Annotated in this window: 39 protein-coding genes (2 of these 39 cut by a window edge); 21 read left to right on the top strand and 18 right to left on the bottom strand. The window is 72.6% G+C overall.

Translation table 11 applies throughout. The features are described from left to right. Both WMF33_RS24390 and WMF33_RS24385 read right to left on the bottom strand, forming a co-directional pair. Positions 1–1770 carry the start of a hydantoinase B/oxoprolinase family protein gene (locus WMF33_RS24390; RefSeq protein ID WP_437339362.1) on the bottom strand. 1887 nt of this gene lie to the left of the window's left edge, so 1770 of the gene's 3657 nt are visible here — the first part of the coding sequence; the start codon lies at positions 1768–1770; its stop codon lies off the left edge, out of view. A gap of 139 nt (positions 1771–1909) precedes the next feature. After that, positions 1910–2548: a winged helix DNA-binding protein gene (locus WMF33_RS24385; RefSeq protein WP_437339361.1), complete on the bottom strand. Its 639-nt coding sequence runs from the start codon at positions 2546–2548 to the stop codon at positions 1910–1912. A 278-nt stretch (positions 2549–2826) separates the two neighbouring features. Between WMF33_RS24385 and WMF33_RS24380 the strand changes: the two genes are divergently transcribed. The 3 genes from WMF33_RS24380 to WMF33_RS24370 all read left to right on the top strand — a co-directional run bounded on the left by WMF33_RS24380 (position 2827) and on the right by WMF33_RS24370 (position 6534). Beyond that, on the top strand, positions 2827–3825 hold the full coding sequence (locus tag WMF33_RS24380; RefSeq protein ID WP_437339360.1) for an Rpn family recombination-promoting nuclease/putative transposase: 999 nt from the start codon (positions 2827–2829) through the stop codon (positions 3823–3825). A gap of 152 nt (positions 3826–3977) precedes the next feature. Beyond that, the gene (locus WMF33_RS24375; protein ID WP_437339359.1) at positions 3978–4793 is read left to right on the top strand and encodes a hypothetical protein; all 816 of its coding nucleotides are present in this window, start codon (positions 3978–3980) and stop codon (positions 4791–4793) included. 130 nt (positions 4794–4923) lie between these two features. Next, positions 4924–6534: a protein kinase domain-containing protein gene (locus WMF33_RS24370; protein WP_437339358.1), complete on the top strand. Its 1611-nt coding sequence runs from the start codon at positions 4924–4926 to the stop codon at positions 6532–6534. A gap of 18 nt (positions 6535–6552) precedes the next feature. Here the strand turns inward: WMF33_RS24370 and WMF33_RS24365 are convergent, their stop codons facing one another. Beyond that, on the bottom strand, positions 6553–7497 hold the full coding sequence (locus WMF33_RS24365) for a LysR family transcriptional regulator (protein WP_437339357.1): 945 nt from the start codon (positions 7495–7497) through the stop codon (positions 6553–6555). A 172-nt stretch (positions 7498–7669) separates the two neighbouring features. Here WMF33_RS24365 and WMF33_RS24360 point away from each other — a divergent pair, with 172 nt between their 5' ends. Further along, positions 7670–8524 (top strand): SDR family oxidoreductase, encoded by an 855-nt coding sequence (locus tag WMF33_RS24360; protein ID WP_437339356.1) that lies wholly within the window; start codon positions 7670–7672, stop codon positions 8522–8524. A 24-nt stretch (positions 8525–8548) separates the two neighbouring features. Here the strand turns inward: WMF33_RS24360 and WMF33_RS24355 are convergent, their stop codons facing one another. Both WMF33_RS24355 and WMF33_RS24350 read right to left on the bottom strand, forming a co-directional pair. Continuing rightward, positions 8549–9493 (bottom strand): bifunctional methylenetetrahydrofolate dehydrogenase/methenyltetrahydrofolate cyclohydrolase, encoded by a 945-nt coding sequence (locus WMF33_RS24355; protein ID WP_061625152.1) that lies wholly within the window; start codon positions 9491–9493, stop codon positions 8549–8551. Positions 9494–9753: 260 nt separating this feature from the next. Continuing rightward, on the bottom strand, positions 9754–10560 hold the full coding sequence (locus WMF33_RS24350; RefSeq protein WP_437339355.1) for a hypothetical protein: 807 nt from the start codon (positions 10558–10560) through the stop codon (positions 9754–9756). Positions 10561–11149: 589 nt separating this feature from the next. Between WMF33_RS24350 and WMF33_RS24345 the strand changes: the two genes are divergently transcribed. Beyond that, the gene (locus WMF33_RS24345) at positions 11150–16078 is read left to right on the top strand and encodes an MG2 domain-containing protein (protein WP_437339354.1); all 4929 of its coding nucleotides are present in this window, start codon (positions 11150–11152) and stop codon (positions 16076–16078) included. 52 nt (positions 16079–16130) lie between these two features. Here WMF33_RS24345 and WMF33_RS24340 read toward each other — a convergent pair whose 3' ends face one another. Next, the gene (locus tag WMF33_RS24340; protein ID WP_437339353.1) at positions 16131–17702 is read right to left on the bottom strand and encodes an endo alpha-1,4 polygalactosaminidase; all 1572 of its coding nucleotides are present in this window, start codon (positions 17700–17702) and stop codon (positions 16131–16133) included. A gap of 252 nt (positions 17703–17954) precedes the next feature. On the opposite strand from WMF33_RS24340, the gene WMF33_RS24335 reads away from it, so the two are divergent. Then, entirely contained in the window at positions 17955–19466 is a 1512-nt protein-coding gene (locus WMF33_RS24335; RefSeq protein ID WP_437339352.1) for a sigma 54-interacting transcriptional regulator, read from the top strand. An 18-nt stretch (positions 19467–19484) separates the two neighbouring features. Here the strand turns inward: WMF33_RS24335 and WMF33_RS24330 are convergent, their stop codons facing one another. The 6 genes from WMF33_RS24330 to WMF33_RS24305 form a co-directional block, all read right to left on the bottom strand. Further along, on the bottom strand, positions 19485–21089 hold the full coding sequence (locus tag WMF33_RS24330; RefSeq protein WP_437339351.1) for a M12 family metallopeptidase: 1605 nt from the start codon (positions 21087–21089) through the stop codon (positions 19485–19487). Between the two features lie 483 nt (positions 21090–21572). Next, the gene (locus WMF33_RS24325) at positions 21573–22427 is read right to left on the bottom strand and encodes a formylglycine-generating enzyme family protein (protein WP_437339350.1); all 855 of its coding nucleotides are present in this window, start codon (positions 22425–22427) and stop codon (positions 21573–21575) included. Then, the gene (locus tag WMF33_RS24320) at positions 22427–23431 is read right to left on the bottom strand and encodes a hypothetical protein (protein ID WP_437339349.1); all 1005 of its coding nucleotides are present in this window, start codon (positions 23429–23431) and stop codon (positions 22427–22429) included. Before WMF33_RS24320 ends, WMF33_RS24325 begins: the two co-directional genes overlap by 1 nt. 4 nt (positions 23432–23435) lie before the next feature. Then, complete coding sequence (locus WMF33_RS24315) at positions 23436–25319, bottom strand: protein kinase domain-containing protein (protein ID WP_437339348.1); 1884 nt, start codon at positions 25317–25319, stop codon at positions 23436–23438. Positions 25320–25638: 319 nt separating this feature from the next. After that, complete coding sequence (locus tag WMF33_RS24310; protein ID WP_061626225.1) at positions 25639–26118, bottom strand: hypothetical protein; 480 nt, start codon at positions 26116–26118, stop codon at positions 25639–25641. A gap of 335 nt (positions 26119–26453) precedes the next feature. Further along, on the bottom strand, positions 26454–26849 hold the full coding sequence (locus WMF33_RS24305; RefSeq protein WP_061626224.1) for a VOC family protein: 396 nt from the start codon (positions 26847–26849) through the stop codon (positions 26454–26456). Positions 26850–27124: 275 nt separating this feature from the next. On the opposite strand from WMF33_RS24305, the gene WMF33_RS24300 reads away from it, so the two are divergent. Further along, complete coding sequence (locus WMF33_RS24300) at positions 27125–28159, top strand: hypothetical protein (protein ID WP_437339347.1); 1035 nt, start codon at positions 27125–27127, stop codon at positions 28157–28159. A gap of 62 nt (positions 28160–28221) precedes the next feature. Here WMF33_RS24300 and WMF33_RS24295 read toward each other — a convergent pair whose 3' ends face one another. The 3 genes from WMF33_RS24295 to WMF33_RS24285 are packed head-to-tail and all read right to left on the bottom strand — an operon-like array spanning position 28222 to position 31745. Continuing rightward, positions 28222–29202: a formylglycine-generating enzyme family protein gene (locus WMF33_RS24295; RefSeq protein ID WP_437339346.1), complete on the bottom strand. Its 981-nt coding sequence runs from the start codon at positions 29200–29202 to the stop codon at positions 28222–28224. A gap of 6 nt (positions 29203–29208) precedes the next feature. After that, on the bottom strand, positions 29209–29799 hold the full coding sequence (locus WMF33_RS24290) for a hypothetical protein (RefSeq protein ID WP_437339345.1): 591 nt from the start codon (positions 29797–29799) through the stop codon (positions 29209–29211). Then, complete coding sequence (locus WMF33_RS24285; protein WP_437339344.1) at positions 29796–31745, bottom strand: hypothetical protein; 1950 nt, start codon at positions 31743–31745, stop codon at positions 29796–29798. The genes WMF33_RS24290 and WMF33_RS24285 overlap by 4 nt, the downstream gene beginning before the upstream one ends. Before the next feature lie 417 nt (positions 31746–32162). On the opposite strand from WMF33_RS24285, the gene WMF33_RS24280 reads away from it, so the two are divergent. Beyond that, the gene (locus WMF33_RS24280; protein ID WP_437339343.1) at positions 32163–33029 is read left to right on the top strand and encodes an alpha/beta fold hydrolase; all 867 of its coding nucleotides are present in this window, start codon (positions 32163–32165) and stop codon (positions 33027–33029) included. A gap of 78 nt (positions 33030–33107) precedes the next feature. Beyond that, positions 33108–34298 (top strand): cytochrome P450, encoded by a 1191-nt coding sequence (locus tag WMF33_RS24275; protein ID WP_437339342.1) that lies wholly within the window; start codon positions 33108–33110, stop codon positions 34296–34298. A gap of 15 nt (positions 34299–34313) precedes the next feature. Here the strand turns inward: WMF33_RS24275 and WMF33_RS24270 are convergent, their stop codons facing one another. Further along, on the bottom strand, positions 34314–35180 hold the full coding sequence (locus WMF33_RS24270) for a fibrinogen-like YCDxxxxGGGW domain-containing protein (RefSeq protein WP_437339341.1): 867 nt from the start codon (positions 35178–35180) through the stop codon (positions 34314–34316). A 41-nt stretch (positions 35181–35221) separates the two neighbouring features. Here WMF33_RS24270 and WMF33_RS24265 point away from each other — a divergent pair, with 41 nt between their 5' ends. The 12 genes from WMF33_RS24265 to WMF33_RS24210 all read left to right on the top strand — a co-directional run bounded on the left by WMF33_RS24265 (position 35222) and on the right by WMF33_RS24210 (position 55711). Continuing rightward, positions 35222–35737 carry a hypothetical protein gene (locus WMF33_RS24265; protein WP_437339340.1) on the top strand — a complete coding sequence of 172 codons (516 nt, stop codon included), beginning with the start codon at positions 35222–35224 and terminating at the stop codon, positions 35735–35737. 259 nt (positions 35738–35996) lie between these two features. After that, on the top strand, positions 35997–37316 hold the full coding sequence (locus WMF33_RS24260; RefSeq protein ID WP_437339339.1) for a CmpA/NrtA family ABC transporter substrate-binding protein: 1320 nt from the start codon (positions 35997–35999) through the stop codon (positions 37314–37316). A gap of 62 nt (positions 37317–37378) precedes the next feature. After that, positions 37379–38176, top strand: coding sequence for a nitrate ABC transporter permease (gene ntrB, locus WMF33_RS24255; protein WP_437339338.1), 798 nt, complete (start codon positions 37379–37381; stop codon positions 38174–38176). 5 nt (positions 38177–38181) lie between these two features. Next, complete coding sequence (locus WMF33_RS24250) at positions 38182–39012, top strand: ABC transporter ATP-binding protein (RefSeq protein WP_061624619.1); 831 nt, start codon at positions 38182–38184, stop codon at positions 39010–39012. Beyond that, positions 39009–39890, top strand: coding sequence for an ABC transporter ATP-binding protein (locus WMF33_RS24245; RefSeq protein WP_061624618.1), 882 nt, complete (start codon positions 39009–39011; stop codon positions 39888–39890). The genes WMF33_RS24250 and WMF33_RS24245 overlap by 4 nt, the downstream gene beginning before the upstream one ends. Before the next feature lie 318 nt (positions 39891–40208). After that, positions 40209–41960, top strand: coding sequence for a hypothetical protein (locus WMF33_RS24240; protein WP_437339337.1), 1752 nt, complete (start codon positions 40209–40211; stop codon positions 41958–41960). Between the two features lie 56 nt (positions 41961–42016). Further along, positions 42017–43258 (top strand): vWA domain-containing protein, encoded by a 1242-nt coding sequence (locus WMF33_RS24235; RefSeq protein WP_437339336.1) that lies wholly within the window; start codon positions 42017–42019, stop codon positions 43256–43258. A 373-nt stretch (positions 43259–43631) separates the two neighbouring features. After that, positions 43632–48692, top strand: a complete 5061-nt coding sequence (locus tag WMF33_RS24230; RefSeq protein WP_437339335.1) for an AAA family ATPase — start codon at positions 43632–43634, stop codon at positions 48690–48692. Between the two features lie 173 nt (positions 48693–48865). After that, positions 48866–49906, top strand: coding sequence for a sugar-binding protein (locus tag WMF33_RS24225; RefSeq protein WP_437339334.1), 1041 nt, complete (start codon positions 48866–48868; stop codon positions 49904–49906). Positions 49907–49983: 77 nt separating this feature from the next. Beyond that, positions 49984–51507 carry a sugar ABC transporter ATP-binding protein gene (locus tag WMF33_RS24220; RefSeq protein ID WP_437339333.1) on the top strand — a complete coding sequence of 508 codons (1524 nt, stop codon included), beginning with the start codon at positions 49984–49986 and terminating at the stop codon, positions 51505–51507. A gap of 36 nt (positions 51508–51543) precedes the next feature. Beyond that, complete coding sequence (locus tag WMF33_RS24215; RefSeq protein WP_437339332.1) at positions 51544–52692, top strand: ABC transporter permease; 1149 nt, start codon at positions 51544–51546, stop codon at positions 52690–52692. 433 nt (positions 52693–53125) lie between these two features. Continuing rightward, positions 53126–55711: a glycoside hydrolase family 15 protein gene (locus WMF33_RS24210; RefSeq protein WP_437339331.1), complete on the top strand. Its 2586-nt coding sequence runs from the start codon at positions 53126–53128 to the stop codon at positions 55709–55711. A 25-nt stretch (positions 55712–55736) separates the two neighbouring features. On the opposite strand, the gene WMF33_RS24205 is transcribed toward WMF33_RS24210, so the two are convergent. Together WMF33_RS24205 and WMF33_RS24200 are read right to left on the bottom strand one after the other, a co-directional pair. After that, the gene (locus WMF33_RS24205; RefSeq protein ID WP_437339330.1) at positions 55737–56822 is read right to left on the bottom strand and encodes an NAD(P)H-dependent flavin oxidoreductase; all 1086 of its coding nucleotides are present in this window, start codon (positions 56820–56822) and stop codon (positions 55737–55739) included. Positions 56823–56831: 9 nt separating this feature from the next. Then, on the bottom strand, positions 56832–57671 hold the 3' portion of the coding sequence (locus WMF33_RS24200) for a M1 family metallopeptidase (RefSeq protein ID WP_437339329.1). It continues 768 nt past the right edge of the window; only the last 840 of its 1608 coding nucleotides appear in the window; its start codon lies beyond the right edge, outside the window; the stop codon is at positions 56832–56834.

The following is a 57671-nucleotide window of genomic DNA, read 5'->3' as shown; positions in this document are numbered from 1 at the left end:
GCTCTCCAGGACCAGCGCCTTGTCGGGCATCAGGAACGCGAACCGCTTGCGGTAGGCCGCCTCGAAGGCGGCGCGGATCGCCTCCGCGCCGCCGTACGGCACGACGAGGGCGGTGTCGGTGCCGTCGTAGCGCACGTGCGCGCGCTCTCGCAGCTGCACGCGCTCCGGCGAGAACCCTTGCCCCACGAGCTCGGCCTCGGCGTCGCGGCCGATGCGCGCGAGGGCCTCGCCCGCCGCGGCCAGGCCGGCCTCGTCGAGGCGCCGCTCCACCGCGGCCTCGCGCATCGCGCTCTGGTCGGAGACGCCCATGCCGTAGGCGGACAGGACGCCCGCGAGCGGGTGAACGAAGACCCGGCGCATGCCGAGGGCGTCGGCCACCGCGCAGGCGTGCTGGCCGCCGGCGCCGCCGAAGCACTGGAGGGTGTACCGCGTGACGTCGTAGCCGCGCGCCACGGAGATCTTCTTCACCGCGTTCGCCATGTTCGCGACGGCGATCTGCAGGAAGCCCTCGGCCAGCTGCTCCGGCGTGATCGGGCGCGACGTCTCGCGGCGCACCTCCTCGGCCATGGCCTGGAAGCGCCGCTCGACGACCTCGCGGTCGAGCGGCTCGTCGGCGCCGGGCCCGAACACGCGCGGGAAGAAGTCGGGCTGGATCTTGCCGAGCATCACGTTGGCGTCGGTGATGGCCAGCGGGCCGCCGCGGCGGTAGCACGCCGGGCCCGGGCTCGCGCCGGCCGACTCCGGGCCCACGCGCAGCCGCGCGCCGTCGAAGGTGAGGAGCGAGCCGCCGCCGGCGGCGACGGTGTGGATGCTCATCATCGGCGCGCGCATGCGCACGCCGGCCACCTGCGTCTCGAAGGCGCGCTCGAGCTCGCCCGCGTAGTGCGACACGTCGGTCGAGGTGCCGCCCATGTCGAAGCCGATGACCTTCTCGTGCCCGCCCGCGAGCGCGGTGCGCACCATGCCGACGATGCCGCCGGCCGGGCCGCTCAGGATCGCGTCCTTGCCCTGGAACCTGCGGGCGAGCGTCAGCCCGCCGCTCGACTGCATGAAGTAGAGCGGCACGCCCGGCATCTGGCTGGCCACCTGCTCGACGTAGCGGCGCAGGATGGGCGAGAGGTACGCGTCGACGACCGTGGTGTCGCCGCGCGAGACGAGCTTCATGAGCGGGCTGACCTCGTGCGAGGCGGAGACCTGGGTGAAGCCGACCTCGCGCGCGATCTCGGCCGCCCGCCGCTCGTGCGCCGCGAAGCGGTAGCCGTGCATGAAGACGACGGCGCAGGCGCGGATGCCGGCCTCGAACGCCTCCTCCAGCGCGCGGAGCAGCGCCGCGCCGTCGAGCGGCTCGACCACCTCGCCCCGCGCGTCGACGCGCTCGCGCGCCTCGAGCACGCGCTCGTAGAGGAGGTCGTGCAGCACGATGTGGCGATCGAACAGGCGGGGGCGGTTCTGGTAGCCGATGCGCAGCGCGTCGCGGAAGCCGCGCGTGGTCACGAGCGCGGTGCGATCGCCCTTGCGCTCGAGCAGCGCGTTCGTGGCCACCGTGGTGCCCATCTTCACGCACGCGACCTCGGCGGGGGTGATGGCCCGCCCTGGCGGGAGGCCGAGCAGGCGGCGGACGCCCTCGACCGCCGCGTCGGCGTACTGCTCGGGGTTCTCCGACAGCAGCTTGGCGGTCGTGAGGGAGCCGTCGGGCCGCCTGGCCACGATGTCCGTGAACGTCCCGCCGCGGTCGATCCAGAACTGCCATTGGCTCGAGGTCGACGTCATGGTTTGCGCTCCTTGCCAGACTACGGATCACGTTGAAACGAGCGAGAAATGAACCGCCAAGACGCAACGAGCGCCAAGAAGAGAATCGAATCTTGGCGTCCTCGGCGTCTTGATCGTTCGAAGCTCTGCGCTCTGGGGCTCACAGCGCGGCGGCGGCGCGGGCCGCCTGGTCGTACACGCCGGAGAGCCTGCGCAGGAGCCGCGCGAGCTCGCCGATCTGCCGGTTTTGCGCCTCGTCGGGCTCGAGCGTGCCGATGAGGAAGGCCTCGCGGTGCTCGGCGTAGCGCCTCACGTGATCGCGGCCCTGCGCGGACGTCGCATAGGTCACGTCCTTGCCCCTGCGGCTGACCTCGACCACGCCGAGGGCCTGCAGCTTCTTCAGCGAGTAGCTGATGACGTGGGTGTCCTCGTTCATGACGAAGCAGATGTCCGACAGCCGCTTGTCGCGCTCGCGGTGGTTCACGTGGTGCAGCACGCGCACGTCGAGCGGCGTGAGGTCCGGCAGCCCGGCGGCGGTCATGCAGTGGACCATCCAGCGCGAGAACGCGCTGTTCGCGACGATCAGGCCGAACTCGAGCTCGCTCAGCTCCGGGCTGCGCGGCGAGACGAGGTGCGCCGACGACACGATGTGCGGCGCGGCGGCCTGGCCCTCCGCGGGCCCGGCGCCCGGGCGACCGCGCGCCTCGCTGTTCGGGCGACCCGCCTGTTCCGGGCGGGTCGTCGGGCCCTTCGACGCGGCGCTGCGGCGCTTCGCGGTGCGCCCTCGGGGGTTCTCCATGGCCGGATGATGGACCTGGATGCCGACATTTTGCCAACAAAATATTAACATTTTAACATGTTGTTGATCTTGTTCATGATCTAGCCTCTGCCCGTCGCCCCGTCGCGCCATGCTCCCGCGCGAACCGCGCGACGCAGGCGTGCCTGGGGGCGCGCCGGCCCCCTGCGGATGGCCAGGCGAGCCATGAATTACGGAGAGACGCCTCAATGGATGCGTAAAAACTCATCGCCAAAAAGGGTGTCAGCGGCGTGCCCATGAGGCATGGTGTCGCCCGACCGATGCAGACCAACGCGCATGATGCGCTGTTTAAAGCCGCTTTTTCGCAGGTCGAGCACGCGGCGGGCGAGCTGCGGCAAGCGCTGCCGCCCGAGCTGTCGTCGCGGATCAACTTCGCGGATCTACGGCTGTGTCCTGGCAGCTTCGTGGATGAGGCGCTGAAGGAGCGGCAGAGCGACCTCCTCTTTTCGGCTTCGATGGGCGAAGCCCGCGTGCTCCTGTATCTCCTGTTCGAGCACCAGAGCACGGTGGAGCCGCTGATGGCGTTCCGCCTGCTCCGCTACATGGGGCGGATCTGGGAGCATCACCTGGCCGAGCACCCGGGGTCGAAGCACCTGCCGGCGATCGTGCCGGTGGTGCTGCACCACAGCGAGAGGGGCTGGGCCTCGGGGACATCGTTCGAGGAGCTGCTCGACCTCGACCAAGGCGCGCGGGCCGCGGTGGGCGAGCATGTGCCGCGGTTCCGGTTCGTGCTGGACGACCTCAGCCAGGAGGCGGACGAGGCGCTGAAGGCGCGGGCGATGAGCGCGTTCTCGCGCCTGGTCCTCTGGTGCCTGCGGCACGCGCGGGAGCCGGAGGAGCTGCTGGCGCGGTTGGGGAAGTGGCTCGACCTGATGAACGACGTGCGGCGCGCGCCGAACGGGGCGGAGGCGCTGCGGATGATATGGCGGTACATTCTGGCGACGAACGAGCGCGACGAGGCGGACGAGGTCCTGGAGCGGCTCCTGGCCGCGGCAGGAGAATCCTGGAAGGAGGAGATCGTGTCGGCAGCCGATCAGCTGGTGGAGCGCGGAAGGCAGGAGGGGCTGCGGGAGGGCCTGCGGGAGGGCCTGCAACAGGGGCGCCGGCACATGTTGCTGAGGCAGCTGGGCGCGCGGTTCGGCGTCCTGCCCGATGCCGCCGTCGCCCAGATCAACGCCGCCGACATCGCGGAGCTCGATCGATGGTCCGAGCGCGTGCTCACCGCGCCCACGCTGGCCGACGTGCTGAGCGAGCCCTGAGGGCACCTTCTTCCGTGAAGGAGCCGGTTGGACCGCCCTGATCACGGCCCCGCGCCCGCGTGTGCCCATTCGGAACCGCAGTTCAGCCCTGTACAGCCGTTCGCGCGGCGTGGTAAACGCCTGAGCAGGTCTCAGCGAGAGAGCCTGCTCGAATGACCAGCCAGAAACCCCTTCCGCACGTCACCGCCGCCCGCGCCGCCGGGCTTGCCGCGCTCCTCGACGCGACGGATCCCGCCGCGGCGGACGAGCGCGCCGGGATCGCGGAGCGGCACTTCGAGCGGGCGCGGCGGGCGCGAGCCGCGCGGCGCCAGGCGCCCGCGACGCCCGACGTCGGCGCCCCTTCGCCGCCCGGCGGCGCGCCGGCCGCGGAGAGCGCGCGGGAGTACCTGCACGCCGCGCCGACCCGCTCGCCGGTGCTGAACGCCTTCCTGAACGAGCTCGGCGCCGAGCGCGAGGCGCTCGTGCCGGCGAACGTCCACGTCTTCGACGAGCACACGCTGGCGCCGAGGCTCGTCGAGATCGCCCGCGAGCGCGTGGTCTCCATGCTGCTCGCCGTGGGCAGGACCGACGTCGCCCTGACCCTCGCGCAGATGCCGCGGATCGCCAACGAGCGCGCGGCGCGGCTCTTCATGCGGCAGGCGGTCCACGTCGGCGGCGATCTCGGGGCGATCACGCGCGACTACGCGCGGCACTACCGGCGCTCGGGCGCCCCGGACCGCGACGACCAGCGCGCGGCCTGCATCATGGCCACGTTCGCCGGGCGCCTGAGCGCCATGGCGGAGAAGCTCCTCGGCCCCCACGTGCGCGCCGAGCTGCGGGCGGCGCTGGAGCAGCTCACGTCGCAGGGCGGCGCTCCCGCGCGGCGCGCGCGGGCGAGCGAGCTCCGGGCCCCGCAGGGCGCCGGGCGCGCCGCCGCCCCGACGGCGGCGCTCGGCGCAGGCGCGACGACGCGCCCGAGGGGCAGGTAGGCGGCTCGGCCTCTCCTCGGCCGGATCCTGTTGCGAGGGGCCCGTTCGTTTGCTTCGTTGGGTGCGAGGCGGCCCGGAGCGCAGGCTCCCGGGGCCTCGGGGACGTCATCCCAGCGAGAGGCCGAGGCTCATGAGTTCGCTCGCAGAAGGCAGTGTCATCGCTGGAAGATACCGCCTCGAGCGGATGCTCGCGCGGGGCGGCATGGGGGCGATCTGGGTGGCCCGGCACGTCCAGCTCGACGCCGCGGTGGCGATCAAGCTCATGGCGCCCGAGTACGCTGCCTCCTCGACCGCCCGGGCGCGCTTCGAGCGCGAGGCGCGGGCGGCGGCGCAGCTCAAGATCCCGAACGTCGTCCACGTGCACGACTACGGGATCGAGGGCGAGACGCCGTTTCTCGTGATGGAGCTCCTCGACGGAGAGGACCTCGAGACGCGGCTCGCGCGCGAGGGGCGCCTCTCGCTTTCGGCCACGCTGAGCGTCGTCGCGCAGGTGTGCAAGGCCCTGCGCCGCGCGCACGAGACGGGGATCATCCACCGCGATCTCAAGCCGGCGAACCTGTTCCTCGCGCGCCAGGACGACGAGGAGATCGTGAAGGTCCTCGACTTCGGGATCGCCAAGGCCCAGGGCACGCTGCTCGCCGGCAAGGAGACGAAGACGGGCACGCTCGTCGGATCGCCTTACTACATGAGCCCCGAGCAGGTGCGCCGGAGCAAGACCCTCGACTGGCGCAGCGATCTCTGGTCGGTCGGGGTGATCGCCTATCGCTGCGTCACCGGCAGGCTCCCGTTCCCGGGCGAGGAGATCGGCGAGGTGTTCGTGGCCATCTGCACGGAGGACGTCCCCCTCGCGTCCAGCCTCGCGCCGGAGCTCGGGCCCGAGGTGGACCGGTTCTTCTCGCGCGCGTTCATGCGCGAGCCGGAGCGCCGGTTCCAGAGCGCGAGCGAGCTCGCCGAGGCGTTCGGCGCGGCGGCCGCCTCGCCCGGGGCGGAGACCGGAGCCCCACGGCCGCCGGCGCCCGCGGGGGGCGCGAGCCCGGGCGCGATGGGGGCGAGCCCGGGCGCGATGGGGGCGAGCCCGGGCGCGATGGGGGCGAGCCCGGGCGCGATGGGGGCGAGCCCAGGCGCGATAGGGGCGAGCCCAGGCGCGATGGGGGCGAGCCCAGGCGCGATGGGCGCAGTCCCTGGAATGCTGCGCTCCGAGCCCAACGCCGACTCCGACGGCGCGTTCCGGTCCACGCTGCCGGCCGCCCCAGGCGCCCTCCCGTGGGGCGCGCCGGGCAGCGGCGCCGGTCCGGGCGGCGCGCCGGCCTTCCAGGAGACCGCCAGCACCCTGGCGCCGTCCGGAAGCATCCTCGTCGTGCCGCCGGGCAGCGGCCGCCGCGGCTGGGTCCCGCTCGCCTTCGGCGCGAGCGTGCTCGCGCTGGGGCTCGTCACCTACGCCGTCCTCCGCGCCACCGCGCCGAGCGACGCGCCGGCGTCGCGGCCCGATCCGGCGGGCTCGCCTGCTTCCGCGGCCGCGCAGCCCGCGACACCGCTCTCCGCGGCAGGGCCCTCGGCGGTGGCGACGGAGCCCTCGCCGCCGGCCGCTCCCAGCGCCTCCGCCGCGGCGAGCGCGCCGTCCACCCCCGCCGCGCCGACCAGCGCCTCCGCACCCGCGCCGCATTCACCAGCCCCACGGAGAGGCACCCCGCAGCCCGCCAGGCCGAGGACCGCTCCCGACGATCCCACCGATCACATGTGATCTCCTCGCGGGGGCTCCTCACGCGCTGCTTCGATCGGCGCCCGGCCCTCCCGCCCGCCGGCCGCGCAGCGCGGGACCCAGCCGCTCGCGCACGAGGTCGACGAACACCCTGACCTTCGGCGACAGGTGCCGCGTGCCGGGATAGACGACGTGGAGCGGCACGTCGGCCGGGCTCCACGCGTCGAGCACGCGCGAGAGGCGCCCCTCGCGCACGTCCAGCTCGCACCGCATGGCCGGCAGCGCCGCGATGCCCACGCCCGCGAGCACGATCCGGTGCAGCACCTCGAGGTTGTTCGCCGTCGCCCGCGGCGTCACGCGCACCTCCGCGCGCCGCGCGCCGCGGTGGAGCACCCACCGCGCGCCGGGCGGCTCCCCCGCGCGCGCCCCCGCGGACACGAGGACGTCGTGCCCCGCGAGGTCGGCCGGCGCGCGCGGGGCGCCGCGCCGCGCGAGGTACGCGGGCGCCGCCACGAGGTAGCGCGGAAGCGCCCCGAGGCGGCGCGCGACGAGCGAGGTGTCGCTGGGCGCGCCGAACCGCAGCGCCACGTCGAACCCCTCGGCGACGAGATCGACCACGCGATCGGTGCAGACCACCTCCACGCTCGCCTCGGGGTGATCGCGCAGGTACTCGGCGACCACGCCGCCGATCCACCCGAAGTGCAGCGGCGCCGTGATCCGCAGGAGCCCGCGCGGCCCGTCCTGCATCTGCGTCACCGTCCGGTCCGCCTCGTCGAGATCGGCCACGATGCGCGCGCAGCGCTCGTAATACGCCGCGCCGACGTCGGTGAGGCTGAGCTTGCGCGTGGTCCGCCGCAGCAGCTGCGCGCCGAGCCGCGCCTCGAGCTCGGACACCTTCCGGCTCACCGTCGACTTCGGCATCCCGAGCTCGCGCGCGGCCCGCGTGAAGCTGCCCGCCTGGACCACCCGGGTGAAGACAGCGATCTCGTTGAGGTCGGGCAGCATCGATTGTCCCATGTATGGAACGAGTTTTCCTACAGGTCCACACTAATCAAGCGCATGGAACAGTCGTAGGTTCGCCCCAGAACGGGTGGCTCGGCCCGGTCGAGAGCGCGATTCGGCGGCTCGGCCGCGATTCACGGATCGATCCGAGGAGCCCACCTGGAAGGAGACACGCATGTACTTGGTCACGGGTGCCACCGGGAACGTCGGCAAGGAGCTCGTCGAGGAGCTCCTCGCCGCGGGCGAGAAGGTCCGGGTCTTCACGCGCGACGAGCGCAAAGTGGCCCACTGGGGGGCCAGGGTCGACAAGGCCGTGGGCGACCTCGCGCGACAGGACACGATCGCGCCGGCGCTCCAGGGCGTGAGGGCGGCGTTCCTGCTGCCGGTCGCGGAGGCCGACGGCATCGATCACGTCCGAGGCTTCCTCGCGGCGGCGCAGGCGAGCGGCGCGCCCCGCGTCGTCCTCCTGTCGAGCATCAGCGCCGGCGCGGCGGAGGTCGAGCTCGCCCGCCGCCACGCCGAGCGGGAGCACCTCGTCAGGTCGTCCGGGCTCCGCTGGACCTTCGTCCGCCCCGGCACGTTCATGTCGAACACCTTCCAGTGGGCCCGGTCCATCCGGGCCGAGCGCGTTGTCTACAACCCGCACGGGGACGGCAAGACCGCGCCCATCGCGCCGCGCGACATCGCCGCGGTCGCCGCGCGCGCGATGACCACGGAAGAGCTCCTGGGACAGGCGCTGGAGGTGACGGGCCCCGAGCTCCTCAGCACGCCGGATCAGGTCGAGATCCTCGCGCGCGTCCTCGGCACGCCGCTCCGGCGCGTGGATGTCCCGGTCGAGGCCGCCCGCCGGAGGATGATCGAGGCCGGGGCCCCCGCGTCGCTCGCCATGGCCGTCGGCGAGCTCATGGAGCGCATCCGCGCGGGCAAGGGCGCCCTGCAAACCGACACCGTCGAGCGCGTGACGGGGCGGAAGCCGAGGACCTTCGAGGCTTGGGCGCGCGAGCACGCGCGGGCGTGGACCGGGGGCTGACGCGGGCGAGCGCGGGCGCCGGGCTCACCCGGTCGGGTGGGTGTTCTTGTAGAGACGCAGGCTGTTGCGGATCGCCATCGTCACGGTCATGGGGCCGACGCGCGGCACGAACACGCTCGCCTTGGTCTGGATGTCGTCGCTGAAGTTCTTGAAGGTGGAGAAATTGATGCAGAGGCTGCCCTCGCGGATCTCCGATGCCTGCACGTGGGGGAAGCTCCGCGAAGGCACGCCGGTCACCACGATGTCCGCCTGCCGCAGCGCGCCCGCCCGGTCCACCATGGTCTCGTGCACCTCGTGCGTGCCGCCGGACGAGCTCGGGACGAAGAGCAGGGCACCGTCGATGTCGAACGAGGTCACGTGCGCTCCGTCGTGCGCCATCATGCTCGCGAGCGGCCTCCCGACGACCTCGCTGCGGTTGAAGATGCACACGCTCCTGCCCTCGAGCGGCCGCTCGCCCTGGCCGAAGAAGCCGGCCGCCTCGACGAGCTTGAGGATGGCCAGCGGCGTGCAGGGCAGGATCGCCTTCTTCGTCTTCGCCTCATCCAGGAAACGCTGGTTCCCGTACAGGCAACGTGCCCAGTACGTGTGGAGCCCCTCGATGTCCTTGGACGGATCGACGCTGTCCCGCAGATAGACGTCCTGCTCCGTGCCGAAGATCGGGTAATAGACCATGATCCCGTGCACGCCCGCGTCCTCGTTCGCCGAGCGGATGGCGGACTCCGCGCTGAGCCGCGTGGCGTGGCGGATCTCGAAGCGCACCCCCACGTCCTCGCACGCCTTGCGCGTGTACTCGGCATACGTGTACGAGGGCCCGTGATCCGCCGCGAGCACACCGACCAGGAACAGCGGCTCAGGCAGGGCGGCGAGCTCCGCCCGGATCTCGCGACGGAACGTCTCGGCCACCGCGCTCGGATCGAGAACCCTGGCCGCGCCCGTGTCCCGGCTCGGCGGCTTGTCGTGTGGATCCATCGGGGGGCGGAGACGAGCACGCGCCAGCATCGATGTCAAGGCTCCGGCGGTCAGCTCTCTCGGCCGGCGCGAGCTCGACTCGGACGCTCCCTGGCATGGAGTCCCGCGCCGCCTTCTTCCTGGCCTCTTCCTGGCCTCTTCCTGGCCCTGAGCGCGCGAGCGCGGGCCTCCTCCACGAGCGCGCGAGGGCCGGGAAGAGGGCGCGCCGAGAGCGGCGCTCCGGTCGAGAGGAGCGTCGGTGAGCGGCCCGGCGCGCGCGCTCAGCGGGAGGGGCGCTGCCGCTCCGCCCCCGCGGCCGCGCCCGCGTCGACGGGCTCGGCGGCGCGGCGGCCTTCGGCCTCGCCGGGGCCGCTCGCGCCGGGGACGTTGAGGACCATTCCGCCCTTGTCGCGCAGCTCATCGACGAAATCCGCGCCGAACACCTCCTCGGGCGTGTCTCCGTCGAGGCCGCCCATGCCCGAGAGCCCCTCGAGGTCCGCGAGGTTCCCGTCGCGGCGCCTGGGCGCGGGGCGCGACCGCAGGACGTCGTCCCGGGTCACCGTCAGCGCCACCACGTCCTCGCGCATCACGTCGATCCACGACGCGGGGAAGTCGGCCTCGGCGCCCGCCGGGCCGCGCACGCGGAGCCGCGAGATGTCATTGCCGGGGTCGTTCGCGCCGATGCCCACGAGCTGCACCTCGGCCTCGTCGGCGGTCATCACCCGCGTCTCGGGGCCGAGCTCGACCGTGTCGTCGGTGACCCCCAGCGCCTCTTCCAGCGCCTGCCTCTGCTCGGGCGGCTGCGGGACGAGCGAGGTGTCGACCCGGCCCGCCGGCTGCGCCGTCGTCCGCCCCTCGTAGTACCGGGGCAGCGAGAGGAGCTCGTCTCGCCCCGGCCGCAGGCGCAGCTGGCCCCCCGCCGTGCCCTGCACGAGATCCATCGAGACCAGGAGCTCTTCGCTCGAGAGGGGCGAACGGAGCACCACATGGGTCAACACGCCCCGTTCCCGGTCGACAAGGACCCGGTCGAGCACGCCCGCGTCGAGGCCGCCTCCCGCGATCACGGGCATATCGAAGTCGATCTGCATGGTTCCTCCTGAGCGAAGCGCCTCTTGCTCGAACGGGAGCCTTGGACGCTCGCACGCCGATGTCCAGGGGAGCGCCGGCGAGCGTCCGCCCCGGCGCCGGAACATCGCCGGCGCGCGCCGGGAGGCACGCCGGCTACCTCGCGCATCGCCGCGCCGATGCCGCGCGCCGCTGAGCGGGCGACCCCATCCCATGGGCCGGACCTGCGTGTCGTCATGGATAGGGGTGAATGCGGACACGCGATCTCGATAGGCGATGTGGCCAAGACCAGCTGTCCTGTGCATGGCCATCGGCTCCTGTTGCGCCGCCACCATCGATGACGCGCGAGGCGCTTCACGGCGGCCGCGCCTCGCGACCAGCGCCGCGTGCGGCCGGGACGCGCCGCCGTCGCTCCCGCGACGCGGGGCCCGCCCCCATGAGAGCAGCGCCGGAGGCATCCCGGGAGCCGGATCCGGGGCACAAGGTGGCACAGCCCCCGGGACGACCCACGTCTATTCCCGCGGAATTGCTGCTTCGATGGCCTGGTACATCCCATGCAACCTACGCGCCGGCCGCTGGGGTGTGCCAGCGCCTTTCGGGAGGACTGGATTCATGCGCGCACGCTTCGATGCATTTCGCCGACGCTGGAGCTCACCCCACCTGCTGGCCGCGCTGGCGCTGACGCTCGCGGGCGCGGGCTCGGGCGCGGCTTGCTCCTCCGATGAGGAAGTCGCGCCGCCCTTCGGCCGCCCCGATCAGCCGCGAAACGGGACGATCGAGGTCGACGAGGCGAAGCTGCGGGGCGTGATCGAGGAGGGCGACCTGCGCCTCCAGATCCCGGTGCGCAACCTGACCGCCGGGGCGACGCGCGGCCACCTGCGCGTGACGCTCGTCGATCTCGGCGCGGACGAGGAACGAGGCACGACCGAGGTGGACGTGGACATCTCGAGCTCGGCCGCGGCGACCGCCGAGGCTCGCCTGCCGGCGCCGGCCGTGAGCGACCAGCCGGGGCTCGCGCGCTACCTCGTGCGCATCGACGACGGGTCGGAGAAGGGGCTGCTCGTGACGCGGAGCCTGCTGCGCGTCATCCCGCCCTACGACGTGCAGCTCGAGGGGCCGGCGCGCGTGGTGCGCGGGCGCGCGGCGAGCTACCGCGTGCGCGCGACGGACGCCTTCAGCCACCAGCCCGTGCCGAGCGTGGAGGTCGAGCTCGCCGTGGGCGAGGGGGCCGCGGCGCGGGAGCTCCGCGGGACGACCGACGCGCTGGGCGCCGCGGTGTTCGAGGTGGAGCCCGGCGAGCTCGGCGACCTCCCCGTCTCCGCGCGGGCGCTCGGCTTCGGCGTGAGCGCGGTCGTCGACGAGCAGGTCACCGTCGAGGGCCCCGGCCCGAAGCTGCTCCTCACCACCGACAAGCCGCTCTACAAGCCCGGCCAGACGATCCACCTCCGCGCGCTCGCGCTCGAGCGGGGGAACAACGCGCCGCTCGCCCGCGCGCCGGTCACGTTCGAGGTGGAGGACGGCAAGGGTAACAAGATCTTCAAGAAGCCGATCGTGACCGACGCCTTCGGCGTGGCCGCCACGACGTTCCAGATCGGATCGATCGTGAACGTCGGCGAGTTCAAGGTGCGCCTCGTGAGCGGCGAGACCACGACGGAGAAGATCGTCACCGTGGGGCAGTACGCGCTGCCGAAGTTCGAGGTCGCCGTGAAGACCGACCGGCCCTGGTACAGCGCGGGCGACACGCTGACCGGCACCATCGACGCGCGCTACTTCTTCGGCAAGGACGTCGCCGGCGGCAGCGTGACCATCGAGGCGGCGTCGCTGGACGTCGGCCAGACGACGTTCCAGCGCATCATGGGCACGCTCGACGCCAAGGGGCATTACGGGTTCAGCCTGACGCTGCCGCAGCACCTCGCGGGCCTGCCGTTGGAGCAGGGCGACGCGGCGGTGACGCTCACGATCACCGTCGCCGACACGGCAGGGCAGGAGGTCACCAAGGCGATCCCGGTGAAGGTCGCCGCGGACGTGGCCTCCCTCGTGCTCGTGCCCGAGGCGCGCGAGCTCGTCCCGGGGGTCCCGAACACCCTGCTGCTCTTCGTCACCGATCCGCTCGGCGAGCCGATCCCCGAGATCGATGCGGTCATCACGGCGCCGGACGGCGCACAGCTCACCGCGCGCACCGACGCCTTCGGCCAGGCCGCGGTGAGCTTCACCCCGCCGCCCGGCGCGGCGGACGGCGAGTTCTCGGTCCGAGCGACGGTGGGTGAGAAGGCGGTGCAGCAGAAGTTCTCGTTCGCGGCCCAGGCGGGCGGCGAGCACCTGATCGTGCGCACCGATCGCGCCGTGTACGAGGCCGGCGAGACGATCGAGGTCGCCATCGAGTCGAGCGAGGAGACCGGCAGCGTCTATGTCGACTGGCTGAACGACGGCCAGGCGGTCGACATGCGCTCTCTCGAGCTCGAGGGCGGGCGCGCCCGCTTCAGCATGCCGGTCGACGCCGGGCTGCTCGGCAACAACCGGGTCGAGGCGTACCTGGTCGACGACGACGGCAACCTGGTGCGCTCGGGCCGCACCGTCTTCGCGCGGGGCGACTCGGCGCTGAACATCGAGGTCGACGCCGACAAGCCCCTGTACGCGCCGGGAGAGACGGCGACGCTGCGGCTCTCGGTCAAGGACGACGCCGGCAACCCGAAGGTCGCGGCGGTCGGCGTGCAGGTGGTCGATCAGGCCGTCTTCGCGCTTGTCGACGCGCAGCCCGGGCTGCTCCGCACCTATTTCGAGCTGGAGGACGAGTTCGCGAAGCCGAGCTACCAGATCCGCGGCCCCTCGGCGAACCTCCAGAACCTCCTGTTCAGCGCGACCGCGAGCGAGGACCCCGAGCAGGCCGAGGCCGCGCAGCGCACGACCCAGGCGTCGCTCGCCGCGCTCGCCGGCACGTCGGTGACCGGCCTCCAGGCGCGCACGTGGCCGGCCGTGCTGGCGAAGGTGAAGACCGAGCTCGAGCCGTTTTACGAGCGCCAGCGGGGCGCGCTCCGGCCCGTGCTCGCCGAGGCCGCGGCGGCCGCCGTGGAGGACGTTCGCAAGCTCGGCTGCGATCCAACGCAGTACTACTGCGACGGGCAGGGCGAGGTCGCCGCGCTGTTCGCGGGCCGGATGGCCGAGCGCCTCCGCGCCTTCGACGTGTGGGGCAACGCGTACCGCGTGAGCTCCACCTGGAGCGGGGTCACGGTGCTCTCGTCGGGGCCCGACGAGGTCGCGCAGAGCGCGGACGACGCGGCGATCGCGTTCGAGTTCGCCGATCTCGGGGTGGACGTGCCCGCGCCGAATTGGCCCGAGGCCGCCGAAGGCGACGGCGACTGGGCCAACGGGGGCGCCAGCGCCGGGGCGGGCGGCGGCGGCGTCGTCGGGGACCCCGGCGGCGGCGGCGAGAGCGGGCCGCGCGTCCGGCGCGAGTTCCCGGAGACCCTGTATGTCAACCCGAGCGTGATCACGAGCTCCGACGGCACGGCGACCCTGAGCATCCCGCTCGCGGACAGCATCACCGAGTGGCGGCTCTCCGCGCTCGCGAACTCGGCCGACGGCAAGCTCGGCGGCGTGCAGAGCGGCTTCAAGGTGTTCCAGGACTTCTTCGTCGACGTGAGCTTCCCGGCCACGCTCACGCGCGGCGATGAGGTCGAGTTCCCGATCGCCGTCTACAACTACCTCGAGACGCCGCAGACGGTCGATCTCAGCCTCCAGCCGGGGAGCTGGTACACCGCGCTCGGCGCGACGACCGCGCAGGTGTCGCTCGCGCCGGGCGAGGTGCGCGGCGTCCGGTTCCCCGTGCGCGTGGACACGGTGGGCGTCAACGCGCTCACGGTCACGGCGCGGGGCACCGAGGGCGCCGACGCCGTGGCGCGCACCGTGCGCGTGGTCCCGGACGGCAAGCCGTTCGCCGAGAGCAAGTCCGGGATGGTCGAGGCGGGCAGCGTCACCCACGCGCTGTCGTTCCCCGAGGGCGCGGTCGTCGGCTCGAACCAGCTCTATCTCGAGATCTACCCCGCGTTCCTGTCGCAGGTCGTGAGCGGCATGGACAGCATGCTCCAGGTGCCGTCGGGCTGCTTCGAGCAGACCACCTCGACCACCTGGCCCAACGTGCTCGTGACGCAGTACATGAAGCAGACGGGCCAGATCACCCCGGAGATCCAGATGAAGGCCGAGTCGCTGATCTCGGCGGGCTACCAGCGCCTGCTCACCTTCGAGCACGCCGGCGGCGGGTTCTCGTGGTTCGGCGAGCAGGACGGGCACCCGTACCTGTCGGTCACCGCGTTCGGCGTCATGGAGTTCGCCGACATGATCAAGGTGCACGCCGTGGACGAGGCGATGCTCGCCCGCACCGTGGCGTGGCTCGCCGGCCAGCAGAAGGCGGACGGCACGTGGGAGGGCGATCAGACGGAGTTCTTCAGCTTCCACACGGGCACGCTCCGCAACAGCGCCTTCGTGCTCTGGGCGCTCGCGAGCGCGGGGTACGAGGGGCCCGAGATCGCGCGGGGGCTCGAGGTCCTGGGCAGGTCGTTGCAGCCGGCGACCGACGACCTGTACACGCTCGCCATCGCGGCCAACGCGCTCGCCGTGGCCGCGCCGTCCGGCGCGCTGACCGACCGGGTGCTCGACGCCCTCGACGAGCGCAAGACCGCCGAGGGGGGCGCGATCTTCTGGGACGACGGCGGCACGCAGACCGCGTTCTACGAGGTCGGGGACGACGCCAAGGTCACGACCACCGCGCTCGCGGCGCACGCGCTGCTCTCCGCGGACGCGCACCGGTCGAGCGCCGACGGCGGCGTGAAGTTCCTGACCGAGTCGAAGGACGCGAACGGCAACTTCGGCTCCACCCAGGCGACGATCTGGAGCCTGCGGACGCTGCTCCTCGCCGCGAGCAAGGGCAGCGAGGGCGCCGTGGGGTCGCTGAGCGTCGCGGTCGACGGCGAGGCGGTGAGCACGGTCGCCCTGCGCGAGGACCAGGCCGACGTCATGACCACGGTCGACCTCACGCACCTCGCGACCACCGGCGCGCACGAGGTCACGCTCGCGTTCGAGGGGGAGGGGAAGCTCAGCTACAACCTGGTGAGCCGCCACCACCTGCCCTGGAGCGCGGTCCCGAGCGACGGGGGAGGGCCGCTCTCGGTCAGCGTGAGCTACGACAAGACCGCGCTGTACGTGAACGACATCGTGACCGCGTCGGTGGACGTCCGGAACACGACGAGCTCGGCGCAGAGCATGATCCTCGTGACGGTGGGGCTCCCGCCGGGCTTCCAGGTCCTGACCGAGGATCTCCAGCAGTACATCGCGGCGGGCCAGCTCTCGAGGTTCGAGATCACGGGCAAGCAGCTGATCCTGTACGTGAAGGAGATCCCCGCGGGCGGCGCGGCGAGCTTCGATTACCGGCTGCAGGCGACCATGCCTGTCCGGGCGGAGGACGGCGGCGCCGAGGTGCACCCGTATTACCAGCCGGAGCAGCAGAGCTTCTCCGGAGCGCAGGTGCTGGAGGTGAGGGGGGAGTGAGCGGCTGACGGGCGATGGCGCTGGCCGCCGGTGGGCGGCCAGCGCTCGCGGATCAGGGGCAGGCGACGCGCCAGGCGTCGAGATCGAGCCGCTTGATCAGCGTCGAGAGCCCGAGCGGCTTCGTGTCGGCGCAGATGGCGTTCGCCTGCGACGCGGCGACGTACTCCGCGTGGAAGACCGCCTTGCCGGCGCGGATGAACGGCGTGAGCATCTCGCACTCGTCGTACGCGTGGCACTCCTCGTTGAGCGCCCAGTCGAAGTGTCCGATGAGGTCCCTCACCTGATCGAGGTCGTTCTTCAGGCCGATGGACAGCCCCCGCGCGTGCGCCTCGGCGGCCAGGAAGCGGTTGTAGTCGAGCTGCGTCGCCGCGGTGAGCGGGAAGCCGGAGCCGTTGGTGTAGCCGTCGACGTTGTCGGGCTCCACGCCATCGCAGCGCTTCTGCACCGCCAGGTCCAGCCGGGCCTTCATGACGTCGCGCACGCCGGCGCTGCGGGTGTCGAGCCACCGCTCGCCGGGCCACCCGTCGAGCGGGTTGCCGAGCGCCGCGGCGGGGAACCTCGACGCGTCGCTGCGCCAGTCCTCGGAGCTCCCCGCGCTGAAGTAGCAGATCACCTTTTTCCCGGCCGCGCGCAGGGCGTCGATGGTCGCCTGCGGGGCCTCGAAGAGGTCGATATCGTACATGGCGACGTCCAGGCTGGTGTCGATGGTGCCCGTGAGCTGCCACTGCCACGTCGTCCCCGGGGCGGGCACCCAGACGCCGGTACCGCCACCGGAACCGCCGCTGCCGCCAGAGCCGCCGCTGCCGCCGGAGCCGCCAGAGCCGCCGCTGCCGCCGGAGCCGCCGCTGCCGCCGGAGCCGCCGCTGCCGCCGGAGCCGCCAGAGCCACCGCTGCCGCCGGAGCCGCCGGAGCCGCCGGAGCCGCCGCTGCCGCCGGAGCCGCCGCTGCCGCCCGAGCCGCTGCTGGTCGCACCGCCGCTGCCGGTCGAGCCGCCGCCGGTCGCGCCCGTGAGGACGAGATGGTCGAGCTGCGAGCTGTCGGCGGAGCTGGCCGTCGCATACCGGATCTTGAGCGCCCCGCCCGACACGAACCTCGCATGAGGCGCCGGCAGGCTCAGGCTCGCGCTCGTCCAGGACCAGTCGCCCGCGAACGCGTTGTCGCCGATCGGGACCCACGCGCCGGCGGCCGCGTCCCAGGCCTCGAAGGTCCAGCGCATCGCCGACTTCGCCGGGCCGCGGTAGTTGACGCCCAGCGCGAGCGACGAGAGCTGCGCCGCCGACGTGCCCGCGGGGAGCGCGTACTCGCACGTCGCGCTCGTCCTCGGCGCGAACTCGACGTATTTGCTCCACACGTCCTGCTCGCCCGTGAGGTCGGCCGTCGCGAGCGCGGCGGCCGTCTGCCCGGCGCCGATCCTGCCGCGGCTCACCGTCAGCTTCGAGCACGCCATCGTGAAGGCCCCGCTGACCGCGTCGCCGCTCGCCCCCGAGGCGACCTCCGCGTCGACGGCGGGATCCGCGCCGCACCCGGCGGCGGCGAGCGCGGCGGTGAAGCACACGACGGCGTGGGCGCGGCAAAGCGCGCTGCGGATCGCGAGAGCGGACGCCGGACGGCTGGAATAAGTCATGGATTCTCTCCTGGTTCGTGGGCTCGTGAAGCTCGGCGCACGTCGGCGCAGGGCGTCTCGCGACGCACCGGTCCCCGCGATGGCTCCCGGCGACGGCGGCTCCCGCATCGTCTCCGTGCGCACCGGAGCGGCATTGCAAGGCGGAGGCCAGCGCGCGGCCGGCGTCTCTCCCCGCGATCTCGCGCCCGCGCCGCGCGGCGCCGTCGCTGAGGGTTGCGCAAGCTTCGTACACGTGCGCATCCTTCGGACGGCATGGCGGAGCGAGATCCTCGTCGACAGCCGGCCCCTCCGTCCGGCGAGGCGCCGCCGCCCCTCGCGGCCGAGGTCGCGACCGAGCTCGAGGCCGCGGAGGGCGCCGGAGGCCGGGCGCCGCAGGGGCAGGCGTCGCTCATCGTGCGCACCGGCGACGGCGCGGCGCGGGTCATCGACCTGACCGACGGCGACGCGGTCGCGATCGGGCGCGCGCCGGAGTCGACGGTCTGCGTGGACGACCCCCGCGTCTCGCGCAACCACGCGCGCATCGCGCGGCGCGGCGACGCCCTCGAGCTCGTCGATCTCGGGAGCCGCAACGGCACGTCGGTGAACGGCGCCGCCGTGCGCGGGGGCGAGCGGCTCCTCGCCGGCGGCGACGTGATCCGCGTCGGCCCGGCCGAGATCGTCGTCGCGATCGCCGCGCCAGCGCTGCTCTCGCGGCCCGCGCCGGCGGAGGCCGCGCCGGCCGGGGCGGCGGACGCGCTCTCCGGCGCCGGCTTCGTCGTCGCGGACGAGGCGATGGTGAAGGTCTTCCAGGTGGTGCAGCGCCTCGCGCGCGCCCAGACGACGGTCCTCGTCCTCGGCGAGACGGGCGCGGGGAAAGAGGTCGTCTCCGAGCAGATCCACCGCGCGAGCCCGCGCGCCGGCGGCCCGTTCGTCCGGCTCAGCTGCGCGGCGCTGCCCGAGACGCTGCTCGAGAGCGAGCTCTTCGGCCACGAGAAGGCGGCGTTCACCGGGGCCGATCGCCGCAAGATCGGCTATTTCGAGGCGGCGCAGGGCGGCACGCTGCTGCTCGACGAGGTCGGCGAGCTGCCCCTCGCCATGCAGGCCAAGCTGCTGCGCGTCCTCGAGAGCCGGCGCATGGCCCGCATCGGCGGCACGCAGGAGATCGAGCTCGACGTGCGCGTCGTGTGCGCCACGCACCGGGATCTCCCGGCCGAGGTGGCGGTTGGGCGGTTCCGGCAGGATCTCTACTACCGCATCAGCACGTTCGTCCTCCGCGTCCCGCCGCTCCGCGAGCGGCGCGCCGAGATCGCGCTGCTCGCGCACCGCTTCGCGCAGCAGGTCGCCGAGCGCATGGGGGAGCCGGCGCCGCGGTTCGCGCCCGCCGCGATGCGGCTGCTCGAGGCGCACGCGTGGCCCGGCAACCTGCGCGAGCTGCGCAACGCGGTCGAGCACGCCGTGGTGCTGGCCGAGGGCGGCGTCATCGAGGTCGAGCACCTGCCGGCCACCGTGGCCGGAGCCGACGCGGCGCCGGCGAGCGTGGGAGCGCCGGCGAGCGTGGGAGCGCCGGCGAGCGTGGGAGCGCCGGCGAGCGTGGGAGCGCCGGCGAGCGTGGGAGCGCCGGCGGAGGGCGCGCCGATGCCGGCGCGCCTCGCCGAGCTGGAGAAGAAGAGCATCGAGGACGCGCTCGCCGCCGAGGGGAACAACCAGACGCGCGCGGCGAAGCGGCTCGGCATCTCCCGGCGCGCGCTGCTCTACAAGCTGGACAAGTACAACCTCCGGCGGTGAGCGCGGGAGCGTTGCCCCTCAGCGCCAGTGGAAGTCCCACTCCTGGTTGGCCGCGTCCGGCAAGCACGGGTACGTGCCGACCTGCGCGCCGGGATACGAAGCGCCGCCGAAGATATCGACGCACTGCCCGAGCGACTTGATAGGACCGTTCACGTAGAAGTACTCGTTGTAGAGGCCCTGGCCGCAGCCGTCCCACAAGATGATGGGGGAGCCCGGTACGGGCATGCCGCCGGATACGTTGAGGCAGCGGTCGACGGCGAACGTGGCCTTGATCTCGCCGGCGAGGAAGCTCAACGTCTGGTACGATGCGGTGTTGATGCACGGCTTCAGCGTCGGCCGCGTGCCGAGGGCCGGGGTGCCGGGCGGCACGTCGACGCAGAGGTTGGTGCCGGTCAACTGCAGCCTGCTCGTCGCCGTCATCGTCCACCGCTCGCGCGTCGACGGCACCTCGCCGCAGCGGCGCACCTCGAGCATCGCGCCGGCTGTCGTGCCCGTGGCGACGACGCACATGTTGCCCATGGCTCGCAGGCGCATGCCTTCGAACGAGAACAGCTCGTTGGGCGCGCCATCGATCAGGCCCCACGAGATGAGCGGCGTTCCAGACGTCGGTGAGACCACGCCGCCACCGACGTTCATGGCGAGCATCTCTCCGTCGATCGTCGCCCGGAGGTGGTTCCCGCCGGAGGAGTGCGGCAGCTTCGACCATGTGTCGTTGGGGGCGTTCATGCACTGCCATGCGAGGATGTTCTTGCCCCACTCGGTCGTGCTACCGTCGATGTTCAGGCAGCGGCCTCCGAGCCCCACGATCGAACCGCCGTGCTTGCGCCCATAGACGTTCTGCGCGCCGATCACGTCCCAGGGAGACAGCGTCCGACTCGTGTCGGCCAGATTGCCGCAATACGTGGCCGCCATGATCGAATCGGTGTCGGCCACCGGCGTCGCTTTGCTGGCGCCGGGGTGGGCGACGCCGCAGTAGCCGCTCGGCAGGCAGACCTTGCCGTCTCCGCTCGCACACTGGGCATTGGACGTGCATTTCATGCATTGCCCCGTCCAGTCGTCGCGGTCGAACTCGTGCGAAAACCCGAGCGCGTGCCCGAACTCGTGCATGGCGACGACCTCGACGCGGCCGTCGGTCGTGTCGAGCGTCATGTGCTGCGCGCCGCTCGGCCCCGGATAGCCCACCCCGCTGTGGCTGCCGCCTCCCGCGGTGAGGTGGACGACGAGATAGCCGTTCGTGCTCGAGCCGCACGGGCCCCAGTCTTCGAGCTTGATGTCTGCCGCCCGCTGCCACGAGTTGTCGACCGCGTCGCGGGCCCGAGCGAAGTACTGGAAGCGCCGCTCTCGCTCGGCGTTGGGCACCACGTCGTCGATACGGTAACACACCGGCACCCAGCCGCCGGGCCAGGGGGTGCCGACCAGCTGGAGCGCGTCGTGGGTCGACGCGAGCGGCTCATCGTTCGCGGCCGATTCGTAGCCCGGCTCGCTCGGTCCGCAGCCGGCGAGGGCGGCGGAGATCGAGGCGATGGAGGCGGCGGCATGGCGCATGACGAGCGATGCAAATTTATGGTTCATCGAATATGTTCTTCGTTCTGCTGGCTGCATGAAATCGAATTTATGTTTCATTGGATGTATTCTTCGTTCTGCTGGCTGCATGAGATGTCGAATCGAATCGCACGGGCCGGCGAGCGCTCGGACGCGCCGAGCGCGACGGCTCCGCGCTGGATGAGGGAGCTCGCGGGCGGCGTGAGCCCGACGTGGCTGGACTCGAGCAAGGCTGTTCCGAGCCTCGCCAGTCGGCCTGCGCCGGGCGGGATCGCCGCGAACGCCTCACCGTCGTCGAGAGAGGTTTATGCGCGCCGCCCGCCGCGGCTGACATCGCGTGTCGTCGCCTTTCGCTCGCTGCCCGGCGGCCGCGCCGCTGCCGGCCCGAGGCGCCCCGTCGGGAGGGCGCTCCTCGGCGGGGTCGCGCTCGCAGGTGTCCTTCAGCCCCCGGATGCGCGCCCGCTCGAGGCCCTCGGCCCTCGGCCCGCAGCCAGCGCGCTCCGTCGCCGTCGGAATTCGTACCGCCGGGTCAGCGAGCCCTGGCGGGGTTCCTCGCGCGCGCCGCTAGCCGCTGCAGCAGCGGAACCCGATCGTGTGATCCGTGTCGGCGCGCTCCCGCACGTCGCGCGCGTCGCACCGGAGCTCGTCGGGCGAGCCCCCGCTGTCGAACGCTCCGCCCCGGGTCCGGCACAGGTCGCCTGGGCCGGTGTCGTCCGAGCACGCGTCCTCCCACTCGCGGACGTTGCCGCTCATGTGCTGCAGGCCGAAATAGCCGCCCTCGCACGCCATGCTGTCGTCGTCGCCGACCGGCACGGTCGCCGCCCCGTCGCCGTTGCAGTGCTCCGTGTCGAGCTCGCCGGTGGAGTGTTGGAGCGTGCCTCCGTGGCTGCACGCCTCGAACCACTCGCCCTGCGCCGTGTCGCCGCCGTAGGGCAGCGGGCCGCCGTGGATCTCGCCGCAGAGGCGCTTGCCGAGGCTCTTGCAGTAAGCGCGGGCGTCGCACCAGTCGACGCAGGTGGCGGGGTGCAGATCGTCCTCGCGGCGCGTCTTGCACACGTCGGGCGCGCCGGGGCCGGTGTCGAACGCGAAGCTGTCGTTGAACAGGCAGAACGGCTCCTGCGCGGCGACGTCCGGCTGCGCGGCGAGGAAGGCGCGGTAGGCGGCGTTCGACACCTCGGTCCGGTCGACGCAGAACGAGCTCTCGATCGTCACCATGCCGACGGGGCACTGGCAGACGTCGGTGACGCACGAGGACGTCGCGCAGTCGGCGTCGGCCTCGCAGGGCTGGCCGTACAGGCACGAGGCGTTCGCGGCGCCCGGCTCGCAGGTGAGGCCGTGCAGCGGGCGCACGAGCGTGCACGCCGAGGCGAGGGCGGCCGCGAGGGCGGCCGCGGCGGCGTGGGCCGGCCGGAGGCGCATCAGAAGGCCCCCTCGACGCCCGCGGCGGCGCCGCCGACGAACGGCCGCAGCGCCGGTCCGGGCGCGGCGGCGCCGGCGTTCGGCGGCCTCGCCGCGGCCGGCCGCGTCAGGTAGAGCCACGTCGCGGCGCCGAGGGCGAGGACGCCCACGCCGAGGCCGACGTCGGCGATCGCGTGCTGGACGCGGATGGCGCGCACGTCGTCGCCGGGGCAGCGCGGGGCGCACGTGGCGCGCAGGTCGGCCTCGGCGCTCAGCGAGAGCGCGCCGGCGACGGCGAACACGGCGAGCCCCGCGGCGCCGAGAGCGCCGGAAGCCCACACGAGCCCGGGGACCGCGGGCTCCGCGGGCGGCGGGGCGGACGGGGCGGCCGGCGCGGCCGTCGGCGCGGGCCGTGCGGCTGTCGGCGCTGTCGGCGCGGCCGTCGGCGTGGGCGGGGCGGGGGGCGAGCCGGTCGAGGCGGGCGTCGGCGCGGCCGCCGGCGGCGGAGAGGCCGGCGCGCCGGCCGAGGAGGCGCCCAGGGTCACGGTGATGGCGCGGTTCTTCTCGCCTTCGCGGATGAGCACGCGCTCCTCGACGGCGGGCCCCGACGCGGGCTCGTACCGGAAGGTGTGCGGGCCGGGATCGACCGGCAGCGCCTTGCCGTCGAGCGCCGCGGCGAGGGGGCGCCCATCCACGAGCACGCGCACGTCGAGCCGCTCCCGCCCGTGCGCGTCCTTCGCGGCGATGACCACGGTGGGCAGGCTCTTCTCGACCTCGGCGAGCCATGGCCCGCAGTCGGCGACGGCGGCCGCCGGGCAGGTGGGCTGCGAGCAGGCGATGAGCGCCTCCCGCGCGGCGAGGAGCTTGCCGTCGCGGCGGAGGCCCTGCGCGCGCTCGTAGGCGGCGGCGCACGCCCGCTTGTGAGGTTGGGCGTCAGCGCGGGCGCCGGCGAGGGCGAGCGCCGCGGCGACGGCGAGGGCGAGCGGGCGCGCGGGCCGCGCGCGGGCGGGAGAGGAGGCGTTCATCGGGTCACATGCACTCGGGCTTGAGCCGGCGTATGCCGGCCTTGTCCACGGTGTAGGGCGGAGAGCAGCGCTGGGCGTCGGCGCCGGCCGGACGCGGCGCGGGCGCGGGGGCGCGCGCGCCCACGGCGGTGCGCGCCGGCTTGCGGGCGGGCGCGGTCGCGGCGGCGCCCGACGCCGGCGGCGTGGTCGCCGCGCTACCCGGGCTCGGCGCCGGCGGCGTGGTCGCCGCGCTGCCCGGGCTCGGCGCCGGCGGCGTGGTCGCCGCGCTGCCCGGGCTCGGCGCCGGCGGCGTGGTCGCCGCGCTGCCGGGGCTCGGCGCCGGCGGCGGGACGGGAGCGGCGGGCGTGGCGCTCGTGACGTCCAGCGGGCCGGGTGCCGGCTGGACCGAGGCCGGTGGCGCGCCCGGCGCTCCAGCGCCGGCGGGCTGCGCCGCGGGCGTGTGGACCGCGCTCGCTGCGTTCTCCGGCCCGGGCGGGCCGCGGCGCGCCCACTGCACGGCGAGCGCCGCCGCGCTGCCGAGGAGCACCGCGCCGAGCAGCGCGAGGACCGGCCGCGCGCGCCTCGACGTCGCGGCGGGCGGAACGTCGCGCGGCCCGCCGTCTCCCGGGGAGAGCGCCACGGAGAGCCCGCCGGACGTGGCGGATCCCGGCGGGGGCGCCGCCGCGAGGACGACCTCATCGAGGGCGCTGGTCGGGATCGCGGGCGCGGTCTCGGCCAGGCCGCCTGCGCGCGGGCCCGTCGACCGGGGCTCGTCGCGTCCGCTCTGGAGGTCGCGCCCGCTCTGGAGGTCGCGCCCGCTCTGGAGGTCGCGCCCGCGCGCGCTGCCGGGCTCGCGGCCGCTCTGCATGCCGGGCTCGCTCGACCCGCCGCGCGCCGGCGTCCCCGCGCCGGCCACCGCCGCGCTGCCGGGGGTCGCCGCCGAGGCGCCCTCGATCTCCGCGACGCGGGCCGCCCGCCGCGCGAGCGCGTCGCCGGCGAGCTCTTCCACCCACTCGCCCACCGCGCGCGGCGACGCTAGCGGGACCGCGTCCTCGACGGCGATCGCGAGCTCGCGGGCGGTCGGGTACCGGCCTTCGGCGTTCCGCTCGAGCGCCCGGAGGACGATCGCGTCGAGCGCCGGCGGCACGTGCGCCGCGAGCGAGCTCGGGGGCGGGATCGGCCGCTCGAGCACGGCCCCGAGGATCGCGGCCTCGTCGCCGCCGTCGAACAGCCGCTGGCCCGCGAGCGCCTCCCAGAGGACCACGCCGGCCGCGAACACGTCGGTCCTCCGCGTCACCTCGCCGCAGAGGATCTGCTCGGGTGCCATGTAAGCCAGCTTGCCTTTGAGCTGCCCGCCGCGGGTGGTGCTGAGCCGCCCGCGCGCCTTGGCGATGCCGAAGTCGAGCAGCCGCGCCGTCCCGTCGACGCCGACGAGCACGTTCTCGGGCGAGACGTCGCGGTGCACGATACCGAGCGGCTCGCCGGACTCGCTGCGGGCCTCGTGGGCCGCGTGCAGCCCGTGGAGCGCTCCGCACGCGATGCTCGCGACGACGGGGATCGGCGCCGGCGCGCCGCGGTCGCGCGCCGCCCGGAGCAGGCGCGCCAGCGACTCGCCCCGCACGTAGTCCATGACCAGGAACGCCTCGTCCTCGGCGACGAGGAGGTCGATCGTGGCGACCACGTTGGGGTGCTGGATGCGCGCGACGATGCGGGCCTCGTCGAGCAGGCTCTCCGCGATCTCGGGCGCCGCGGCGAGCTGGGGGTGCAGCCGCTTGATGGCCACGGTGCGCGCGAACCCCGCCTCGCCGACGAGCCGGCCGAGGTGCACGGATGCCATCCCGCCGGACGCAATCGGGCTGTAGAGCAGATACCGCCCGATTTGCCTCGGATGCGACGGCTCCGACCACATGCCCGGGCGATGATACACGAGCGCGCCCGGCGTCGCCGCTCGCGAGGACGGCCTCGCCCGCCGGTGCATCCGCGAGCCTTGCGGAGCCGATCTCCTGGATCGCGCGCTCTCGCCCGCGGCGCTCGCCGCGAGGGTCGAGCGGGCGGGGGAGAAGGGGGGCGGTGCGCGCGCCTCCGGAGCCCGCCGAGGCGGGCCCCGGAGGGCGCGCAGGGAGCAGGAGCCTGCGCGCGCGAGGCGCCGTGACGAGCGACACGGCTCGGACCCGGGGCGCGACGAGGCCATGGGCGCGCTCGGCGGCGCCGCGAGCAGGGCGCTCGGATCAAAAGGGGATGGTGATGTTCTGGTGAAACGTGAGCGTCACGACGCCGATGCCGGGGATGTACCTGGTCATGACCGGGCCCTGGCAGGCCATGTCCCAGGAGGTGTCGAACCTCCAGGGGAAATACCGGATGTGGAGGACGCCAGTCGGCGAGACGTCGATGGTGAGCTCGTCGGCGCTCTCGGCGTCGAACCGCTGGTCCGGATCGGCGGCGGAGCTGCGATCGGAGAACAGCTGATCCGCGCGGCCGACGAGGGCGCCGCCGTCCGTTCTTTTGAGCCATCCTCTGGAGTGCGTCACCTGCCGGACGCCGTCGCGGTGGATCGTCATGTCGATCTCCCACCCCAGCTGGCCGTAGATCCGAGACACCCTGTCCTGGACGAGCGCGCGGCAGCTCTCGTCGGCGCGCGCGAGCGGCTCGACGGCCGCGGCGCTGGCGAGGAACGTGAACAGAGAGAGCAATGCAGTGCGAACGATCATGGGATCTCCTTTCGTCGGTGGCGTCGCGCGGCGAGGTCGGGGGGCGCATCCACCCACGAGGATCTCACGTGCAGGCGGGGAGCCGAGGAGACCCTGGGTCTTTCAGCCCGCCTTCCTGCCTTCGTGCTCGGAGCGGACCGCCCGCCCGCGACATCCCCTCTGCGGCGCCCGCCAGGCGCTGAGGCCGGCGCTCCTCGCCGCGCGCTCCCTCTACGCGGGAGCGCCGGGCGGGTTTCGCCGATCGAGGTGGTGGTGGGGGCTGCCCGGCCGGCGCTGTCGGGCGTCTCGCCCGCGCTCGCCCCGCGGCTCGGCTCCGGTGCGCGCGGGCGGGGACGTCAGCCCTGCAGGGACGTGCTCGGCTCGACGAAGCAGAGGCGGTAGCCGTCCGGGTCGGTGACGACGACCTCCCGGGTATGCCACGGCTGGTCGCGCGGGCCATCGACGGCGGCGCCGGCGGCCGCGGCGCGCGCGGCGATGGTCTCGATGCCGAGGTCGCCGGTCGCGCTGAAGCAGACGATGACGCCGAGGCCGCGCTGGCCGGCCAGCGAGACCCCCGGCGGCGTCGCCACGAGGAAGAGATCGGCATAGCGCGCCCAGCGCAGGTGAACGAACACCGGATCCTGGTGAACGCGGGTGAAGCCGAGGAGCTCGAAGAACGAGGCGGAGCGCTCCGCGTCGGCCACGAGGAGCTTGACGTAGGCGGGCATCACGTAGGGATCGTCGCTGTGCATGGTGGCTGGGCGCGAAGGTGCGCCGCGCCGGGCCGGAACGCAAGCCGCGCGCCTCGGGCGGCGCAGGCGTCCGCGGGTCGCGCCCTCGGCGCCCCCGGGCGCCAGACGGTCGTCTCGGCCCGGGCCGGCGCGCCAGACGCGGCCGAGCATCGGTGTCGATCGAATGTGTGAATGAAATTGTGGGGTCTCCGTAATGCCCCTCGACACCGCTCGTGACGACGCGCGCGATGCCGCAAAGTGTCCGTTGGAGCCCTGGTGTGGTATCGGCGGCAATCATGCATTTCCGGCTCGATCAGCTCGCCAAGAACATCCTCCGGGACTTCTTCGTGCTCGTGGGCGCAGCCGAGACCGAGGTGGAGGTGCCGGCCGGGGACGCCCAGCGGATCGACGTCTGGCACGTGCCCGATCCGGCGCTGTTGCGCGCGCACCCCGAGATCGAGCCGGGCCTGCTCCGCTCGATGGCGGCCGAGGCGGGGATGGTGGAGGTGTTCAGCGCCGCGCCGGGCGCGGCAGAGCTCCACGGCTGCATGCGCAAGCGCTACCAGTGGCACCACACGCTCGAGCTGCGAGCGGAGCGCGCGCTCCAGCTGCCGTCGGCGTGGATCGTGAGCGCCGGGCGCCCGGACGGGGTGCTGCGCGACTTCGGTTTCGTGCAGGACGCCTCCGGGCTGGAGGGGCTCTATGCGGGGCCGGCGCCGGGGTGGCGGATCCATGCGGTGGTGATCGCGGAGCTGCCGCGCGTGCGGGGGACGGTGCTGCTGCGCTTGCTCGGCGCGCCCCGGGTGCGCCGAGCGGCGCTGCGGGATCTCGCGGCGCTCCCCGGGGACGCGTGGGAGCGCCGGGTGGCGATGCCGTGGCTCGTTCGGTTAAGCTTCGAGGTGCCGGAGCAGCTCCTTCCAGGGCTGCCCTCCGAGGAGAGGGATTTCGTCATGGAAACCCGGGAATGGTTCGAACAGTTCACCGCGCGGAAGGTCGCGGCGGGGGTGGAAGCGGGGCTGAAGGAGGCGGTTGAGGAGGCGAAGAAGGAGGCGAAGAAGGAGGCGGAGAGGGAGGCGGAGCAGCGCGCGGAGGAGGCGAAGAGGGAGGCGGAGCAGCGCGCGGAGGAGGCGAAGAGGGAGGCGGAGCAGCGCGCGCGGCGGTTGACGGCGCGGATGTGCGAGCTCCGGCTCGGCAGGCCGCTCACCGAGGCGGAGACCGCGGCCCTCGGGGAGAGGCTCGCCCGGCTTCAAGAGACCCGGGTGGCGGAGGTATTGCTCTCGTTCTCGGCGGAAGCGCTGGCGACCTGGCTCGCCGATCCGAACGCGACGTAGCCCAACGGCGCCGGGCGACAGAATCCACCGGACCCGCGGGACACCGGCTGACGCGGCGCGATCTACGGGGCCTGCTGGACCGCCTGCGCCGCCGGCTCGACGACGCAGCGGATGCCGAGGAACCCGCAGCGGTAGGTCGCCTCGAAGCCGCCGGGCCGCGCCGTCCTGACGAGCGGCGGGATGCCGTCGCGCCAGCTGCCGCCGCGGGCGACGCGCATCTTGCCCTTGCCGTCGTTGGCGCTCGTCGTCCACTCGAAGACGTTGCCGGCCAGGTCCTGGATGCCCTGGGGGCTGGCGCCGGCGGGGAAGCTCCCGACGTCGCACGCGGTCTTGCGCACGGTGCCGCCGCCGGACCAGCAGAGCTGATCCTTCGGGGCCTCGCCGCCCCACGGGTACGGCCGCGCCTCCTCGCCGCCGCGGGCCGCCCACTCCCACTCGTCGTCGCGCGGCAGCCGCTTGCCCTGGGCCGCGCAGTAGGCCTCGGCCTGCGCGAAGTCGACGCAGACCATCGGCTGCTTCTCCTTCCCGGCGACGCCGTACGTCGACGCCTCCTTGGCGCAATTCGCCAACGTATCCGTGCACTTACCCGTCTTGACGCACGCGGCGTAAGCCTCGGCGGTCACCTCGGTCCTGTCCATGCAAAGGTCGGCCACGGCGGCCTTCACCTTCAGCGGGCCCATCACGAAGCTGCCGCCGGGGACCCGGGCCATGCCGTCCGGGCATCCGTTCGAGGGGGGCGACGCCGGGGCGGAGGCCTGCCCGCTGCCGGCCTGCGCAGCGGCCGTATCGCCGGCCTGCGCGGCGGTCGCGCTGGCGCCGGCGGGCGCCGGGGCCGCGTCGGACCCGGGCTGGGGCGACGCCGGGGCGGTCGCCGCGCCGCCGGAGGCGCTCGCCGGCGCCGCCTGCGCGGCGGGCGAAGGCCCGGCGGGCCCGGCGGACGGGGGCGAGGCCGGGGAGGCGCCGCACGCGGCGGCGAGGACGCCGCACGCGACGGCAGGGAGGAACAGCGCGGAGACGACGAGGGGCGTGCTGTGGGATCGCATGGTGTCTCAGGAGGCGGTCACGGTCGGCGCCGGCTCGTCGTCGAGCCATTGCTCCTGGACGACGATCGCCGGCAACAAGGTGAACGGCCCGTCGTAGCCAGGGCCGAAGGTGAGGATCTGGATCACGCGTCGATCGCCGCGCCGGATCGGGAACATCACCTCGCCGCCGCGGGGGAGCTCGCTGCCGCCGCGGGGCGGATCGATCCAGAAGGCCACGCCCTCGGTCTTCCCGCCGAGCAGCGAGATGGCCGAGACGGTGAGCTCGGGGCAGCGGATGCGCAGCCACTCCCTCATCCGGTAGGCGCGGCAGCCCGCGGCCGCGGGGCCGGTGCGGGAGAGGCGGACGCGCGGCGCGGCCTTCCACTCGGCGGCCGTGGGCTGCTTCGACGGCTCGGCGGGGAACGGCTCGGCGTCGAGGGGCCGCTCCTCGCCGGCGTCGGTCGCTGCGGCCGAGCGCCCGCCGTCCTGCTGCGCGCTCGCCGGGGCAGCGGCCGAGCGCGCGCCGTCCTGCTGCGCGCCGGAGGTGCCGGCCGCCGCCGCCAGGACGCCGGCCATGCCGGCGGCCATCCAGGCGATCCACGCGAAGCGCAGCCTCATAGCGTCTCCAGGAACGCCACGAGCGCCGCCCGATCCTCGGGCGACAGGTGGCTGGTCTTGCCCATCCAGTCGGCGTTCTGCTCGATCAGCTCCGCCAGCGTGCCGGCCCGCCCGTCGTGCAGGTAGGGCGGCCGCCCGCCCACGAAGCGCAGCGACGGCGTCTTGTACTCGGGGCGCGGATCCTCGTCGTACCCCGGCAGCGGCGGCCGCTTCGGCATCGGGTACGCCGTGCGATCGGTGTAATCGCTCGCGGGCACGTGGCAGCGCGAGCACTTCGCCTCGTCGCTGTGGAAGATCTCCCGGCCGCGCTTCGCCCGCTCGTCGGGCGCCCCGTCGCCGCGCGGCGGCGTCACCAGGCCCCGGCGGAGGAACATCGCGAGGTACGTGGCCCTGGCCGCGAGGCCGGCCTGCGTGTGGTCGATCGGCAGCCCGCCCCAGCGGTGCAGCCCCATGCCCGTCTGGAGCCTGCCGACGAGATCCTCGCTCTCGCCGTGCCAGCCGTACGGCCCGGCCGCGCCGACGTTGCCGGCGAGCATCGGGGTGCGCCGCGGAAACCCTTTCCTCTTCGCGACCTCCGGGATGTTCTCCGGCCGGCCGACGAAGTTCGCGTGCTCGCCGTCCGCCGTGCTGAAGGTCGCCTCGCGCCAGACGTACCCGTCGTCGCGCCCATCGGGGTGGCACCCCGCGCAGCCGAGATTGCCGCTCACCGTGCCGTCGAGCGCGTTGTAGAAGAGCCGGCGCCCCTTCGCGACCTCGGGGCCGAGCGGATCGTCGGCGAGGTGGACGAGCGCCGCCGGCCCCTCCGCCGCCGGCCCCTCCGCCGCCGGCCCCTCCGCCGCCGGATCGCGCAGCCGGAGCGCCGCCACGTCGCCGGTCGAGCGGCAGAACACCCACGCCGTCGCCTCGTCCGCGGACAGCGCGAGGCCGGTCGGCGCGCCGCACGTGCCGGCCACGCGGATGTGCGGGTCGTAGCGGCCGCCGACCGGGTAGCTCTTCACGATCGCGAGCGTCGGATCCACGGCGGTCGCGTCCACCTCGAGCACGAGGTCGTCGCCCTCGCCCGCGACGAGCAGCGTGCGCGCGCGCTTGCGGTAGACCGCGGCGCGCGGCTGGGTGACGGGCGTGACGCTCGCGCCCGGCAGGGTGATGACGCTCTCCGGCGTGATCACCTGCTCGGCGAACGCCGACCGGAGCACCGGCAGGTTGCCGTGGTGCGGCGGGGCGAGCGGCTCGTCCCGGCCGGTGATCAGCACGTCCACGGTCGCCGCGCCGAACCACGCGGCGTGGCCCATGGCGCCGAGCGCGTGCCGCGCCGCGAACAGCCGCCGCCCGTCCTCGGAGAGCGCCAGCGCATAGCCCAGCGACGCCGCGAGCCGCGCGCCCGACGGGGCGCGCAGCGGCGACGCGGGCAAGGCGACGCGCCGGACCCTCGGCGCCCCGCCGAGGTCGTCGATCCGCGTGAGATCCGCGCCGACGAGGTGGCTCACGTACGCGGCGCTGCCGTCGGGCAGCACGGCGACGCCCCGCGGCTCGCGCGCCACGTCGACCGTCCACCTCGCCCTCCCGGCCTCGAGGTCCACGGCCGAGACCTTGTGCGTCCACGCCGACGTCACGATCGCGGTCTTCTCGTCCGGCGTGACCGCGATGCCCCACGCGTCGGCGGGCAGCGGCACGCGGCCGACCTCGACGAGACCGGCCGACGCGTCCGGCCGGAAGATGAGCAGGAGCCCCGGGTCGCGGACCGTGGCGAGCACGCGCGCCTCGCGCCCGCCGAGCGCGAGCACCTGCGCTGGCCGCCCCGGCGCGGGCACGCCTGCGCCGGGGCGCGCGGGATCGAGCGGCAGCGGCACGACGCGGACGACGCCGTGATCCTCGTCGGCCACGTAGAGCGCGTCCTCGCGCGCCGCGCGGGCGAGGGCGCCCCCCTCGCGGACCGGCGCGCGCACGGGCGCTGCGCCGGGCGGCGCCGGCGGATCGGCCGGCGCGCCCGCGCTGCCGACCGGGGCGCCCGCGCTGCCGGCCGGGGCAGCGCCCGCGTCCGCGCCGGGGGCGGGGCCGCGGGAACAGGCGCTTGCTGCGAGCGCGAGGAGTGCGGCGAGAGAGCGTGTCGCGGGGCGGCGCAAAGGGATCGCCGGATCTTCGCCCGCCCTCGCGTCCCGGGTCAACGGCCCGGCGGCGCGCCTCAGCACGCCGGCACGCCGGCGCGGGGCCGATGCGCGGCATCGAGCGCGCGCCGCATCCCCAGGGCGCCGGGGACGCCCCGCCCAGCCCGGGCGAGCGCCGTGAAGCGCTCGAGCGCCGCGGCCGACGATCTCCACGCGGCGTTTGATCCGTGAGCTCGAGCGAGCTATCGCCGCCTGGGTATGGAATCAGCATCTCTGTCGGGACATGGCATCTCGGACGGCGCCGACGCACCTCGGTTCATGGAGGTGAACGGCGCCCGCCTCGCTTATGCAGAGCAGGGGCAGGGCGCTCCGGTGGTGTTCTTGCACGGGGCGGCCTCGGATCATCGGATGTGGGACCGTCACCGCGCCATCGTGGGCCAGCGGTACCGGGCCATCGCTTACAGCCAGCGCTATTTCGGGACCGGCGCGTGGGACCCGAGCTGGCCCCCGTTCGGCGTGCAGACGCACGCGGACGATCTCGTCGCGTTCCTCCGCGGCCTCGACGCGGGCCCCGTCCACCTGGTCGCGTGGTCCTATGCCGGTCACGTGGCCTTGACCGCGGCGCTGAGCCACCCCGAGCTGCTGAGGAGCGCTTTCATCTACGAGCCCGGGGTCCCCTCGTACGTCACCGATCCCGCCGAGCTGCGCGCGCTGGGGGACGACCTGAACGCCATGTTCGGCCCGGTCTTCGGGGCGGTGCAGCGCGGCGACAGCCGAGAGGCCTTGAGGCTCCTGCTCGACGGGTCGGGCCAGCGCCAGGGGTATTTCGACGCGCAGCCCGCGGAGCGACAGGCCGTCAACCTGGACAACGCGCGGACCATGCCGCTCCTCCTCTCGCAGCCGCAGCCGCCAGCCATCACGTGCGGGCAGCTGGCGGGCCTGAAGGTGCCGGTGACCGTCGCCCATGGCGAGCTGTCGCGGCCCACGTTCAGCGTGGTCTCCCGCGCGGCGGCCCGCTGCATCCCCGGGCAGCACCTGGTGGCCCGCGGGGCGACCCACATGTGGCCCGAGGAGGACGCGCCGGCGTTCTGCGCCGCGGTGACGGGCTTCCTCCAGGGTCGCTGATCGGCGCCTTGCGGCGCGCCCTCGCGTCGGGCGACCATGCCCGCTCCATCCCTGACCCGCCCGGGAGGTCCTCGATCCATGAGCGAACGGCTGAACCTGATGTCCCCCGCGATGCTCGCCGACCCGTACCCCACTTACGCCGAGCTGCGGCGCGACGCCCCCGTGTGCCAGGTCGATCCGGGCGGCTTCTGGGCGGTGACCCGCCACGACGATGTCATCGCCGTCCTCAAGGACACCGCGCTGTTCTCGTCCGAGGGGTTCCGCGCCGCCACAAAGCCCGCGTGGCTCGGGCACAACCCGTTCGGCGACTCCATGCTCGTCCTGGATCCGCCGGCGCACGGTCGCCTGCGGTCGCTCGTGAACCGCGCCTTCACGCCCGCGGCCATGACCCGCCTGGAGGCGCGCGTGCGCGCGTTCGCCGAGGACATCGCGGCGCGCTTGCCGCTCGGCCAGCCGGTCGACTGGGTGGAGTCGCTCGCCATGCCGCTCCCCGCCAGCGTCATCGGCGAGCTCCTCGGCCTCGATCCCTCCCTCCACGCGCGCTTCAAGCGCTGGACCGACGACCTCACCAGCATCAGCCCGGTCACGCCGGACATGACCGCGCGCATGGAGGAGATCCGCACCACCGTGCGCGAGGCGGAGCAGTACCTGACCGAGGTGCTGGCCAGCCGCCGCCGCGCGCCCGCCGACGACATGGTGACGGACCTCCTCCGCGCCCAGGTGGACGGCCAGTCGCTCACCGACGCCGAGCTGATGAGCTTCCTCTTCCTGCTCCTCGTCGGCGGCCTGGAGACCACGGTGCACCTCCTGAACCACAGCGCGCTCCAGCTCATCGCGCACCCGGAGGTGCTCGATCGCCTGCGCGCGGATCCGGCGCTGATCCCGAGGTTCATCGACGAGGTCCTGCGGTACGAGCCGCCGGTGCGATCGGTGTACCGGCTCGTCATGGCCGACACCGAGATCGGCGGCGTGCGCCTCACGAAGGGCGCGAAGGTGCTCGCGATGATCGGCTCCGCCTGCCGGGACGAGGCGCACTTCCCGGACGCGCACCGCTTCGACATCGACCGGGGCGGGGTCACGCACCTGCCGTTCGGGCACGGCATCCACTTCTGCCTGGGCGCGCCGCTCGCGCGGCTCGAGGCCCGCCTCCTGTTCACGGCGCTCGTGCCGCGCGTCCGCCGCCTCTCGCCGGCTGGGCCGCCGGAGTGGCGGCGCGCCCTCTCCATGCGCGGGGTGACGTCGCTGCCCCTCGTGGCGCACCCGGCCTGAGCGCGCCGGGCGCGCTCACCAGCGGGTCCAGCGCGAGATCCGCTTGACCCGCGTGTAGGGGCTGCCGTCGTCCGAGAGCCCGAACGACGTCGCGCTCAGGGTCCTCACGTGCGGCCCCCAGCCCTCGTCCTCGATCGGCGCGTCGTCGTCCGCGCCGAGGTTGTAGACGAAGCAGTGCCCGTAGTGCTGCGTGACCCCCACGTAGGAGCTCGCGCAGTTGCCGTCGCCCTTGGTGTCCGCGTCGAAGTCCGCCGACGACCACCCGGTGGCGAACTGCCACGTAAAGAGCTCTTCCTCCCCGGAGACGCGGATCGGCGTGAGGAGGTGCATGTCCGCGGTATCGATGCCCTCGGCCGTCGCGCGCATGACCTCGGCGACCGTCCCGGCGATGTCCTCGATCTCGTCCCGGTATTCCCGGCCAACGACGTACAGGGAAGGCTGGTAATGGTTGCCGGCGATCGACGGCTCCCCCTTGGCGCTGAGCCGGTCGGCATACAGGATCTTCCAGAACGCGATCGTGGCGCCGTCCGCCGCGCCGACGCTGTTGTAAACGAGCGCCCACCGATCGTCGTCGGCCGCCTCACCGCAGTAGGCCTGAAACTGCTCCTGCGGGCCGGAGCCGTCGGGGTCGAGCGTGTAGACGCCGCCCGGCGCGCTGGCCGGGACGGCGCCGCACCGCGCGTAGACGCACCCCTCGCTCACCTCGTCCTCGCACCCCACGGCGGGCCCACCGCCGGCCCCGCCGCCGCCGCCGGAGCTCTCCCCGCCCGCGCCACCGCCGTCCACCAGGTGAAACGGCTTGTCGAGCCCGGCCACGGCCGTGCATCCGCAGGCCATGAGGCACGCCGCCGCCCACACCCATGTAGCGGACCCGCTCGTCATCTCCCTTCCTCTCCCTACCGCATCATGCCGTCACGCCCTGCATGGCGATGCGCCGCGCGGCGCGGACGCTACCGTCTCACCTTCGGCCTGGCAAGCCGCGCACACGGATCTGCCGGCCGCCCGAGAGCGCGAGCGAGCCCGGTGCGGGGGAGAGGCCCGCGAAGGCCGACGGCGCCCGCGCCGCGGCGGCCCGCTCGGCCGGCCGGCCCCGGCGCGGCGCCAGCCGGAGCCGCTCGACGCGCCGGCGCCGCGGGACCGAGCGCGGACGCCGCTCGTCCCTCGTCGCTCGGGACGCGGCCACGACCTCTGCAAAGGATCTCGGAAGAGAAGAAGACAAATCGAAAAGGCGCCAAGAACGCCATAGACGAAGGCGACGCGAAGACAGCAAATCAGTCGTCGACATCGTCGACATCGTCGACATCGTCGACATCGTCGACATCGTCGACATCGTCGACCGCCGGCCCAGCGCGGGCGTTCCGTCCTGGCGCCGGCTCGCTGCCGACAGGCGATCGACGCGCACGACTCGAATGCAGAAAAAATATCCCACAGAAACTTGAATGAAACACGCATCCATGCATCGTCCTTAGCGGATCATGGGCCCATGTAGGGTCGAACCCATCCGGGCGCACGCCCGCGGCGAGATCGATCTCACGCCGTCGCTCCGCTGCGGAGCTGGCCTGGCTCACCCTCGGACCAACAGGCGATTTCCACGGGCGGCGCCTCCGGAGCGCAACCGTCCGTTCCACCCCGACCGGCGGGCGCGCGCCGCTCCACGCGCCCGCGGCTCCGCGGTCATTCCCAGCAAAGGACGATCGAATGAAGAGACGAGAACCTTCGCGTGAGGAACCGAGCGAAGCGCCCCTCCGCCGCCGGCGCTTCCTCGGCGGCGCCCTCGGGCTCGGGGGAGCGGCGCTCCTCCCCGCCTGCGGCTCGCGCTCCGACGAGCCGGGGCCGCCGGCCGCGAACGCCGCGCCGCTCGTCGCGACCGCCGACACGCCGGAGGTGTCCGATCTGCGCTTCGGCATCATCGCGCTCACCGACTGCTCGCCGCTCGTGATCGCCCACGAGAAGGGGTTCTTCAAGAGATACGGCATCAACTCGACCATCGTGAAGGGCGCGAGCTGGGCGGCGATCCGCGACTCGCTGTCGAACGGGGACCTCCAGGCGACGCACATGCTCTTCGGCATGCCGCTCGCCTCGACGATGGGGCTCCTCGGGTCGCCGAAGAAGCCCATGATCATCCCGTGGCTGCTCAACCGCAACGGCCAGGCGATCACGATGAAGAGCGACCTCAGGGGCAAGGTGGCCGGGGATCCCAAGGCGCTCCAGCCGTTCGTCGAGGAGGCGAAGGCGAAGGGCGCGCCCATGACCTTCGCCATGACGTTCCCGCCGGGGACGCACGCCATGTGGACCCGCTATTTCCTCGGCGCGGGCGGCGTCCACCCGGACAAGGACGTCGCGCTCGTGACCATCCCGCCCGCGCAGATGGTCGCCAACATGAAGGTGGGGAAGATGGACGGGTTCTGCGTCGGCGAGCCGTGGGGCGCCAGGGCCATCGCCGATCAGATCGGATACACCGCCGTCACCACGCAGGAGCTCTGGAAGGACCACCCCGAGAAGGTGTGCGCGTTCACCGCGGAGTTCGCCGACAAGAACCCGAAGACGGTGAAGGCGGTGCTCAAGGCCCTCCACGAGGCGAGCGCCTGGCTCGACAAGCTCGACAACCGCCCCGAGCAGGCGGACATCGTGTCGAGGCCCACGTACATCAACTGCCCTCCGGAGCTCATCCTCGGCCGGCTGAAGGGGCAGTACGACTACGGCGACGGCCGCAGGAGAGAGGACAAGGATTACATGATCTTCAGCGACCGGGGCTGCAACTACCCGCAGCCGAAGTACGCGCTCTGGTGGCTCAGCCAGTTCCGGCGCTGGGGCATGGTGGAGGGGAGGCCGGACTACGAGGGCGTCGTCAAGCAGGTCATGCGCCCGGACCTCTACGAGGAGGCGATGAAGGAGCTCGGGGTCGCGCACGGCGGCCCCGATGACCGGCCCGAGACGCTGTTCGACGGCGTGACGTTCGATCCCAAGGACCCCGAGAAATACGCGACGTCGTTCCCGGTCAACGCCCTGAAGGGGTGATCCCCGACATCGCCGGGAGCCGACGGGGAGCGCGGCGGAGGGCGACGGCGAAGGAGTGCTGCATGAGCGAGGCGAAAGCGATCTCTCCCAGGATTCGAGTCGACCACATGATCCTGCCCCTCTTCGGGGTGGCGTGCGTGATCGGGCTATGGGCCGCCGCGAGCAGCCTGTGGGCCCAGACGCTGCCCTCTCCGCTCAAGACGTGGGAGGTGAGCAGGCCCTACATCTTCGAGCCGTTCGAGAAGCGGGGAGAGCTCGACCAGGGCATCCTCCGCTTCACGTGGTACTCGCTCCAGCGGGTCGCGAAGGGCTACACGCTGGCGATCCTGCTCGGGACGCCGATCGGCTTCCTCCTCGGCGCCTCGAGGCTGTTCAAGTCGAGCTTCGATCCGATCATCCAGATCCTCCGCCCCGTGTCCCCGCTCGCGTGGCTCCCGCTCGGCCTCGTGCTCTTCCAGAAGCCGGACCCGGCCGGCGTCTTCACCATCGCGATGTGCTCGATGTGGCCGACGGTCCTGAACACCGCGCTCGGGGTGCGATCGATCCCGCAGGACTACATGAACGTCGCCCGGGTGCTCCGGCTCTCGCGCATGAAGACGCTGCTCAAGGTGCAGCTGCCCGCCGCGCTGCCGTACATGTTCACCGGCTTCCGGCTCAGCCTCGGCATCGCCTGGCTGGTGATCGTGGCCGTGGAGATGCTGACCGGCTCGCCCGGCGTCGGCGGCTTCCTCTGGCAGGAGTACAACAGCCTCATCTACGAGCACATCATCCTCTGCATCATCACCATCGGGGTCGTGGGCTTCCTCCTCGACGCGCTCATGAGCCTCGTCGAGCGCAGGCTCAAGCTGGCGGGAGGGTGACGGCGATGGCGCTCGTCAAGCTGCGCAACGTCGACAAGAGCTATGGCGCCGGGGCCACCCGCACCGAGGTGCTCCGGGACATCGACCTGGAGATCGAGAAGGGCGAGTTCGTCGCCGTCGTCGGCTACTCGGGGGCCGGGAAGACGACCCTCATGTCGCTCATCGCGGGGCTACAGCGGCCGGACGCCGGCGTGGTGACCCTGAACGGTAAGCCGATCGAGGGGCCGGGGCCCGACCGCGGCGTCATCTTCCAGAACTACTCGCTCTTGCCCTGGCTGACGGTCTACGAGAACGTCTATCTCGCCGTGGACCAGATCTTCTCGGCCTGGTCCGCGGAGAAGAAGCGGGAGCACGCCGAGCGCTACATCGCCATGGTGAAGCTCACCCCGGCCCGCGACAAGAAGCCGGCGCAGCTCTCCGGCGGCATGCGCCAGCGCGTCTCGGTGGCGCGCGCGCTCGCCATGGATCCGGAGATCCTCCTGATGGACGAGCCGCTCGGCGCGCTCGACGCGCTCACGCGCGCCACGCTGCAGGACGAGATCGCGCGGATCTGGCGGGCCACCCAGAAGACCGTGCTCCTCATCACCAACGACGTCGACGAGGGCATCCTCCTCGCCGACCGGATCGTCCCGCTCAGCAAGGGCCCGGGCGCCACGCTGGGCCCCAGCGTGATCGTCGATCTCGATCGCCCGCGGGATCGCAAGGCCCTCAACCGCGATCCGCGCTTCAAGGAGATCCGCGGCGCGGTCATCAACTACCTGCTCGGCCCGGGCGCCGGGCCGAGCGCGGGCAAGGGCGTGCCCGGCGCAGCGCGGAGCGCGGAGGCGGTCGCATGAAGAAGTATCTCGAGATCTGGAACGTCACCAAGACCTTTCCCACCCCGAACGGCCCCGCGGTCGTCGTCCGCAACTTCGACCTGAACCTGAGGAAGGGCGAGTTCCTGTCGCTCATCGGCCACTCCGGCTGCGGCAAGTCCACGGTGCTGTCGTTGGTCGCGGGCCTCAGCGAGATCACGAGCGGCGGCATCGTCCTCGCGGGCCGGCAGATCCACGGGCCCGGCCCGGACCGCGGGGTCGTGTTCCAGTCGCCGTGCCTGCTCCACTGGATGACCGCGCTCGAGAACGTCCTGCTCGGCGTGGAGCAGGTCCACCGGCAGAAGAGCAAGAAGGACTGCATCGAGATCGCGACGCACTACCTCGAGCTCGTCGGGCTCGAGGAGTCGATGCACAAGAAGCCGCGCGAGCTGTCCTCCGGGATGCAGCAGCGGGTCGGGCTGGCGCGCGCCTTCGCCCTGTCGCCCAAGATGCTCTTGCTCGACGAGCCCTTTGGCATGCTCGACTCGCTGACCCGGTTCGAGCTCCAGGAGGTGCTCATGAACCTGTGGGCCGATGACCAGAAGACCGCGCTGATGGTCACGCACGACGTGGATGAGGCCCTGTTCCTGTCGGACCGCATCGCGATGATGACGAGCGGCCCGGGGGCGCGGGTGGGCGAGATCCTGGAGGTGCCGTTTCCGCACCCCAGGGACCGCCAGGCGGTGCTCGACGATCCCATGTACTATCCTCTCCGAGAGCGGCTGATCGCGTTCCTGGAGGGACAGGCGCACAAGGACGAGCCCGCCGCGGACGGCGCGCAAGAGCCCGCCCCGGAGGCCGCCGTGAAGACGGGGCGGTTCTGGACCGCGCTCTGGAAGGGAAGCAGGTCGTCGGCGTAGCCCCGCGGCGCCATCGCTGCTTCCTCGTGAGCGCGCTCGGCGTCGGACCTCACCGAGGCGCGGTGTGCGGGCGCGCTGACCGTCCACGGTAGAGCTCGCCCCGTCGTGGAGCGTCGCAGCGCGCGGCTGTGCGCGCTGCGCTCAACGAGGCTCACCACCTCCGACAAAAAGTGAGGGATACGGCCGCCGTAAAGAACAAAAGCCACACGGACAAGCTGCAGTTGCGCGAATGTATCTTTCTCCTATCGCGTCGGTTTCAACCAGCGGTCGAGCGGGGGAAAGTGTATGCGTGTGTCTCGAATCTTCGCGGCTGTCGGTATGGTATGGCTCGCCGCCGCGTGCGGCTCGACGGGCGGCACGGGTTCAGGAGGGGGAGGCGGCGTCTCCGCCTCGTCGGGGATCTCGACAGGCACCGTTGCCGAGGGCAGCGGGGCCTCCGGCGGGGCCAACGCAAGCAGCGCGGGGGTGGGCGGCGCGGGCGCCGCGACCGGCTCCGGGGAAGGCGGCGCGGGCACCGGCGGCGACGGTGCAGCTGCGGGAACGGGCGGCGCGGCCGCGGGCACCGGCGGCGACGGCGCGGCCGCGGGAACGGGCGGCGCGGGGACGGGCGCCGGAGGCGCGGAGACGGGCGGCACGGGCGGCGCGGGCGGGCCCGACACGGGGGTCGAGGTTCCGACCTGCGAGCCCTACGGCGCCGCGTGCGCGAGCTCCGGCGACTGCTGCTCCGGCATCTGCGACAGCGCGACGAGCACCTGCGCCTCGCCCCTCAGCGTCTGTCTGGGGCCGGCCGCGGTCTGCGACGAGGCCTCCGACTGCTGCAGCCTCAACTGCACCGCGGGCAGGTGCGGCGCGGCCGCCTGCCTCGTCGACGGGTCCGACTGCACGGAAGGCGGGGCCGCCTGCTGCAGCGGCATGTGCGTCGGCGGGACGTGCAGCGACGTCAACGGCGACGCCGCGTGCCAGACCGGCGGCAACCTGTGCACGGAGGACAGCCAGTGTTGCTCCCGGCTCTGCGGGCGCGACGGCCGCTGCGTCCTCAAGTCCTCGTTCTGTGTGCAGCGCAACGATGTGTGCACGAGCAACAGCGACTGCTGCTCCGGCGTGTGCGTGAAGCGGAGCGCGTCCGACGCCGCAGGCTACTGCGGCGAAGAGCCGGACACGGCGAGCCGCTGCAACAGCGGCGGCATCGACGGCGCCGTCTGCGACGGCTGCGGATTCTGCTGCAGCCGCGTCTGCGCGCCGTACGGCCCGACCGGGATCTCCGTCTGCCAGCCGCCGAGCGGTTGCCGTGTGAACGGCGCCCTGTGCAGGCGCAACGAGGACTGCTGCGGCGGTGACCCCACCGCCGATCTGCCAGGCGCCGGGACCGTGGTCTGCGACACGTCGGACGACCCGGCCGGGGAGATCGGCCGCTGCCGCAACCCCAGGATGTGCACGCCCCAGGGCGGCGTCTGCCATTTCAAGGACAGCTACTGCTCCGACACCTCGACCAGCGCTCCCAACAACTGCTGCAGCTACCTGGGGCGCGCCAGCAACTGCCGCCTCGACGCCCTGGGCGTGCCGCGCTGCAACGCACTCACGGAGTGCCGCGAGGCCGGCGACGACTGCGCCTCTTCCGACGACTGCTGCGACGGCGCGCCGTGCGTGCCGAACGCCGACGGACGGCTGCAGTGCTATGGCACCCCCGGAGAGCCGACGCCCCGGTGCGTGACCGAGGGTGGACCCTGCACGAACAACGGCGACTGCTGCGTCGGGACGACCTGCGAGCTCGATCCGGGCTCCGGCTCGGGCACGTGCACGCCCCCGAGCTCGTCGTCGGCCACGGGCGCCGGCGGCGCGGGCGGCGCGGACAGCACGAGCGCGACCGGCGGCGCGGGCGGCGCGGACAGCACGAGCGCGACCGGCGGCGCGGGCGGCGGCAGCACGAGCGCGACCGGCGGAACCGGCGGCTCGGGCGGCAGCACGCCGGTTTGCGCGGAGTACGGCCAGCTCTGCGGCGCGACGTCCGAGTGCTGCAACGCCGGGGCGGTGCAGTGTTACAACGGCATCTGCCGCATCCCTCCGGGGTGACGCGGCGTGCGGACCCGCTCACCCGCGTCGATGCACCCGTGTCGAGGAGAATGGATATGACCGGCAAGATACGCGCGATCTGCGCTCGCTCCTTGTTCTTGACGTCCCTCGGGCTCCTCGGCTGGGCGCTCGCGTCGGGCTGCTCTGGATCGACGCGCGGAACCGGGACGAGCGGCGACGCCTCCGGCAGCGGCGGCGAAGGGGGAATCGCCTCGGGCGGCTCCGGCGGAACGGCCGGAGACTCCTCCCTCGGAGGCGGCTTCTTCGGCCCTGGTTCGGGCAGCGGCGGCGGCCCGGGCGGAGGGGACGGCGGCGGAGATTGCGGCGGCCAGCAGGTCGACGCGGCGCCGCGGGAGGTCCACCTCGTGATCGTGCTCGATCGCTCGGAGAGCATGACCAAGGGCTGGGAGGCGAGCGACCGCTGGACGATGGTGAAGGGCGCCCTCGGCACCGCGCTCGACGCGATCCAGGGCAGGATGTCCGTCGGGCTCCAGCTCTTTCCCACCGACGATCACTGCGGCCTGGATCCGGGCACGGATCTGAGCGTCGCGGTGGCTCCGGGCGCGACCTCGGTCCCCGCCATCAAGGCCCGGCTGGAGGCGACCGCGCCCGGCGGCGCGACGCCGACCGCGGACGCCCTCGAGCGCGCCCTGCGGTACCTCACCGAGGGCGCCGGCAGCGCCCTCGAGGGCGACAGGTACGTGCTGCTGGCGACCGACGGCGGCCCCAACTGCAACCAGGATCCGGCGATGACCTGCCCGGCCACGACCTGCACCACGAACATGGATGGTGACTGTCCGGCGGTCGTCGAGAACTGCTGCTCCGGGGGCGCGGCGGACGCGTGTATGGACGACGCGCGCACCGTGCAGCAGGTGAGCGACCTGCGCGCGGCCGGCATCAAGACGTTCATCGTCGGCATCCCCGGCACCACCGCCTACGCCGATGTGCTGGACGAGCTCGCCGCGGAGGGGGGGACGGCCACGGCGGAGAGCTCGCCCCGCTACTTCGAGGTGGTGGACGCGGCGAGCCTCGGCGAGACGCTGACGAGCATCACCCGCGATCTCGTGAGGAGCTGCGAGCTCGCGCTCGAGACCGAGCCGCCGGACCGCGCGAAGGTCAACGTCACCATCGATGGTGAGGTGCTGCCGAAGGCGGGCGACGACGGCTGGGATTACGACGATTCGACGACCCCACCGACCGTCGTGATCAAGGGCGCGACGTGCGAGCACGTGAAGTCCGCGGGGGTCGAGAGCGTTCGTGTCGAGTTCGGTTGCCCGACCGTCGAGGAGCCGCGCTGACCCTGCGCCGGCGACGCGCCCTCCCGGCGCGCCGCGCCATCGATCCATGGCTATCTCTCAGAGCTCGCCCACAACCCATGGCGCATTGCGCTAACGACGCACCGTGCCCGGCGCCGCCGGCGCAGGCGCCAACCGCACGCGAGGGCAAAATCCGTCCCGGTCGAGTCTTACCAGCACAAAACTGTAATTGTCGATGGTGGGCGAATTAACCCGCCCGAATTCGCTCAGGATCCGCGGACGACCGATCTAGACAGAATCCGCCCACAGTGCGATTCTGCTAGGCCACCGTCCGTCCCTTCTGCTCGGCGCAAGCGCTCTGCAGACCGGACGGTCCTACGCCTGGCGAGGTGAGATGCTCTCCGCAACCTGTACCGTGAGCCAGCAGATTTACAGCGACTCGAGCTTCGAGGTGTTCGAAGGCACCTGGGGCGATGAGCGCAAGCCTGCTGTCTTCAAGGTCCTGAAGAGCGAGTTCCCGAGCTCGCGCGAGCTCGCGTCGCTCCGGCACGAGTACAACGTCCTCCGCGAGCTCGACGTCGAGGGCGTCGTCAAGGCGTATGGGCTCGAGAAGCACAAGAACGGCCTCGCCCTCGTGCTCGAGAGGCCGAGCAGGACGACGCTCCACGACGTCCTGCGCGCCGGCCGGCTGGAGCTCAAGCCGGCCCTGACGATCGCCCGCTCGGCGGCCCGGGTCCTCGACGAGATCCACCGCCGCAAGGTGATTCACAAGGACGTCAAGCCGCACAACCTCCTGGTCGACCCGGACTCGCTCAAGGTCCACTTCGTCGGCTTCGGCATCGCCACGCTCCTCCCGCAGGAGACGCAGCAGGCGGTGAGCCCCGAGGCGCTCGAGGGGACGCTCGCGTACATGTCGCCCGAGCAGACCGGCCGGATGAACCGCGTGATCGACCGCCGCACCGATCTCTACTCGTTCGGCGTGACCCTCTACCAGATGCTCACCGGCGTCCTGCCGTTCAACGAGAGCGATCCGATGGATCTCATCCACGGGCACATCGCGCGCACGCCCGTGCCCCCGCCCGAGCGGGTGCCGGGCGTGCCCGAGGCGGTGTCCCGGATCGTGATGAAGCTCCTCGCCAAGAACGCGGAGGACCGGTATCAGAGCGCCTTCGGCCTGTTCGCCGACCTCGACGCGTGCCTCCGCCAGCTCTCGAGCTCCGGCGCGGTGGCGCCGTTCGCGCTCGGCCAGCGCGACATCCCGGACACGCTGCGCATCCCGCAGAAGCTCTACGGCCGCGCCGAGGAGGAGCGCGCGCTGCTCGCCGCCTTCGAGCGCGCCGCCGGCGGGGAGGGGGAGCTCCTGCTCGTGTCGGGGTACTCGGGCATGGGCAAGTCGGCCCTCGTGAACGAGATCCACAAGGCCATCGCCCAGCGAGGCGGCTATTTCACCGCCGGCAAGTTCGACCCGCTGAACCGCGGCGCGCCGTACACCTCCCTCGCGCGGGCCTTGAGGGAGCTCATCCGGCACATCCTCACCGAGCGGCCGGAGCAGCTCGCGCGCTGGAGCACGGAGCTCGCCCGCGCGCTCGGCACGAGCGGCCAGCTCCTCGTCGACCTCCTCCCGGAGCTCGAGTGGATCGTCGGCCCGCAGCCCCCGGTCCAGAAGCTCCCGCCGGCGGAGTCGCAGGGCCGCTTTCACGCGATCTTCAAGGCGTTCGTCCGCGTCTTCGCGACCGCCGAGCACCCCCTCGTGCTCTTCCTCGACGACCTCCAGTGGGCCGACCCCGCGTCGCTGAAGCTGCTGGAGGTCCTGGCCACGGATCCGGAGCGCGGCTACCTGCTCGTGATCGGCGCCTACCGCGACAACGAGGTGTACGCGGCGCACCCGCTGCGGGTCGCGCTCGGCGAGATCGAGAAGGCGGGCGCGCCGCCGCGCGAGCTCAAGCTGCGGCCGCTCGCCCTCGCCGACGTGGTCGAGCTGCTCTCGGACGCGCTCTCGGCGGCGCGCGACGAGGTCGAGCCGCTCGCCCGCGTCGTGTTCGACCGGACCCAGAGCAACCCGTTCTTCGTGCGGCAGTTCCTGGCCTCGCTCCACGCCGAGGGCCTGCTCCGCTTCGAGGCGGGCGCGTGGACGTGGCACATCGAGAGCATCCGGCGCCGCACGGTCACCGATAACGTCGTCGAGTTCATGGCGCGCAAGATCGAGGAGCTCGATCCCGAGCTCGTGCGCGTCCTCCGGCTCGCGGCGTGCATCGGGCACGAGTTCGACCTGCGCACGCTCGCGGTCATCAGCGAGCGGCCGCCGCACGAGACCGTGGCCGCGCTGTGGAAGATCCTGCAAGAGGGCCTGATCGCGCCCGTCGACGCCGATTACCGCCTCGCCCACGCGACCGACGGCGACGCGCGGGCCGGCGTCGACTGGCGCGTCACCTACCGCTTCTTGCACGATCGCGTCCAGCAGGCGGCCTACTCGCTCATCGGCGACGATCGAAAGAGGGAGGTCCACCTCAGGATCGGGCGGCTCATGCTCGCGAGCATGGAGGGCGCCGCGCGGGAGGAGGCGCTCTTCGACATCGTGAACCATTTCAACATCGCGGCGCCGATCGTCTCCTCGCCCGCGGAGCAGGCCACGGCCGCCGAGCTGAACCTCGCCGCCGGCAGGCGGGCCAAGGCGGCCACCGCCTACGAGGCCGCGGCCGGCTATCTCCGCGCGGGCATGGCGTTTCTGCCCCGCGGCGGCTTCGACGACAGCTACGAGCTCGCCCTCGCGCTCCACCGGGAGCGCGCCGAGGTCGAGTCGCTGTGCGGCGCGTTCGAGGAGGCCGAGCGGCTGTGCGCCGCGGCGCTCGAGCGCGCCCGGACGGCGATGGACAAGGTCTCGATCCACCTCGTCCAGGCGAATCAATACCTGCTCCAGTGGCGCAACCACGAGGCGACCCTGGTCCAGAAGGCCGGCCTCCGGCTGCTCGGGTGCCCGATCCCCGAGGACCGGGGGGAGGTCGCCGCGCTGCTCGAGCAGGAGCTCGCGGCGGTGCCGGTCCTGCTCGCGGGGCGGAGCATCGAGGAGCTCGCCCACGCCCCGAGGACGACGCGCCCCGAGCTCCCGCTGACGCTGGAGCTCCTCGTCAACCTGTTCTTCGGGGCCTACAACTCGAGCGATCAGACGCTCGCGAACCTCGCCATCGTGAAGATGGTGACGCTCTCGCTGCAGCACGGGAACAGCGACATGTCCGCCTTCGGATACGTCGCGTACGGCATGGTCGTGGGCCCGCTGCTCGGCGAGTACGAGACGGCCTATCGGTTCGGCAGGATGGCCATCGAGCTCGCGGACCAGCTCGACAACCTCGTGCTCCGGGCCAAGACCTACCACATCTTCTCCGCGGACGTGCACAGCTGGACGCAGCCCCTGCGGAGGGCGGATCCTTATTACGACCGCGTCTACGATCTCGGGCTCCAGGCCGGCGACTGGACGGCCATGGGCTACATGATCAGCCAGAGCGGCTCGGACCGGCTCACCTACGGGATGCCCCTCGCGGAGCTCTCCCAGCTCGCCGAGGTGCACCTCGCGTTCCTGCGGCGCGCCCGGAGCCACGATATCATCGATATCCTGCTCGCGGGCGTGATCCAGCCCATGAAATGCCTGCAAGGGCTCACCAAGAGCCGGCTCAGCTTCGATGACGGCGCGTTCGACGAGGCGTCCTACACGGCGAAGCACGGCGGCTCGCCCTACCACATGGGGTGGCTGTATTACGCCAAGATCCGGAATGCGTACCTGTTCGGCGACCGGGCGAGCTATCCCGATCTGATGCCGAAGCTCGCCGTGGTCGAGGGCGCGCTGCCCACGCACGCGAAGGTGCCCGAGGCGACGTTCTATGCGGGGCTCATGCGGATCGCCGCGCTGGAGGGCGCGGAAGGGGCCGAGCGGCTGGAGCACGAGGAGCAGCTCGGGCGGCTCCTTGGGCGGATGAAGCGCTGGGCGGACGCCGGGCCGGACAACGTACGTCACAAACACCTGCTCTTGCTCGCCGAGCAGGCCCGCGTCGAGGGGCGCCGCGCCGAGGCCATGGACCTCTACGAGCAGGGCATCGAGGCCGCGCGGCAGGCCGACTACATCAACAACCAGGCGCTCGGGAACGAGCTCTACGGCAGGTTCTGGCTCGCCCAGGGCAGGGCCGAGTTCGCCGGCATCTACCTGCGCAGGGCCGTTTACCTGTACGAGCGCTGGGGGGCGAGCGCGAAGGTCCAGGCGCTGCGCGAGGAGCTCGCGCCGGCCGCCTCGTCGGCCGCGGACGGGGCCGTCGCGCTCTCGCCGACGAGCACCGCGCTGCCGGGGCTCGTCGCGGGGGAGAGCTTCGACCTCGCCACGGTGCTGAGGACCGCTCAGGCCATCTCGAGCGAGATCGTGCTGGACAAGGTGCTCGATCAGGTGCTGCGCAGCGTGATCAGGAGCGCCGGGGCGAGCCGTGGGTTCTTGATCCTCTCGCGCGGCGAGGTGCTCACGGTCGAGGCGATGATCTCGCTCGACCCCGACACGGTGAGCCTCGGGCTCGCGATGCCCCTGGAGACGCGCCTCGATCTGGCCCGCGCGGTCGTGCACTACGTGGCGCGCTCGCGCGAGGCGCTCGTGATCGGCCGGGCGGAGGACGACCCGCGCCTCGCCGGCGATCCGCACGTGATCGCGCGCCGGCCGAAATCGATCCTCGGCTTGCCGCTGCTGCACCAGGGCCGGCTGAGCGGCGTCTTGTACCTCGAGAACCACCTCGCCGAGCACGCGTTCACCGCCGATCGCATCGAGCTCTTGCGGCTGCTCTCCTCGCAGGCGGCGGTGGCGGTCGAGAACGCGCTGCTCTACGCGGACCTGGAGGCCGTGAGCGCCGAGCTCCGGGCGGCCAACGAGCGCCTGGAGCGGGAGGTCGAGGAGCGCACCGAGGAGCTCTCGCAGGCGAACGAGCGCCTCTCGGCGCAGAGCGAGGAGCTCCGAGACGCCAACCTGCGCCTCCTCCACGAGCTCGGCGAGCGCGAGCGCGCCGAGGAGGCGAGGGCCCAGCTGCAAGAGGAGGTGATCCGGTTCCAGCGGGAGAAGATCTCCGAGCTGTCGACGCCGCTCGTGCCGATCACGAACGACGTCATGGTCATGCCGCTCATCGGCACGCTGGACGAGGAGCGCGCCGCGGACGTGCTTCAGACCCTGCTCGACGGGGCGACGCGGAGCGGCGCCCGCGTGGTCATCATCGATGTCACGGGGATCAAGGGGGTCGATCACCGCGTGGCGAACGCGCTCATCAACGCGGTGAACGCCCTCCGGCTGCTCGGGACCCAGGCCGTGCTGACCGGCATCCGCGGCGAGGTCGCGCAGGCGCTCATCCGGCTCGACATCGACATGTCGCGCCTCGCGATCCGCGGCACCCTGCAGAGCGGCATCGCCTACGCCATCGGCCGATCCGGCGCCCTGAAGGCGTCGCGAACGCGCGCCTAGGGACGGCCCGGAGGTCCGTACGTCGAATCGTGTAGACACGTCCGGAGCGGATGGCGCATCATGAGGTCGCCAGTCCGCCAGGGGGTGCCTGCTTCATCGTGTGCCGTGCGGCGACACGAGGCGTCGGGATCCGCCGAGTCGGGCGGCTCCGCGCGGGTGGAGGGGTGAGGCGCATGAAAAAGAGCATCGGACGGTTCATCGTCGGGGTCTGCGTGGCGGCGGCGCTCGCGGCCCTGGGCTGCGACAACAGCGGCGCCGGCAGCGCGCCTGGCGCGTCGGCAGAGCGCGCGAAGCCGAAGCTCGCGTACATCACGAACGGGGTCGCCCCGTTCTGGACCATCGCCGAGAAGGGCGTGATCGACGGCGCGAAGGAGTATGACGCCGAGGTGAGCGTCGTGATGCCGAGCGACGTGAACGACCAGATGCAGCGGGTCGAGGACCTCCTGATCCGCGGCGTCGACGGCATCGCGATCAGCCCGATCGACGCGGAGAACCAGGTCCCGCTGCTCAACAAGGCGGCGGCCAAGACCAAGCTCATCACGCAGGACTCGGACGCGCCGAAGAGCGACCGGATCGTGTACATCGGGATCGACAACTACGTCGCTGGCCGGATGGCGGGGCAGCTCGTGAAGGAGGCGATCCCCGGCGGCGGCAAGGTGGCCATCCTCGTCGGCCGGCTCGAGGGCGACAACGCCCGCAAGCGCCGCCAGGGCGTGCTCGACGAGCTGCTCGATCGGAAGGACACGAGCGGCGGGAACGACCCGCTGAACCAGGAGCTGAAGGGCGCGAAGTACACGATCATCGCGACCCTGACGGACCAGATCGACGCCGCCAAGGCGAAGAGCAACGCCGAAGACATGATGTCGGCGCACCCGGACCTCGTGGGCCTCATCGGCCTGAACGCGTACCACACGCCGGCCCTGCTCGAGGCGGTCAAGCAGGCCGGGAAGATGGCCTCGATCCGGGTCGTCGGCTTCGACGAGCAGGACGCGACGCTGCGCGCGATCCAGGACGGCGAGGTGGTCGGCACCGTGGTGCAGAATCCGTACATGTACGGCAAGGAGTCGGTGCGGGTGCTCGCGGCGCTCGTGCGGGGCGACACCTCGGTCGTGCCCCCGGGCGAGTTCATCTCCCTGCCGGCCCGGCAGATCCGCAAGACCAACCTGCCCGAGTTCTGGGCGGATCTGAAGCAGAAGGCGGGAAAGGCCGAGTGAGCCCCGGCGGGCCGCGCGGCGCCGCCGGCCCCGGCGGGCCCGCGCCGCGCCGCCCGATCGACGACCCCCTGACGCGAATGAAAGCCTCCTCGCCCGACCCGGACAGGGCGCCGCTGCTCGAGGCGCGCGGCCTGACCAAGCGCTTTCCCGGCGTGCTCGCGCTCCACGACGTCCACCTCGCGCTCGGCCGCGGCGAGGTGCTCGGCATCGTCGGCGAGAACGGCGCCGGCAAGAGCACCCTCATGAAGATCCTCGCGGGCGTCGAGGCGCCCGACGCCGGCGAGATGCGCCTCGACGGGCGGCCGGTCGCGCTCGGCTCGGTGCGAGAGGCGCTCTCCCGCGGGATCGCGCTCATCCACCAGGAGCTCAACCTGGCGGAGAACCTCGATATCGCCGCCAACATCTTCCTCGGCCGGGAGCCGCGGCGGGGCGGCTTCATCGACGAGCGCAGGATGGAGCGGGACGCGCGGGCGATCATGGCGCGGGTCGGCCTCGCCTGCTCGCCGCGCGCGCTCGTCGGCGGCCTGTCCCTCGGGCAGCGTCACCTCGTGGAGATCGCCAAGGCGCTCTCCGCGAACGCCCGGGTGCTCATCATGGATGAGCCGACGTCGTGCCTGTGCCCTCCCGAGGCCGAGGCGCTGTTCGAGGTGGTGCGGGAGCTCCGCGCGGGCGGCATCGGCGTCGTGTACATCTCTCACCGCCTCGGCGAGGTGACGGCGCTGTGCGATCGCGTCCTCGTGCTGCGCGACGGCGAGAACGCGGGCGAGCTGCCGCGCGACGAGATGAGCCACGATCGCATCGTGCGGCTGATGGTGGGCCGCGATCTCTCCCAGTTCTATCCGCACGTCCCGCACCCGCCGGGCGAGCCGGTGCTCGAGGTCTCGGGCCTCCGGACGCCGCGGCACCCCGAGCACGCGCTCTCCTTCACGGTGCGCGCCGGCGAGATCGTCGGCGTGGCGGGGCTGCTCGGCGCGGGGCGCACGTCGCTGCTGCGGACGCTGTTCGGCGTCACGCCGGCGGCCGGGGGCGCCGTCCGCGTGGCCGGGCGGGCGTTCACCCCGCGCACCCCGCGCGACGCCATCGCCGCCGGCATGGGCCTGGTCCCGGAGGACCGCCAGCAACAGGGCATCATCCTGGAGATGGCGATCCGGGCGAACGTGAGCCTGCCGAGCCTCGCCGCGACGCAGCGCTACGGCGTCCTCGATCGCGCGGGCGAGCGCCGGATGTCGGCGCAGATCGTCCGAGAGCTCGGCGTGCGGACGCCGACCGACGTGCAGCCGGCGCAGCACCTCTCCGGCGGCAACCAGCAGAAGGTGGTCATCGGAAAGTGGCTGTCGATGTCGCCGCGCGTGCTCCTGCTCGATGAGCCGACCCGCGGCATTGACGTCGGCGCAAAGCACGAGATATACCAGCTGATGGAGCGATTGGCCGCGAGCGGCATGGCCACCTTGTTCGTCTCCAGCGACATGGAAGAGGTGATGGGCATGTCGGATCGTGCGCTGGTGATGCACGAGGGGCGCATCGCCGGGGAGCTCGGCCGCGCCGAGCTCCGCGAGGAGGCGATCATGCAGCTCGCGACCGGCAGCGACGCCGCGGCGTGACCCGGAGCCATCGGGCGGGATCGAGGCCAGAGGAGCATGCCTGTGACGACGACTCGTGATCTCCTGACGCGCGCGCGCGACAACGCGCCTGCCGCGCCCGCGCCGCTCGCGACGAGCACGCGGCGGAAGGTGCTCGGCGTCTTCTGGCTGCTCGTCGCCGTGTCGCTCGGGACCGCGCTCCTGAACGGCAGGTTCCTCCTGGCGGACAACCTCGAGAACCTGATCCGGCGGACGGCGCTGTTCGGCATCCTCAGCATCGGCGCCGGCTTCGTGATCATCACGGGCGGCATCGACCTGTCGATCGGCTCGGTCGTGGCGCTCGCCGGCTGCATGCTGCCGTGGCTCCTCGCGGTGGAGCGCTGGTCGCCCGCGCTGGCGGTGCCGCTCTTGCTCGGCATCTCGCTGTGCATCGGGCTCGCGCACGGGCTGCTCATCACGAAGCTCCGGCTCCAGCCGTTCGTGGTGACGCTCTGCGGGCTCCTGCTCTACCGGGGCACCGCGCGCGGGATCTCGGGCGATCAGACGCAGGGGTTCGGCGTCGGGTTCGAGTCGCTGCGGTACCTGTCGGTCGGCAGCCCGTTCGCCATCCCGGTGCCGTTCCTCTCGTGGATCTCGGAGGGCCGCTTCAGCCCCTACGCGGTGAACCCGTTCACGGGCGCGAGGACGCGCCTCGATCCGATCACGTGGATCGACATCCCGATGCCGTTCCTCCTGTTCCTCGGGATCGCGGTCGCGGCGTCGATCTTCCTGAACCGCACCATCTACGGCCGTTATCTGATGGCGCTCGGCCGCAACGAGCAGGCCGCCCGCTACAGCGGTGTCGACACCGACAGGATGACGATCCTCGCCTATGTCCTCTGCTCGGTGCTCTCCTGCTTCGGGGGCATGCTGTTCGCGCTGGAGGTCAACTCGGCCCAGCCGGTCGATTTCGGCAACTTCTACGAGCTCTACGCCATCGCCGCGGCCGTGCTGGGCGGCTTCAGCCTGCGCGGCGGCGAGGGGGCGGTGATGGGCGTGATCCTCGGCACGGCGCTGATGCAGGTGCTGCGCAACTCGATCAACATGCTGGGGGTCCCGACCCAGATCGAGTTCGCGGTCATCGGCGCGGTCATCCTGATCGGCGTCATCGCGGACGAGCTGGCCAAGCGCTACGCGGCGGCGCGGCGCAAGCTCGCCGGCTCGTGAGCGCCTGAGCGCGCGGCCCCACGCCGCCGAGAACACCGCGTCGACACGATGCGTAAGGCGCATCGTCGCTGTCCTCGCCTGGAGCCCGGCATGGCGGCGCGCGAGAGCGCGTTGTTTGCGTGCTAAGCTGAAAGATTGCCGGCGTTCCACGCGGCGCAGGAGCGAGCAGAGCGCAGGGGGCCGCTGCCGCGGATCGCCTGCACCACGTGGAAACATCAATCAAGTCGCTGGCTTATGGCAGCCGTGGAGAGCCCTCGCGCGGCGGCTGCCCGGGCGGAAAGGGGATGGCGTGATGCGGAACCGGATTTCTTGTGGAGCTATAATTTGTCATCTGGCGCTGGGGCTGGCGGGCTGTGCGGTCGGCGCGGAGGAGGCCTCGTTCGGGGCGTCGGCCGTCCCGTTTGAACAGGGCGGCGAGGCGGCGGCGAGCGATGTGAGAGCCGCCGCCGCCGGCCTCAGCGCGGCGGGCGCGGGGGCAGCGTCGGTGTGGGGGCCTGCCGAGAAGTCGTTCCTCGGCACGTCGACGACCTCGGCCTCGCGGGTCTACTTCACCGGGTACCGGGGCATCGTGTCCGAGGTGTTCTATCCGGTGCTCGACACGGTCAACACCGTCGACCTGCAGTTCATGGTGGGCGATACGGCGAAGACGTTCGTCGACGAGGAGAAGCAGCAGCAGAGCTACACCGTCACCCAGCCGGACAAGCGATCCATGCGGTGGCAGGCGGTCACCAGCAACATCCCCCACAACTGGCGGATCACCAAGAGCATCTTCACCGATCCGGGGCGCAACGCGCTGATCCAGCGCGTCCAGTTCGACGCGCTGAACGGCAGGAACGTCACCCAGTTCAACCTCTACCTGCTCCACAACCCGGCGATGGACAACTCCGGGGGCGGCGACACGTCGAAGACCGTGGCGGCGGGCGGGCGCACGATGCTCGTCGCCTCGGAGAACAACCGCTTCTCGGCGCTCGCCACCTCGCAACCGTGGAAGGTGCTGACGAGCGGCGGCCTGCCGATGGTGTCGAGCGGCTTCGTCGGCGCGACCGACGGCTGGACCGACCTGCTCGGCGGCAGCTCGGACAAGACGATGAGCTGGCGCAACGACCTCGCGAGCGGCGGCAACGTGGCGCAGATGGGCTGGGTCGATCTCGGCGCGAGCGCGGTCACCAGCGTCTCGTTCGACGTGGTGCTCGCCTTCGGCGCCACCGAGGCGGAGGCGACGACCACCGCGAACGCGACGCTCGGCAGCAACCTGACCACCCTGCGAACCACCTACGACAGCGGGTGGAACGCCTACGCGAGCGGGCTCGACAACCAGGGCGGCACCGCCGACGATCAGTATTACCTCGCGGCGATGTCGCTGAAGACGATCCAGGACAAGTCGAACGGCGCCATGATCGCCGGGATGGGCACGCCGTGGGGCGAGACCAACGGCGACGCCAACAACGGCGGCTATCACCTGGTCTGGCCGCGCGATCTGTTCAAGTTCGCCAGCGCGCTGGTGACGGCCGGGGACACGGCGACCGCGACCTCGGTGGTCAATTACCTGTTCAACACGCTCCAGCAGTCGAGCGACTGCGGCACCTCCGAGTACAACGCGCCGAGCTGCCCGCAGGGCTACAGCCGCGTCGGCCGCTTCCCGCAGAACGCCTGGGTCAGCGGGTGGCAGTACTGGCAAGGCACGCAGATGGATGAGCAGGCGATGCCGATCATCCTGGCCTGGCGCCTCGGCCCGTCGGTGTACAACCCGCTGTGGTCGAAGATCAAGAAGACCGCCGACTACATCGTCAACACCGGCCCCTGGACCCAGCAGGAGCGCTGGGAGGAGAACTCCGGATACTCGCCGTCGACCATCGCCGCCGAGATCGCCGGCCTCGTCTGCGCCGCCGCGATCGCGCGCGACAACGGCGACACGACCAGCGCGGCCCGCTACATGGCCGCCGCCGATTACTGGCAGCAGAACGTCGACCGCTGGACGTTCACGACCACCGGCTTTCACGAGGTGAACGGCCAGCACAGCTATCATGTCCGCATCAACCCGTCGCTGCCGGGCAATGTCGGAACAGGGCCGCAGCGTTATAACCCCGTGTCCGGGCCGGACGCGGCGACCCCCCTCACCATCGGCAACGGCGGCGGCACGCACGACCATCGCTACATCGTCGACGGCGGGTTCCTCGAGCTCGTGAGGATGGGGGTGAAGCGCCCGGACGACGCGTCGATCGTGGCGACGATGAAGATCTACGACAATGTCCTGAAGCGGACCATCGCCGGCAAGGGCGACGCCTGGTTCCGCTACAACTACGACGCGTACGGCGAGGAGAACGCGGTGGACGGCGGCGGCAACTTCGACGGCAACGGCGGCCGGGGCCGGCTGTGGCCCATCTTCACGGCCGAGCGCGGCATGTACGAGATCGCCCTCTTCGGCCTCGGCAGCAAGGGCAGCCCCTACCTCACCGCGGTCAAGGCGTTCTCGACGCCGCAGGGCTTCATCCCGGAGCAGGTGTGGAGCGAGACGACGAACGTCACCGGCTGGGTCGTCGAGAAGCCGTCGAACGCCACGGCGGGCACCCCGACGAGGTCGATGAGCCCGCTGAACTGGGCCATGGGCGAGTACATCAGCCTGCTGGCGTCGATCCGCGCGGGCAAGGTCGTCGACATCCCGTCGGTGGTCTGCAGCCGCTACAACGCCTGCGTCGTGCCCCCCGCGTCCGGCCAGGCGAGCGTCGTGTTCAACGTGACCGCGAGCACCGTGGTCGGTCAGCACGTGTACGTCACCGGCAACACCGCGGCGCTGGGCAACTGGAATACCGCTCTCGCCATCCCGGTCGATCCGCGCAGCTACCCGGTGTGGACGAACCGCGTCAACCTGCCGGCCGGCAGCGCCGTGCAGTACAAGTACCTCCGCACGAACTTCGATGGCTCCGTCACCTGGGAGAACCTGCCCGGCGGGGGCAATCGCACGCTGAACACCCCGGCGTCCGGCGGGACGCTCACGCGAAACGACACCGTGACCTGGTAAGGCCAGGGCGGCGCGGGCGAGACCCTCAGGGCTGCATGAGCCCGCGGATCACCTGCTCGGCCTGCTCGACGAGCGCCGCCACGAGCTCGGCCGCCGGCCGCGGCCTGGCGAGGGCGGCGCTCTGCCCGGCCCAGAGCGAGAGGTAATCCTCGCGCCCCGCCGCGGCGGCGGCCCGGCGGATCGGCTGCGTGAGCCAGTTCTGGACCGGATACTCCGGGATCTCGTGCTCGTGCGGCGTCAGGGCCTCGACGAACGCGTTGGGGATGCCCCGCGCGGTGCGGCCGGAGAACACGCGGGTGAGCACGGTCGTGCGCGCGCGCGGCGAGGCCAGCGCGCCGCGGTGGCCGGCGCTCGCCCCCGACTCCTCGCAGGCGAGGAACGCCGTCCCGATCTGCACCCCGCTGGCGCCGAGCGCGAGCGCCGCCGCGACGCCGCGGCCGTCGGCGATGCCGCCCGCGGCGACCACCGGGGCCCGCACCGTGTCCACCACCTGCGGGACGAGCGACAGCGTGCCGACCAGCGACTCCCGCACGGGCCGCAGGAACGCGCCCCGATGTCCGCCCGCGTCGCTGCCGGAGGCGACGATGATGTCGACCCCGGCCTGGTCGAGCGCGACCGCCTCGTCGACCGTGGTGGCGGTGCCGATGACGGCGATCCCGCGCGCCTTCGCGCCCTCGATGACCGGGGCGGGCGGGACCCCCATGACGAAGCTCAGGGCTTGCGGCCTCGCCTCGAGCGCGGCCTCGACCTGCTCCTCGAAGCGCGGGGCGAACGCGCTGGGCACCTCGGGGTCGGGCAGGTCGAGCTGCCGCAGCATGGGGCGCAGGCGCGCCACGTGCCGCTCGAGCTCCGCCGCGTCGATGGTGGTGGGCTCGCCGGGCTGGGGCACCCAGAGGTTGACCGCGAACGGGTGCGGCGTGAGCCGCCGGAGCTCGGGGATGAGATCGCCGATCTGCGATGGCGTCAGGGCGTGCGCCCCGAAGGAGCCGAGCCCGCCGGCGTTCGAGACGGCGGCCGCGAGGGCGGTGGTGGACAGGCCGCCCCCGAAGGGGCCCTGGATGATCGGGAGACGGAGTCCGAGCTGTCGGGTGAGGCGGGTATCGGTCCACATGGCAGGGCTCTAGGTGGGGCAGAGGGTCGAGACGTCGATCGGGCACTCCAGCGTGCGGAGCCATGCGTCGGCGAGCGCGTCGACCGCGGCGGCGCCGGCGCTGTCCGTCGCTGCCTTGATGACGTCGATGAGGTCCTGCGTCCGCGCGGCGGTCCCCACGTTCGCCCTGTAGAAGTCGCCGAGGGCCTGGTCAAGCGCGCCGACGCCGATCGCGTCGGCCACCTCGCGGAAGAAGAACGCGCCCTTCATGTAGGGCACGTTCGACCAGAGCGGGTCGGTCATGATATCGATCTCGTTGCAGGTGTCCGGCAGCGCGATGGTGTTCTTGGCGTCCGCGGGGTCGCAGACGCCCTTGAGATCGCACTCGTACGACGGCCAGACCTCCACGCCGAGCTCCTCGAGCGCGCGGGCCGCCAGGTACGAGGCGGTGCCTTCGGAGAGGACGAAGTCCTCCCAGCAGGCGATGCGCACGCCGTTGCCGAACCAGCCGTGGGCGGCCTCGTGCGCATTGACCTCTTCGCGGTCGAGAGAGCCGCTCGACAGGTGCCAGAAGGGGTGATGTTCCATGCCGCCGTAGTCTCCGCCGCCCCAGTCGGCCGAGACGGTCCCCACGCTGTCGCCGAGGGGGTAGGGGCCGTAGGTGGTCTCCAGGAAGTCGACGACGTCGACGAGGTGCGCGGTGCCGGTCGCGGCGTCGACCTCCTGGTCGGGCAGGTACCACACGCTGACCCGGGTGCCTGCGGTCGTGACGCCGAGATCCAGCTCGGTGAACGCGCCGACGGCGATCGCGGGCATGTACGAGGGCGCGTCGGTGGGAATGGTCTCCGGATAGATCGCGGTCATGCCCTC

It is taken from the genome of Sorangium sp. So ce394 (assembly GCF_051474665.1).
Lineage (GTDB): Bacteria > Myxococcota_A > Polyangia > Polyangiales > Polyangiaceae > Sorangium > Sorangium cellulosum_D.
The sequence above is the reverse complement of the archived record's forward strand: the minus strand, read 5'-3'. Positions and strand labels throughout refer to the sequence as shown.

What these genes read in the sequence shown, in the direction of transcription:
- WMF33_RS24385 (WP_437339361.1), bottom strand. Translation starts at nt 2,548, where the DNA reads ATGGAGAACCCCCGAGGGCGCACCGCGAAGCGCCGCAGCGCCGCGTCG.
- WMF33_RS24380 (WP_437339360.1), top strand. Translation starts at nt 2,827, where the DNA reads ATGCAGACCAACGCGCATGATGCGCTGTTTAAAGCCGCTTTTTCGCAG.
- WMF33_RS24375 (WP_437339359.1), top strand. Translation starts at nt 3,978, where the DNA reads ATGACCAGCCAGAAACCCCTTCCGCACGTCACCGCCGCCCGCGCCGCC.
- WMF33_RS24370 (WP_437339358.1), top strand. Translation starts at nt 4,924, where the DNA reads ATGAGTTCGCTCGCAGAAGGCAGTGTCATCGCTGGAAGATACCGCCTC.
- WMF33_RS24365 (WP_437339357.1), bottom strand. Translation starts at nt 7,497, where the DNA reads ATGCTGCCCGACCTCAACGAGATCGCTGTCTTCACCCGGGTGGTCCAG.
- WMF33_RS24360 (WP_437339356.1), top strand. Translation starts at nt 7,670, where the DNA reads ATGTACTTGGTCACGGGTGCCACCGGGAACGTCGGCAAGGAGCTCGTC.
- WMF33_RS24355 (WP_061625152.1), bottom strand. Translation starts at nt 9,493, where the DNA reads ATGGATCCACACGACAAGCCGCCGAGCCGGGACACGGGCGCGGCCAGG.
- WMF33_RS24350 (WP_437339355.1), bottom strand. Translation starts at nt 10,560, where the DNA reads ATGCAGATCGACTTCGATATGCCCGTGATCGCGGGAGGCGGCCTCGAC.
- WMF33_RS24345 (WP_437339354.1), top strand. Translation starts at nt 11,150, where the DNA reads ATGCGCGCACGCTTCGATGCATTTCGCCGACGCTGGAGCTCACCCCAC.
- WMF33_RS24340 (WP_437339353.1), bottom strand. Translation starts at nt 17,702, where the DNA reads ATGACTTATTCCAGCCGTCCGGCGTCCGCTCTCGCGATCCGCAGCGCG.
- WMF33_RS24335 (WP_437339352.1), top strand. Translation starts at nt 17,955, where the DNA reads ATGGCGGAGCGAGATCCTCGTCGACAGCCGGCCCCTCCGTCCGGCGAG.
- WMF33_RS24330 (WP_437339351.1), bottom strand. Translation starts at nt 21,089, where the DNA reads ATGAAACATAAATTCGATTTCATGCAGCCAGCAGAACGAAGAACATAT.
- WMF33_RS24325 (WP_437339350.1), bottom strand. Translation starts at nt 22,427, where the DNA reads ATGCGCCTCCGGCCGGCCCACGCCGCCGCGGCCGCCCTCGCGGCCGCC.
- WMF33_RS24320 (WP_437339349.1), bottom strand. Translation starts at nt 23,431, where the DNA reads ATGAACGCCTCCTCTCCCGCCCGCGCGCGGCCCGCGCGCCCGCTCGCC.
- WMF33_RS24315 (WP_437339348.1), bottom strand. Translation starts at nt 25,319, where the DNA reads ATGTGGTCGGAGCCGTCGCATCCGAGGCAAATCGGGCGGTATCTGCTC.
- WMF33_RS24310 (WP_061626225.1), bottom strand. Translation starts at nt 26,118, where the DNA reads ATGATCGTTCGCACTGCATTGCTCTCTCTGTTCACGTTCCTCGCCAGC.
- WMF33_RS24305 (WP_061626224.1), bottom strand. Translation starts at nt 26,849, where the DNA reads ATGCACAGCGACGATCCCTACGTGATGCCCGCCTACGTCAAGCTCCTC.
- WMF33_RS24300 (WP_437339347.1), top strand. Translation starts at nt 27,125, where the DNA reads ATGCATTTCCGGCTCGATCAGCTCGCCAAGAACATCCTCCGGGACTTC.
- WMF33_RS24295 (WP_437339346.1), bottom strand. Translation starts at nt 29,202, where the DNA reads ATGCGATCCCACAGCACGCCCCTCGTCGTCTCCGCGCTGTTCCTCCCT.
- WMF33_RS24290 (WP_437339345.1), bottom strand. Translation starts at nt 29,799, where the DNA reads ATGAGGCTGCGCTTCGCGTGGATCGCCTGGATGGCCGCCGGCATGGCC.
- WMF33_RS24280 (WP_437339343.1), top strand. Translation starts at nt 32,163, where the DNA reads ATGGAATCAGCATCTCTGTCGGGACATGGCATCTCGGACGGCGCCGAC.
- WMF33_RS24275 (WP_437339342.1), top strand. Translation starts at nt 33,108, where the DNA reads ATGAGCGAACGGCTGAACCTGATGTCCCCCGCGATGCTCGCCGACCCG.
- WMF33_RS24270 (WP_437339341.1), bottom strand. Translation starts at nt 35,180, where the DNA reads ATGACGAGCGGGTCCGCTACATGGGTGTGGGCGGCGGCGTGCCTCATG.
- WMF33_RS24265 (WP_437339340.1), top strand. Translation starts at nt 35,222, where the DNA reads ATGGCGATGCGCCGCGCGGCGCGGACGCTACCGTCTCACCTTCGGCCT.
- WMF33_RS24260 (WP_437339339.1), top strand. Translation starts at nt 35,997, where the DNA reads ATGAAGAGACGAGAACCTTCGCGTGAGGAACCGAGCGAAGCGCCCCTC.
- ntrB (WP_437339338.1), top strand. Translation starts at nt 37,379, where the DNA reads ATGAGCGAGGCGAAAGCGATCTCTCCCAGGATTCGAGTCGACCACATG.
- WMF33_RS24250 (WP_061624619.1), top strand. Translation starts at nt 38,182, where the DNA reads ATGGCGCTCGTCAAGCTGCGCAACGTCGACAAGAGCTATGGCGCCGGG.
- WMF33_RS24245 (WP_061624618.1), top strand. Translation starts at nt 39,009, where the DNA reads ATGAAGAAGTATCTCGAGATCTGGAACGTCACCAAGACCTTTCCCACC.
- WMF33_RS24240 (WP_437339337.1), top strand. Translation starts at nt 40,209, where the DNA reads ATGGTATGGCTCGCCGCCGCGTGCGGCTCGACGGGCGGCACGGGTTCA.
- WMF33_RS24235 (WP_437339336.1), top strand. Translation starts at nt 42,017, where the DNA reads ATGACCGGCAAGATACGCGCGATCTGCGCTCGCTCCTTGTTCTTGACG.
- WMF33_RS24225 (WP_437339334.1), top strand. Translation starts at nt 48,866, where the DNA reads ATGAAAAAGAGCATCGGACGGTTCATCGTCGGGGTCTGCGTGGCGGCG.
- WMF33_RS24220 (WP_437339333.1), top strand. Translation starts at nt 49,984, where the DNA reads ATGAAAGCCTCCTCGCCCGACCCGGACAGGGCGCCGCTGCTCGAGGCG.
- WMF33_RS24215 (WP_437339332.1), top strand. Translation starts at nt 51,544, where the DNA reads ATGCCTGTGACGACGACTCGTGATCTCCTGACGCGCGCGCGCGACAAC.
- WMF33_RS24205 (WP_437339330.1), bottom strand. Translation starts at nt 56,822, where the DNA reads ATGTGGACCGATACCCGCCTCACCCGACAGCTCGGACTCCGTCTCCCG.